General features: G+C 67.7%; 51 protein-coding genes and 1 tRNA gene (1 of these 52 cut by a window edge). 18 read left to right on the forward strand and 34 right to left on the reverse strand.

Annotation, left to right across the window (positions count from 1 at the left end):
* The 7 genes from AC1RMY_RS23025 to rimP form a co-directional block, all read right to left on the reverse strand.
* Positions 1–1,345 (reverse strand): hypothetical protein (locus AC1RMY_RS23025; protein ID WP_492868532.1); only part of this gene is annotated, 1,345 nt, incomplete at its 3' end.
* 155 nt (positions 1,346–1,500) lie between these two features.
* Complete coding sequence (truB, locus tag AC1RMY_RS23030; protein WP_492868534.1) at positions 1,501–2,448, reverse strand: tRNA pseudouridine(55) synthase TruB; 948 nt, start codon at positions 2,446–2,448, stop codon at positions 1,501–1,503.
* Complete coding sequence (gene rbfA / locus AC1RMY_RS23035; RefSeq protein WP_492868535.1) at positions 2,441–2,869, reverse strand: 30S ribosome-binding factor RbfA; 429 nt, start codon at positions 2,867–2,869, stop codon at positions 2,441–2,443. The genes truB and rbfA overlap by 8 nt, the downstream gene beginning before the upstream one ends.
* Before the next feature lie 157 nt (positions 2,870–3,026).
* Positions 3,027–5,882 carry a translation initiation factor IF-2 gene (gene infB, locus AC1RMY_RS23040; protein WP_492868537.1) on the reverse strand — a complete coding sequence of 952 codons (2,856 nt, stop codon included), beginning with the start codon at positions 5,880–5,882 and terminating at the stop codon, positions 3,027–3,029.
* Positions 5,879–6,652, reverse strand: coding sequence for an RNA-binding protein (locus AC1RMY_RS23045; RefSeq protein ID WP_492868539.1), 774 nt, complete (start codon positions 6,650–6,652; stop codon positions 5,879–5,881). Before AC1RMY_RS23045 ends, infB begins: the two co-directional genes overlap by 4 nt.
* Before the next feature lie 14 nt (positions 6,653–6,666).
* A complete protein-coding gene (gene nusA / locus AC1RMY_RS23050; protein ID WP_492868541.1) occupies positions 6,667–8,271 on the reverse strand; it encodes a transcription termination factor NusA in 1,605 nt (534 codons plus the stop codon).
* A 5-nt stretch (positions 8,272–8,276) separates the two neighbouring features.
* On the reverse strand, positions 8,277–8,984 hold the full coding sequence (rimP, locus tag AC1RMY_RS23055) for a ribosome maturation factor RimP (RefSeq protein WP_492868542.1): 708 nt from the start codon (positions 8,982–8,984) through the stop codon (positions 8,277–8,279).
* Between the two features lie 263 nt (positions 8,985–9,247).
* Between rimP and AC1RMY_RS23060 the strand changes: the two genes are divergently transcribed.
* Positions 9,248–10,336, forward strand: coding sequence for a DUF2336 domain-containing protein (locus AC1RMY_RS23060; protein WP_492868544.1), 1,089 nt, complete (start codon positions 9,248–9,250; stop codon positions 10,334–10,336).
* Here AC1RMY_RS23060 and trmB read toward each other — a convergent pair.
* From trmB to AC1RMY_RS23165, 21 genes are all read right to left on the reverse strand, one after another.
* Positions 10,311–11,003, reverse strand: a complete 693-nt coding sequence (gene trmB, locus AC1RMY_RS23065; protein WP_492868545.1) for a tRNA (guanine(46)-N(7))-methyltransferase TrmB — start codon at positions 11,001–11,003, stop codon at positions 10,311–10,313. The genes AC1RMY_RS23060 and trmB overlap by 26 nt on opposite strands.
* 235 nt (positions 11,004–11,238) lie before the next feature.
* Complete coding sequence (gene metK / locus AC1RMY_RS23070) at positions 11,239–12,447, reverse strand: methionine adenosyltransferase (RefSeq protein WP_492868547.1); 1,209 nt, start codon at positions 12,445–12,447, stop codon at positions 11,239–11,241.
* A 163-nt stretch (positions 12,448–12,610) separates the two neighbouring features.
* Positions 12,611–13,024 carry a helix-turn-helix domain-containing protein gene (locus AC1RMY_RS23075; protein WP_492868549.1) on the reverse strand — a complete coding sequence of 138 codons (414 nt, stop codon included), beginning with the start codon at positions 13,022–13,024 and terminating at the stop codon, positions 12,611–12,613.
* Positions 13,025–13,147: 123 nt separating this feature from the next.
* On the reverse strand, positions 13,148–14,743 hold the full coding sequence (lnt, locus tag AC1RMY_RS23080) for an apolipoprotein N-acyltransferase (RefSeq protein WP_492868551.1): 1,596 nt from the start codon (positions 14,741–14,743) through the stop codon (positions 13,148–13,150).
* Positions 14,743–15,714 (reverse strand): hemolysin family protein, encoded by a 972-nt coding sequence (locus AC1RMY_RS23085; RefSeq protein ID WP_492868553.1) that lies wholly within the window; start codon positions 15,712–15,714, stop codon positions 14,743–14,745. The genes lnt and AC1RMY_RS23085 overlap by 1 nt, the downstream gene beginning before the upstream one ends.
* A complete protein-coding gene (ybeY, locus tag AC1RMY_RS23090) occupies positions 15,711–16,325 on the reverse strand; it encodes an rRNA maturation RNase YbeY (RefSeq protein ID WP_492868555.1) in 615 nt (204 codons plus the stop codon). The genes AC1RMY_RS23085 and ybeY overlap by 4 nt, the downstream gene beginning before the upstream one ends.
* On the reverse strand, positions 16,322–17,419 hold the full coding sequence (locus tag AC1RMY_RS23095) for a PhoH family protein (protein WP_492868556.1): 1,098 nt from the start codon (positions 17,417–17,419) through the stop codon (positions 16,322–16,324). Before AC1RMY_RS23095 ends, ybeY begins: the two co-directional genes overlap by 4 nt.
* Before the next feature lie 228 nt (positions 17,420–17,647).
* On the reverse strand, positions 17,648–19,063 hold the full coding sequence (miaB, locus tag AC1RMY_RS23100) for a tRNA (N6-isopentenyl adenosine(37)-C2)-methylthiotransferase MiaB (RefSeq protein WP_492868558.1): 1,416 nt from the start codon (positions 19,061–19,063) through the stop codon (positions 17,648–17,650).
* 116 nt (positions 19,064–19,179) lie between these two features.
* Positions 19,180–19,998 carry a lysophospholipid acyltransferase family protein gene (locus AC1RMY_RS23105; RefSeq protein WP_492868560.1) on the reverse strand — a complete coding sequence of 273 codons (819 nt, stop codon included), beginning with the start codon at positions 19,996–19,998 and terminating at the stop codon, positions 19,180–19,182.
* 16 nt (positions 19,999–20,014) lie between these two features.
* Positions 20,015–20,512, reverse strand: coding sequence for a GNAT family N-acetyltransferase (locus AC1RMY_RS23110; protein ID WP_492868562.1), 498 nt, complete (start codon positions 20,510–20,512; stop codon positions 20,015–20,017).
* A gap of 61 nt (positions 20,513–20,573) precedes the next feature.
* Entirely contained in the window at positions 20,574–21,257 is a 684-nt protein-coding gene (gene tsaB / locus AC1RMY_RS23115; protein ID WP_492868564.1) for a tRNA (adenosine(37)-N6)-threonylcarbamoyltransferase complex dimerization subunit type 1 TsaB, read from the reverse strand.
* Positions 21,258–21,293: 36 nt separating this feature from the next.
* Positions 21,294–21,854 carry a NifU family protein gene (locus tag AC1RMY_RS23120; RefSeq protein ID WP_492868566.1) on the reverse strand — a complete coding sequence of 187 codons (561 nt, stop codon included), beginning with the start codon at positions 21,852–21,854 and terminating at the stop codon, positions 21,294–21,296.
* Positions 21,855–21,969: 115 nt separating this feature from the next.
* Positions 21,970–22,464 carry a universal stress protein gene (locus AC1RMY_RS23125; protein WP_492868567.1) on the reverse strand — a complete coding sequence of 165 codons (495 nt, stop codon included), beginning with the start codon at positions 22,462–22,464 and terminating at the stop codon, positions 21,970–21,972.
* 159 nt (positions 22,465–22,623) lie between these two features.
* Positions 22,624–23,685: a tryptophan--tRNA ligase gene (trpS, locus tag AC1RMY_RS23130; RefSeq protein WP_492868569.1), complete on the reverse strand. Its 1,062-nt coding sequence runs from the start codon at positions 23,683–23,685 to the stop codon at positions 22,624–22,626.
* Positions 23,686–23,732: 47 nt separating this feature from the next.
* Positions 23,733–25,292 carry a murein biosynthesis integral membrane protein MurJ gene (murJ, locus tag AC1RMY_RS23135; RefSeq protein ID WP_492868571.1) on the reverse strand — a complete coding sequence of 520 codons (1,560 nt, stop codon included), beginning with the start codon at positions 25,290–25,292 and terminating at the stop codon, positions 23,733–23,735.
* Between the two features lie 20 nt (positions 25,293–25,312).
* Positions 25,313–26,623, reverse strand: a complete 1,311-nt coding sequence (gene hslU / locus AC1RMY_RS23140; protein ID WP_492868573.1) for an ATP-dependent protease ATPase subunit HslU — start codon at positions 26,621–26,623, stop codon at positions 25,313–25,315.
* Entirely contained in the window at positions 26,620–26,745 is a 126-nt protein-coding gene (locus tag AC1RMY_RS23145) for a hypothetical protein (RefSeq protein WP_492868575.1), read from the reverse strand. Before AC1RMY_RS23145 ends, hslU begins: the two co-directional genes overlap by 4 nt.
* 22 nt (positions 26,746–26,767) lie before the next feature.
* On the reverse strand, positions 26,768–27,337 hold the full coding sequence (gene hslV / locus AC1RMY_RS23150) for an ATP-dependent protease subunit HslV (RefSeq protein ID WP_492868577.1): 570 nt from the start codon (positions 27,335–27,337) through the stop codon (positions 26,768–26,770).
* Positions 27,338–27,473: 136 nt separating this feature from the next.
* Positions 27,474–28,685 (reverse strand): 5-aminolevulinate synthase, encoded by a 1,212-nt coding sequence (hemA, locus tag AC1RMY_RS23155; protein ID WP_492868579.1) that lies wholly within the window; start codon positions 28,683–28,685, stop codon positions 27,474–27,476.
* An 86-nt stretch (positions 28,686–28,771) separates the two neighbouring features.
* Entirely contained in the window at positions 28,772–30,031 is a 1,260-nt protein-coding gene (locus tag AC1RMY_RS23160; RefSeq protein ID WP_492868581.1) for an allantoate amidohydrolase, read from the reverse strand.
* Between the two features lie 71 nt (positions 30,032–30,102).
* Positions 30,103–30,849, reverse strand: coding sequence for an SDR family NAD(P)-dependent oxidoreductase (locus tag AC1RMY_RS23165; protein WP_492868582.1), 747 nt, complete (start codon positions 30,847–30,849; stop codon positions 30,103–30,105).
* A gap of 457 nt (positions 30,850–31,306) precedes the next feature.
* Here AC1RMY_RS23165 and AC1RMY_RS23170 point away from each other — a divergent pair, with 457 nt between their 5' ends.
* The gene (locus AC1RMY_RS23170) at positions 31,307–32,113 is read left to right on the forward strand and encodes a WecB/TagA/CpsF family glycosyltransferase (protein ID WP_492868584.1); all 807 of its coding nucleotides are present in this window, start codon (positions 31,307–31,309) and stop codon (positions 32,111–32,113) included.
* Positions 32,110–33,000 (forward strand): DUF6492 family protein, encoded by an 891-nt coding sequence (locus AC1RMY_RS23175; protein WP_492868586.1) that lies wholly within the window; start codon positions 32,110–32,112, stop codon positions 32,998–33,000. The genes AC1RMY_RS23170 and AC1RMY_RS23175 overlap by 4 nt, the downstream gene beginning before the upstream one ends.
* Here AC1RMY_RS23175 and AC1RMY_RS23180 read toward each other — a convergent pair.
* Positions 32,975–34,240, reverse strand: a complete 1,266-nt coding sequence (locus AC1RMY_RS23180) for a lipopolysaccharide biosynthesis protein (RefSeq protein WP_492868588.1) — start codon at positions 34,238–34,240, stop codon at positions 32,975–32,977. The genes AC1RMY_RS23175 and AC1RMY_RS23180 overlap by 26 nt on opposite strands.
* Positions 34,241–34,388: 148 nt before the next feature.
* On the opposite strand from AC1RMY_RS23180, the gene AC1RMY_RS23185 reads away from it, so the two are divergent.
* From AC1RMY_RS23185 to AC1RMY_RS23195, 3 genes are read left to right on the forward strand one after another with little or no spacing between them, the layout of a single operon-like run.
* Positions 34,389–35,480 (forward strand): endo-1,4-beta-xylanase, encoded by a 1,092-nt coding sequence (locus AC1RMY_RS23185; protein WP_492868590.1) that lies wholly within the window; start codon positions 34,389–34,391, stop codon positions 35,478–35,480.
* A gap of 22 nt (positions 35,481–35,502) precedes the next feature.
* Positions 35,503–37,890 (forward strand): exopolysaccharide transport family protein, encoded by a 2,388-nt coding sequence (locus AC1RMY_RS23190; RefSeq protein ID WP_492868592.1) that lies wholly within the window; start codon positions 35,503–35,505, stop codon positions 37,888–37,890.
* A complete protein-coding gene (locus AC1RMY_RS23195; RefSeq protein WP_492868594.1) occupies positions 37,890–39,206 on the forward strand; it encodes an O-antigen ligase family protein in 1,317 nt (438 codons plus the stop codon). Before AC1RMY_RS23190 ends, AC1RMY_RS23195 begins: the two co-directional genes overlap by 1 nt.
* Positions 39,207–39,210: 4 nt before the next feature.
* On the opposite strand, the gene AC1RMY_RS23200 is transcribed toward AC1RMY_RS23195, so the two are convergent.
* Positions 39,211–40,266: a glycosyltransferase family 2 protein gene (locus AC1RMY_RS23200; RefSeq protein ID WP_492868596.1), complete on the reverse strand. Its 1,056-nt coding sequence runs from the start codon at positions 40,264–40,266 to the stop codon at positions 39,211–39,213.
* Between the two features lie 183 nt (positions 40,267–40,449).
* Between AC1RMY_RS23200 and AC1RMY_RS23205 the strand changes: the two genes are divergently transcribed.
* Entirely contained in the window at positions 40,450–41,622 is a 1,173-nt protein-coding gene (locus AC1RMY_RS23205) for a glycosyltransferase (RefSeq protein ID WP_492868598.1), read from the forward strand.
* 9 nt (positions 41,623–41,631) lie between these two features.
* On the opposite strand, the gene AC1RMY_RS23210 is transcribed toward AC1RMY_RS23205, so the two are convergent.
* On the reverse strand, positions 41,632–42,750 hold the full coding sequence (locus AC1RMY_RS23210; protein WP_492868600.1) for an AbrB family transcriptional regulator: 1,119 nt from the start codon (positions 42,748–42,750) through the stop codon (positions 41,632–41,634).
* Positions 42,751–43,104: 354 nt separating this feature from the next.
* Here AC1RMY_RS23210 and AC1RMY_RS23215 point away from each other — a divergent pair, with 354 nt between their 5' ends.
* The 5 genes from AC1RMY_RS23215 to AC1RMY_RS23235 all read left to right on the forward strand — a co-directional run bounded on the left by AC1RMY_RS23215 (position 43,105) and on the right by AC1RMY_RS23235 (position 48,833).
* Complete coding sequence (locus AC1RMY_RS23215) at positions 43,105–44,178, forward strand: DMT family transporter (protein ID WP_492868601.1); 1,074 nt, start codon at positions 43,105–43,107, stop codon at positions 44,176–44,178.
* A gap of 104 nt (positions 44,179–44,282) precedes the next feature.
* Positions 44,283–45,326 (forward strand): GMP reductase, encoded by a 1,044-nt coding sequence (locus tag AC1RMY_RS23220; protein WP_492868603.1) that lies wholly within the window; start codon positions 44,283–44,285, stop codon positions 45,324–45,326.
* Between the two features lie 98 nt (positions 45,327–45,424).
* On the forward strand, positions 45,425–46,456 hold the full coding sequence (locus tag AC1RMY_RS23225; RefSeq protein WP_492868605.1) for an amino acid ABC transporter substrate-binding protein: 1,032 nt from the start codon (positions 45,425–45,427) through the stop codon (positions 46,454–46,456).
* A 167-nt stretch (positions 46,457–46,623) separates the two neighbouring features.
* The gene (locus AC1RMY_RS23230) at positions 46,624–47,787 is read left to right on the forward strand and encodes an amino acid ABC transporter permease (protein WP_492868607.1); all 1,164 of its coding nucleotides are present in this window, start codon (positions 46,624–46,626) and stop codon (positions 47,785–47,787) included.
* A gap of 17 nt (positions 47,788–47,804) precedes the next feature.
* A complete protein-coding gene (locus AC1RMY_RS23235) occupies positions 47,805–48,833 on the forward strand; it encodes an amino acid ABC transporter permease (RefSeq protein WP_492868609.1) in 1,029 nt (342 codons plus the stop codon).
* 70 nt (positions 48,834–48,903) lie between these two features.
* Here the strand turns inward: AC1RMY_RS23235 and AC1RMY_RS23240 are convergent, their stop codons facing one another.
* On the reverse strand, positions 48,904–49,467 hold the full coding sequence (locus tag AC1RMY_RS23240) for a GcrA family cell cycle regulator (RefSeq protein WP_492868731.1): 564 nt from the start codon (positions 49,465–49,467) through the stop codon (positions 48,904–48,906).
* 571 nt (positions 49,468–50,038) lie between these two features.
* Between AC1RMY_RS23240 and AC1RMY_RS23245 the strand changes: the two genes are divergently transcribed.
* From AC1RMY_RS23245 to AC1RMY_RS23260, 4 genes are read left to right on the forward strand one after another with little or no spacing between them, the layout of a single operon-like run.
* On the forward strand, positions 50,039–51,259 hold the full coding sequence (locus tag AC1RMY_RS23245; RefSeq protein ID WP_492868611.1) for an aspartate aminotransferase family protein: 1,221 nt from the start codon (positions 50,039–50,041) through the stop codon (positions 51,257–51,259).
* 44 nt (positions 51,260–51,303) lie between these two features.
* A complete protein-coding gene (argF, locus tag AC1RMY_RS23250; protein WP_492868613.1) occupies positions 51,304–52,224 on the forward strand; it encodes an ornithine carbamoyltransferase in 921 nt (306 codons plus the stop codon).
* Positions 52,224–53,231, forward strand: a complete 1,008-nt coding sequence (locus AC1RMY_RS23255) for an Hsp33 family molecular chaperone (protein ID WP_492868615.1) — start codon at positions 52,224–52,226, stop codon at positions 53,229–53,231. Before argF ends, AC1RMY_RS23255 begins: the two co-directional genes overlap by 1 nt.
* Before the next feature lie 28 nt (positions 53,232–53,259).
* Complete coding sequence (locus AC1RMY_RS23260) at positions 53,260–53,979, forward strand: HAD family hydrolase (protein ID WP_492868617.1); 720 nt, start codon at positions 53,260–53,262, stop codon at positions 53,977–53,979.
* Positions 53,980–54,001: 22 nt separating this feature from the next.
* Here the strand turns inward: AC1RMY_RS23260 and argE are convergent, their stop codons facing one another.
* On the reverse strand, positions 54,002–55,177 hold the full coding sequence (gene argE / locus AC1RMY_RS23265; protein ID WP_492868619.1) for an acetylornithine deacetylase: 1,176 nt from the start codon (positions 55,175–55,177) through the stop codon (positions 54,002–54,004).
* On the reverse strand, positions 55,174–55,566 hold the full coding sequence (gene apaG / locus AC1RMY_RS23270) for a Co2+/Mg2+ efflux protein ApaG (protein WP_492868621.1): 393 nt from the start codon (positions 55,564–55,566) through the stop codon (positions 55,174–55,176). The genes argE and apaG overlap by 4 nt, the downstream gene beginning before the upstream one ends.
* A gap of 259 nt (positions 55,567–55,825) precedes the next feature.
* Here apaG and AC1RMY_RS23275 point away from each other — a divergent pair, with 259 nt between their 5' ends.
* Positions 55,826–56,914 (forward strand): 2'-deoxycytidine 5'-triphosphate deaminase, encoded by a 1,089-nt coding sequence (locus AC1RMY_RS23275; RefSeq protein ID WP_492868623.1) that lies wholly within the window; start codon positions 55,826–55,828, stop codon positions 56,912–56,914.
* Positions 56,915–57,032: 118 nt separating this feature from the next.
* A tRNA-Gly gene (locus tag AC1RMY_RS23280) sits at positions 57,033–57,046 on the forward strand; it runs 61 nt beyond the window's last position.

Below are 57,046 nucleotides of genomic sequence, written 5' to 3' on the forward strand. Positions count from 1 at the left end.
GCTTCTGCATCTGCTCGTCGGCCTGCTCGATCTGCAGACGCGCCGAGAAATCACCCGCTGCCGCAGCAGACACGACCTCGCCGACATCCGTCACGACAGCCTCCATCGACTGCGCCCGGGCGAGGCGAGCGGCCGCAGCGGCACGCTCCTGCTCTTCGAGCGCGCGAACGCGCTGGATATTGGCCTGGAAGTCGCCCAGCGCATGGCTGATCGCGTCGATCTCGACCATGCCGACCTTGGCCGGGATCCTGGCATCGTCGGCGCCCGACAGCATCAGCCCGACCGAATTTGCGAGCTGCCCGAGCGGCCGGACCACGCCGCGATGGAACAGCATGACGATGCCGACGACAGTGCCCGTGACGACGAGGATGGCCAGCAGCGAGAGCGCCAGCCGCCAGCCGGCGGCCGACAGGTCCGAGTCGATCTCGGCCTTCGCCTGCTCGAAGGCGGCGTCGCGCATCTGCAGGATCGTCGCCAGCGACTTCTGCGTCCAGGCGCGCCAGTCGGCGAGGCTCATCCCGGCCGGCTTGCCGTCGCGGGCCGCCTCGTACATCGCGCCATAGGTCCTGGCCTCCTCGTCGCGGAAGCCGGTCTTGACGGTGTCCAGGGCGGCCTTGAGCTGCGGCGTGGCCACCATCTGTGCCAGCGCCTGGTCGATCAGCAGCCAGAGCTGCTCGATGCGCCCGCTGAAACGGTCGACCTGCGAAACCGCCACGGGCGTCAGCTTGGTTCCGCTGCCGACATATTGGGTGAAATGCACGGACCGGCTGCCGGCGGCCTCGCGCATCGTGGTCGCGAGTTCGCCCAGCGAGACGGTGTTGCTGACCTCGGGGTTGAGATCGCCGATGCGGGCGCCGATGGCGCGCTGCAGATTGGATTGCTGGTTGAGGAGTTCGAGAACCGAGGCGCTGAAGGCCTGAGCCGCCTTCGGGTCGCGCTGCTCGAGCGGCTTGGCGCCCTCTGCGACGGCGAGCTTGCGCGCATCCGCCAGGCGCTGGGCGAGCTGGTTCACCGGGCCGGCCAGTTCGGGGCGCTTGGCGAAGGCCGTCGCCGCGAAGCTCTCCTGCATCTGCGTGACGCGGGCATCGGTGTCGCGCGCGGCCTGGGTGGCGGCGGCACCGATCTTGCCATCGGGATCGGCGGCGAGGACGACCTGCGTGATGGCGCCGCGCTCGATCGCGGCGCGCTCGATGACGCGGCTGACGGCCTCCGAGGTCGCGACGAGGCTGCGGGCTTCGCGGGCGGTCGAAAGCGACTGCATCTGAGTGTAGGCGACATAGCCGCTGGCGAGGATCGCAGCGCCGCCGGCGGCGATCGTGCAGATCAGAAAATGCGTGACGCGCATGGCATCATGTCCCTCACGGCCGCCGCCTAAAATCCGGCATGCAAGCCATGCCGCACACCGGGCGGCGGGACCGTGTAGATGCTGGAGCGTTGTCGGCGAGATATAGCGAGGCGCCGTTAACGCGACCTTTCAACCCGCGTGCAAGCCCTGTGAAATTACAGGTTGAACACCCTGTGCGGCACGAATTCGCCTTGCTCGATACTGCCGGTGGCGATCAGGATACCGCCTGAGGTTGCATAGACGGCCTGGCTCTCCACCGGCGCGTCGCGGCCGCGCAGGAGCACGCTCTGGCCGCGCTTCAGCCGCAGCGCCGCGTCGCGATGGACCGGCAGCTCGGGGATCAGCGAAAGCGCTGCCTTGACCGGCAACAGGGCGGCCGAGGCGCTCTCGGGGCTCTCGCGCAAGGTCTCGACGCTGACCGCGTCTTCGATGGCGAAGGGGCCGACGCGGGTGCGCCGGAGATGGGCGACATGGCCGAGGCAGCCGAGCGCGATGCCAAGATCGCGCGCGATCGCCCGGACATAGGTGCCCTTGCCGCATTCGGCCTCGAAGGTCGTGGTGGCGCCGTCATGCGAGACGATCCGCAGCGCGTCGATCTCGACGGGGCGCGCTTCGAGAACGACCTCCTCGCCCTCGCGCGCGAGATCATAGGCGCGCTCGCCGGCGATCTTGATGGCCGAGAACTTCGGCGGCACCTGGCTGATCGTGCCGGTGAAGCGCGGCAGCAACGCCGCGATCGCGGCTTCCTCGGGGCGGGCGTCCGAGGTCGCGATGACCTTGCCCTCGGTGTCGTCCGTATCGGTCTGCGTGCCCCAGGCGGCCGTGAACTGATAGGCCTTGCGGCCGTCCATCACGAAGGGAACCGTCTTGGTCGCTTCGCCGAGCGCGATCGGCAGCAGGCCGGAAGCGAGCGGATCGAGCGTGCCGGCATGGCCGGCCTTCTTCGCCGAAAAGGCGCGCTTGACCACCGCCACGGCATGGGTCGAGGTCATGCCGACCGGCTTGTCGAGCACCACCCAGCCATGGATGTCGCGCTTCTTCGGCCGTGGCGCGAAGCTCTGCCCCTGCGGCTCGATCGTCTCCGGGGAGGTCGGTTCAGTCATCGTCCTGGTCGTCCGGCTGGATCCGCAGCGGCTGCTTCAGGATGTCCTGGCGCACCTTGTCGGAATAGAGGATGGCGTCGACGCGCTCGGCCTCGGCGAAGCTCTCATCCTGGAGGAAGCGGATGTCGGGCGCGAATTTCAGGTTCACGCGATGGGCGATCTCGCCGCGGATATAGCGCTTGTGGTCGTTCAGCGCCTTCAGCACGGGTTTCACGTCGCCGCCGCCGAGCGGCATGATGAAACAGGTCGCGAGCTTCAGATCCGATGACAGCCTGACCTCAGGGACGGTGATGACATGCTTCGCCAGCACCTCGTCATGGATGTCGCCGCGCGCCAGCATTTCGGCGAGCGCGTGCCGGACGACCTCGCCGATGCGCAACTGCCGCTGCGACGGGCCGGATGGTTTGGACGGTTTGGCCATGGTTCTCGTTCTCCGGGATCGGACCGGATCAAACGTCACGGTCGGGCATGGCCCGACCATCGCTCGCAGGATGAGGCGCCTTGGACAGCGCTCTGTTCACGACGGGATGGCCGGGTCGAGCCCGGCCATGACGCGCTCGTTTGTGAAAGCGACCGCCTTACAGCGTGCGCTTGATCTCCTCGACGCGATAGCACTCGATCACGTCGCCCTGGCGCATGTCCTGGTAGTTCTCGAAGGACATGCCGCACTCCTGGCCCGCCACCACTTCCTTGGCGTCGTCCTTGAAGCGCTTGAGCTGAGCGAGCTTGCCCTCGTGGACCACAACGCCGTCGCGGATCAGGCGGACATTGGCGCCGCGCTCGATCGTGCCGTCGGTGACGCGGCAGCCGGCGATCTTGCCGACCTTCGAGACGGCGAAGATCTCGAGGATCTGGGCGTTGCCGAGCATGGTTTCGCGCAGCGTCGGCGCCAGCAGGCCCGACATCGCCGCCTTCACATCATCCATCAGGTTGTAGATGATGTTGTAGTAGCGGATTTCGACGCCGGCCCGTTCGGCCGCCTCGCGCGCTTCCTTATGGGCGCGCACGTTGAAGCCGATCACGGCCGCGCCCGAAGCCTGGGCGAGCGTGATGTCGGACTCGGTGATCGCGCCGACGCCCGACTGCAGGACGCGGGCCCGGACCTCGTCGTTGCCGACCTTCTCGAGCGATCCGACGATGGCCTCGACGGAGCCCTGCACGTCGCCCTTGATGACGAGCGGGAACTCCTTGCGCCCGGCGCCTTCCTTGAGCTCGCGCATCATCTCGGCGAGCGAACGGCCGGCTCCGGAGGCGGCACCACGCGCGGCGAGCCGGTCGCGGCGCTGGCGTTCCCGGTAATCGGTGATCTCGCGGGCGCGTGCTTCGGATTCGACCACCGCGACGCGATCGCCGGCCTCCGGCGTGCCGTTGAAGCCGAGAACCTCGACCGGCATGGAGGGCGGCGCCTCCTTGATCTGCGCACCGGTGTCGCCGATCAGCGCACGCACGCGGCCCCATTCGGCGCCCGCCACGACGATGTCGCCGGTGCGCAGCGTGCCGCGCTGGACGAGCACGGTCGCGACCGGGCCGCGGCCGCGATCGAGCTTGGCCTCGATCACGGTGCCTTCGGCAGGGCGTTCGGGATTGGCCTTCAGGTCGAGCAATTCGGCCTGCAGCGCGATCGCCTCGAGCAGCTTGTCGAGGTTCTGGCGGGTCTTGGCCGAGACTTCGATTTCCAGCGTCTCGCCGCCGAGCGATTCGACCTGAATCTCGTATTGCAGCAGCTCGGAGCGCACCCGGTCCGGATTCGCGTCGGACTTGTCGATCTTGTTGATCGCCACGATCAGCGGCACGTTGGCCGCCTTGGCGTGATTGATGGCCTCGACCGTCTGCGGCATGACGCCGTCATCGGCCGCGACGACCAGCACCACGACGTCCGTCACCTTGGCGCCGCGGGCGCGCATCGCCGTGAAGGCGGCGTGGCCCGGCGTGTCGATGAAGGTCACCTTGGCGCCCGAGGGCGTCGTCACCTGATAGGCGCCGATATGCTGGGTGATGCCGCCGGCCTCGCCCGAGACCACATGGGTCTGGCGGATCGCGTCGAGCAGCGAGGTCTTGCCGTGGTCGACATGGCCCATGATGGTCACGACCGCCGGACGCGGCAGCAGCGTCTCATCGGTATCGGGCGTGTCGAACAGGCCTTCTTCGACGTCCGATTCCGCGACGCGCTTAACCGTATGACCCATTTCCTCGGCCACGAGCTGGGCGGTGTCGGCGTCGATCACGTCGGTGATCTTGTGCATCGCGCCCTGCTTCATCAGCAGGCGGATGACGTCGACGCCTCGCTCCGTCATGCGGTTGGCGAGTTCCTGGATGGTGATCGTTTCTGGGATGATCACCTCGCGCATCACGCGTTCCTTGGCGACGTCCGAGGCGCGGTGCCCGGTCATGCGCTGTACGCGGCGGCGGAAGGCTGCGACCGAACGCGTGCGCTCGTCGTCACCGCCGGTAGCGGTCGACAGCGTCAGGCGGCCGCGCGGCTTCTCGCCGACCTTGGGAGTCTTGGGAGCCGGAACCGGCGCGCCGCGCGGCGGGCCGCCGGCGCCGCCACCGGGACGGCGGAAAGCGGGACGTGCCTCGCCATCGTCAGGCCGGCTGCGCGGCGTGGCTGCGGAAGGTGCCTGACGCGTCGGGCGGCTGATCGCGGGCTCGGCCGGAGCCGTGGCATCGACCGGACGCGGCGGACGCGGCGTATCCAGGCGCGGCGGACGCGAGTCCAGCCGCGGCGGACGGGCGCCGACATCGCGCATCGGGGTGCGCGGCGCGAAATCCGGACGCGGGCCCGAAGGCGCGGGGCGCGGAGACTGGGTATAGGCGGGAGCCGGCGCCGATGCCGGGGCGGCACCGCTCTCGGGCTGCTGCGAGGCGGGCGTGAATTCGCGCGGCGGCTGCGGCGGGCGCGGGGCCTGCGGCTCGTCCATGCGCTGTCGCGCGGCGCTCTCGGCGCGGCGCTTGCGGTCTTCTTCCTGGCGGCGGCGTTCTTCTTCCTCGCGCTGGCGGACAGCTGCGGCCTCGCGCTCCTGCCGCTCACGTTCGGCGGCAAGCGCACGCTGGCGCGCCTCGTCTTCGGCGATGCGGCGGGCCTCGGCCTCGCTGCTGCGGGCATCGGCAAGGGCGCGCTGACGGGCGTCCTTCTCATCCTCGGAGAGCGTGCGCAGCAGCATGCCGGAGGCGGGCCGGGAAGGAGATGCCGGAGCGGGTGGAGCCGGGCGCGGCGCTGCCTGCTGAACCTGCGGCGCCGGGGCGCGAGGCGCCGGCTGCTGAGCGGCTTCGGGCCCGGCGACGCGCCGCTTGACCTCGACGACGACCTGCTTGGAGCGCCCATGCGAGAAGCTCTGCCGGACAGTGCTCTGCTCGACAGGACGCTTCAACGTCAGGGTCTTCGGGGGGCTGACGGTCAAAGTCTTGTCGCCCGGGGTCTTGGTATCGCTCATTCTGTGCTCGGTCCTGCCGCGTTCGGTCCAGCCGGTTCGGTCGTTCGTTGGTCTACGGAATCATCGTCTGCGGAGCCGGCATTCGTCGGCTCCTCCGGGTGGATTGCGCCGGCATCGCCCATCCGGTAGCGGACGAGCCGACGCCAGCGGGAGAGGAAACCCTCGGCCGCCGGTCCCGGAGCAAGCGCCGCATGTATCACATGTGCGCGCCCCAACGCCAATTCCAAATCTGCGCCCGCGAAAATTGCCACGATAGGCACTCTTCGCGGCTTCAGGCCCGCCTCTTCGCGAGCGATCTCCGCTCGCCGCAGCGCCTGTCCGATCTTGCGGCGGCCATCTTCGGCGCCATCGCTCGCCTCGATCACCGCCGCGCAACGCCCCGAACCGATCACCGCCTCGACCTTGGCGAAACCGGCCTGGACAAGGCCCGCCTTGTTCGCCATGGCGAGCGCCTGCTGGGTGTCCTTCAGCATCAAGGCATCGATCATCGCAGCCAAATCAGGCGGTACGACGACCTTGGCCTTGAGCGAACGCTCGAAGGCCCGGCGCTTGACCGCTTCGGCCACAATCGTGGCGCTGAGGCTCGCCCAGACGCCGCGTCCCGGCAGCTTGCGCCGTAGATCCGGCACGAGAACCCCGTCGGGACCGACGACGAAGCGGATCAGGTCGTCGGGGGACTTCACTGCCCTCGTGACGACGCAGCCCCGTTCCGGACCATCCTTGCGATCCAGACGCGTCTCGCGCGCACTGCGCGCCGCTGCCGTTTTCATCGTCGGCGCCTGGCTCAGGCCTCCGCCGTCTCGCCGTCGGCGGCAGCCTCGGTCTCTTCAGCCTCTTCGACGGGAGCCTCGATCCAGCCGGCATGGACGCGCGCGGCCATGATGATCGCCTCCGCATCCTGCCGCGACAGGTCGAAACCGTCGAGATAGCCCGCATGGCGCGTGGTCTCGCCATCCTTGCGCTCGGTCCAGCCGACGAGATCGTCCGTGGCGCAGCCGGCGAGATCCTCGACGGTCTTCACGTCGTTCTCGCCCAACGCGACCATCATGGAGGTGGTGATGCCGGCGACCTCGCGCAAGGCGTCCTCGACGCCGAGCGCGCGGCGCTTCTCGTCGAACTCGGCCTCGACGGCGGCAAGGTAATCCTGCGCGCGCGACTGGATCTCGGCGCCGGTGTCCTCGTCGAAGCCCTCGATCGAGGCCAGCTCGGAGGGATCGACATAAGCGACCTCTTCGACCGTGCGGAAGCCTTCCGAGGCCAGAAGCTGGCCGACGGTTTCGTCGACGTTCAGCGCGTTCATGAAGATCTCGGTGCGGGCCAGGAACTCCTTCTGGCGGCGCTCGGATTCCTCGGCCTCGGTCAGGATGTCGATATCCCAGCCGGTGAGCTGCGAGGCGAGGCGCACATTCTGGCCGCGCCGGCCGATGGCGAGCGAGAGCTGCTCGTCCGGCACCACGACTTCGATCTTGTCGGCCTCCTCGTCGAGCACGACCTTGGCGACTTCCGCCGGCTGCAGCGCGTTGACGACGAAGGTCGCGATATCAGGCGACCACGGGATGATGTCGATCTTTTCGCCCTGCAGCTCGCCGACGACGGCCTGCACGCGCGAACCCCTCATGCCGACGCAGGCGCCGACCGGGTCGATCGAGGAATCGCGGCTGATCACGGCGATCTTGGCGCGCGAGCCGGGGTCGCGTGCAACAGCTTTGACTTCGACGATCCCGTCATAGATCTCCGGCACTTCCTGGCCGAACAGCTTCGACATGAACTGCGGATGCGTGCGCGACAGGAAGATCTGCGGGCCGCGCGGCTCGCGGCGCACGTCATAGACATAGGCGCGGGCGCGGTCACCGACCTTGAAGGTCTCGCGCGGGATCATCTCGTCGCGGCGGATGATCGCTTCCCCACGGCCGAGATCGACGAAGACGTTGCCGTATTCGACGCGCTTGACCGCGCCGTTGACGATCTCGCCGATGCGGTCCTTGTACTCGTCATACTGGCGATCACGCTCCGCCTCGCGCACCTTCTGCACGATGACCTGCTTGGCCGACTGGGCGGCGATACGGCCGAAATCGAAAGGCGGCAGCGGATCGGCGATGACGTCGCCGACCTGGGCGGCCGGGTTGTGGCGCTTGGCTTCGTCGACGGTGATCTCGACGGCGCCGTTCTCGACCTGGTCGACGACCTGGAGATGCCGGGCCAGCCGCAGTTCGCCGGTCTTGGTGTTGATCTCGGCATGGACATCCGTCTCGATGCCGTAGCGCGATCGCGCCGCCTTGGCGATCGCGTCCTGCATCGCGTCGACGACGATCTGCCGGTCGATGGATTTCTCGCGGGCGACCGCGTCCGCGATCTGCAGCAGTTCGAGCCTGTTGGCGCTGACGACCATGACGCTCACTCCTCTTCCGTCGTTGTTTCGTGCGGAGCGGGTCCGCGGTTTTCGTTGGGGGCGCGCTTCTTGTCGGGGCGCGGCCCGAGAGACTTGCCCCGGCCCTTCTTCGGAGCGGCGATCTCGTCCGCTGCCGGCATCTCGGGCGGCAGGCCTGCCTTGCCGCGGCGCAGTGATTCGGTGACGAGCGCGTCGGTCAGGACGAGGCGTGCGTCAGCGATCATGTTCATCGGGATCGCGACGTCGCGCTCTTCCTCGGTCTTCGCATCGTCGCGCGAGAGCAGGGCAGTCTCGCCCTCGACGCCGCGCAGGATGCCGCGAAAGCGCTTGCGCCCGTTGACGGGGGCCTCGGTGTCGATCTTGGCGAGGTGGCCGGCCCAGCGCGCGAAATCGCCTGCGCGCACCAGCGGCCGGTCGATGCCCGGAGACGAAACCTCGAGATGATAGGCGGCCTGGATCGGATCATCGACGTCGAGCGCCGGCGAGACGGCCTGGCTGACCTCTTCGCAACCCTCAACATTCATCGTGCCGTCCGGCCGCTCAGCCATGATCTGGACCGTGCAGCCGTTCTGGCCGGTTACGCGCACGCGCACCAGCCGGTAGCCGAGATCCACGATCGCGGGCTCGATGATCGCGGCCACGCGCGCCGCGACGCCGCTTTCGACGACGATGCGCCTGTCGTTGTCCTGGTCCGTCGCTGTCGGCTCGTTCATGTCCGGGCTGCCCGCCTTTACGCCGGATGGGGTCCCGCCCCGGCCGGGCTGCAGCCAATAAAAAAGAGCGGGCCTTCCGGCCCGCTCTTGATCATCGGCTGATACCGAAACCAGAGCTGTTGGCTGCTATTTAGTCCGCATCGGCGGCTCATGCAAGCGTCCTGGGCCACCCTGACCAAGGTGGAGCTTTTCGCCGGCCGCTAACCGGCTGGTCATCCTTCTGCGTCATCGTGCGGTGCTGCGCGTTGTTTGGGGTTGAGGGTATGAGTTCTGTCAGTACGCTGTTGCGCGATCTCGAGACGACGATGTTGCGCGGCTCGACCGACGATCGCACCCAGATTCTGTCGCGCCTGACCGACCTCTTCCTGAGCACGGCCTCGGTCATGGATGAAGACCAGGTCGGCATTTTCGACGTCGTGATCGGCCGGCTTTCGCGCGCGATCGAGCTGCGGGCCCGCATCGAGCTGTCGGAGAAGCTTGCGCCGGTTCCGAATGCGCCGAGCGGCGTCGTGCGTCAACTTGCGCTCGATGAGATCGCGGTCGCGCGCCCTGTCCTGATCGGGTCGAAGCGTCTCAGTGACCAGGACCTCGTCGCGATCTCGGCCGCCAAGGGGCGCGATCACATGCTCGCCATCACCGAGCGTCCCGATCTCGGCGAGCCCGTCACCGATTTCCTGATCCTGCGCGGCGGCCGCGTCGTGACCCACGCCATCGCGGCCAATCACACGGCCCGCTTCTCCCGCCACGGCATGGGGGTGCTCGTCATGCGCGCCGTCCAGGACGACGCGCTCCAGACCGCTCTCGGCGCCCGGCAGGACATCCCCGCCGAGCTCGCCGATCAGCTCATGGTCGCCGCCAAGAATTCCGCCCGCCGTCGCCTGACGGCGAGCCTCGAGCCGTCGCTGGCCGGAGTCGTCGCCGGCGCGGTCGAGCGCGGCGCGCAGGCGGTTGCCGCGGAGGCGCGGGTCGAAGGTGACCTCGGCGCGGTCAATGAGGCGCTGGTCGAGATCAACCGGCTTCACGAGACGGGCCAGCTCGACGAGAGCACGGTTGCCCGCTTCGCCGCGGACGGCGCGACCGAGCATGCCATCTGTGCGGTCGCGATCCTGGCCCAGCTCGGGCTGCCGGCCACGGAGCAGATCATCCTGGGTGCCGATCGCGACGCCGTCTTGCTGGTCGCGCGCGGCCTGGGCTGGTCGTGGGAGACCGCCGCTGCCCTCATCAGCCTGCGCAAGGACTTCGGCAAGTCGGCGCCGGCGGTCGAGCGTGCCCGCCAGCATTTCCGCAATCTCGCCCAGCCGACCGCTCAGCGCGTTCTCGGATTCCTCAGGATGCGCGACGCACAGCAGTGAGGTAGCTCGGGACCCGGCCCGCCTTGACCGCCTTGGCCTCGTAGCGCGTCCGGATCCAGCCAGGATAGGGCTGGCGCCAGTCATCCGCGCGTTCGTCCATCCAATCGAAATCGTTCGAGCGCGCCAGCCTGGCGAGCGTCCAGCCGATATAGTCGTCGATGTCGCTGGCGAAGCGGAAGCGGCCGCCAGCGCGCAGGGCGCGGGCAAACAGTGCGAGCGTCCGGTCGGAGACGAAACGACGCTTGCGCTGGCGCCGCTTAGGCCAGGGATCGGGATAGAGCAGGTCGATCGCATCGAGCGAACCGGCCGGCAGACGCGGCAGCATCAGCGCCGCATCCCCGTCCCAGATCCGGATATTGGTCAGGCCCTCGCGCTCGATCGCCGCGAGGAACTTCGCCATGCCGTTGATGAAGGGCTCGACGCCGATGAAGCCGATCTGCGGGCTCTCGCGCATCCGCATGAGCAGGTGCTCGCCGCCGCCGAAGCCGATCTCCAGCCGCACGGCGCTCACCGGCTGCGGGAACAGCGCGCCGAGATCGGCGATCTCCCCCTCGGGCAGCCGCAGCCTGGGCAGCACGTTGTCGATCATCGCGCTCTGGCCCTCGCGCAGGGCCTTGCCCTTGCGCCGGCCGAAGAAGGCGCGGTCGGGATCGTAGTCGTTCGTCATTCCGGATCGTTCTCGACTTGGCCTTTGGCAGAAAACGCGCGGTCATCCCGGACAAGACGCGAAGCGGCGCCGATCCGGGATTCATGCCGGAACCCTGCTCGCTAAGGCTCAGGGATGGATCCCGGGTCTTCGCTGCGCTGCGCCCGGGATGACGGCGCGATGACGATGTTCTGTAGCAAAAGAAAAAGGCCGGAGCGATTGGCTCCGGCCCTATGAGCTGCCCAGAGCGCAAAGCTCAGGCGGCGACCGCCTTCTTCAGCGAGTCGACCAGATCGGTCTTCTCCCAGGAGAAGCTGCCGTCGCGGCCGGCCTTGCGGCCGAAATGGCCATAGGCGGCCGACTTGGCGTAGATCGGCTTGTTGAGGCTGAGATGGGTACGGATGCCGCGCGGCGTCAGGTCCATCACCTCGCCGAGAACCTTCTCGAGCTTGGCCTCGTCGACCTTGCCTGTGCCGTGCAGGTCGACATAGATCGACAGCGGCTTGGCGACGCCGATGGCGTAGGAAAGCTGGATCGTGCAGCGATCGGCGAGCTTCGCAGCCACGACGTTCTTGGCGAGATAGCGCGCCGCATAGGCCGCCGAGCGATCGACTTTGGTCGGGTCCTTGCCGGAGAACGCGCCGCCGCCATGCGGGGCCGCACCGCCGTAGGTATCGACGATGATCTTGCGGCCGGTCAGGCCGGCGTCGCCATCGGGGCCGCCGATCACGAACTTGCCGGTCGGATTGACGTGCCAGACGGTTTCCTTGGAAATCCAGCCTTCCGGCAGCGTCGCGCGGATATAGGGCTCGACGATCTTGCGGACGTCGGCCGAGGTCAGGCCCTCATCGGTGTGCTGGGTCGAGAGCACGATCTGGGTCACGCCGACCGGCTTGCCGTTCTCGTATTTGACGGTGACCTGGCTCTTGGCGTCGGGGCCGAGCTTGGCAGCGCCGCCCTCCTTGGCATGACGGGCCTTGGCGAGCACTTCGAGGATCTTGTGGGCGTAGTAGATCGGCGCCGGCATCAGCTCGGGCGTCTCGCGGCAGGCATAGCCGAACATGATGCCCTGGTCGCCGGCGCCTTCATCCTTGTTGCCGGCGGCGTCGACGCCCTGGGCGATGTCGGCCGACTGGGCGTGCAGCAGCACGTCGATCTTGCACTTCTTCCAGTGGAAGCCGTCCTGCTCGTAGCCGATCGCCTTGATCGCCTTGCGCGCGGCCGACTTGACCTTGCTCTTCATCGCCTTTTCGTCGAGCGAGGTGCGAACCTCGCCGGCGATGACGACGCGATTGGTCGTCGCCAGCGTCTCGCAGGCGACACGCACCTGCGCGGCGTCCATGCCGGCCTTGGCGGCTTCCTTGAAGAACAGGTCCACGACTTCGTCCGAGATGCGGTCGCAGATTTTGTCGGGATGGCCTTCACCGACGGATTCGCTGGTGAACAGGTAATTCTGGCGTGACACGGTCAGGCAACCCTTTTGCAGGGGTGAGACGGGTGACCGGCTCGGAGAAGGGGCCGATCGACGAAAACGGCCATCCTCTTTGCAGCGGATACGTTCGCCGTCAAGCACGCTAATCCGTTTATCGGGAGTTTCGTTCGTCAGGACGAACAAGTGTTGCGCAAAATCACGCGTTTCCGGCGTCTTCCTCGGCGAGGGCTTCGACGAGGTCGATGATCCGGCGTCTGACCTTGCCGTTCTTGATGCGCACGAAGGCCTTTGTCAGCTGGACGCCTTCACTGCTCGACATGAAGTCGGAGACATAGGCGCTGGAGGCGGAGTCGGAGAAGCCGCCAGTCGGCATGTCGCCGGTCGGGGCGCCCTCGAAGAAGAACGACACGGGCACGTCGAGCATCTTGGCGATCTGCTGCAGCCGGCTCGCGCTGATGCGGTTCGAGCCCTTCTCGTATTTCTGCACCTGCTGGAAGGTCAGTCCGAGCGCATCGCCGAGCTTCTCCTGGCTCACGCCCGCGAGCATGCGGCGCATGCGCACGCGGCTGCCGACATGGCGGTCGATCGGGTTCGGAACTTTCTTCAGCATGGACGACAGCCTTGGCTCCATAATGCCGCCCGGATGCATTATCGTCCAAGGCGGCATAGTCAATTAGTTTAAGACGGCGGCGTCCAAGACCATACCCCTTCAGCGAACAAGTTCCAAATGGGATTAACGGTGCGGCAGCAGCCGCGACAGAAGCAAGAATCCTGCTAGCAGCGCTACATAGATCAGGTCGCCGAATTGCGTGTAAATCGTGGCGGGCGCAGCGCGCGGCAATCCGGCGTCGAGGACGCCCTCCGTGCCGAGCGGCAGGCTGGCGATAATCCGGCCGTAGCCATCCACGACGGCCGATATGCCGGTGTTGGCGACCCGCACCAAGGGCAGCCCCTCCTCGATGGCACGCATCCGCGCCTGGGCTAGGTGCTGGTAAGGGCCGCTGGTCTGCCCGAACCAGCCGTCATTCGTCAGATTGAGCATGAAGCCGGCGCGGGGCCCTTGCGGTGCGACGTCGCCTGGAAAGATCACCTCGTAGCAGATCAGCGGCGCCGCCGGCGGCAGGCCGCGGATGTTGAGCGGCAGCCGCCGCGTGCCCGAGGCGAAGCCGCCCGGCACGGATACGAACTCCGACAAACCGAGGCTGCGGATCAGCGTCTCGAGCACCGGCGGCAGGTACTCGCCGAAGGGCACCAGATGCACTTTGTCGTAGCTCGAAAGAATGGCGCCCTCGTCATCCACGACCTGGATCGAATTGAAGATCGGCGGCCGGCTCTCGCCGGGAAGCGCCTCGCCGGCCCGCGCCGCTCCGGTGATCAGCGTCGTGTTCGGCGGCAGCAGCGCCGCGATGCGCGAAAGCGCCTGCGGAGTGCGCCCGAGCAGAAAGGGAAAAGCCGATTCCGGCCAGATCAGATGGGTGACAGCCTGGACCCCGGGGGTGGCCGGGCTCGTGGCGCGGTCGCTCAGCGCCAGATACTGGTTCAGGATCGGCTCGCTGTTGCGTGCGCTGAACTTGGCATCCTGCGGCAGGTTCGGCTGCATCAGCCGCAGCTTGACGCCGGCGACCAGCGGCGCAGGCCCCGCCGGCACGCGCCAGAGGCCGAAGCCGATCAGGCCGGCCAGGACGAGCAGCGCCGCGACCGGCGCGTGCCAGCGGCCGGCGCCCCTCTCGGCCGTTCCCAGCGTGGCCGGCGCGGCCCCGATCGCGACCGCCAGTAGCGTGAGTCCGTAGAGCCCGGCGATCGAGGCGAACTGCGCGATCTGGGCCTGTCCCGTCAGCATCATGCCATAGACGTTCCAGGGGAAGCCGGTCAGCACATGGCCGCGCAGCCATTCGCTCAGCGAAAGCATGATCGCCAGCACGAGGATGCGTCCGGCGCCCGAGAGCCAGGCGAGGCGGGCGCAGCCGAAGGCGAGCGCAGGAAAGACGGCGAGGAAGGCCGGCAGTGCCACGACACCGAGTGGCATCGCCCAGGCGAACTTGTCGGCTTCGACCAGGAAGGCCGCTCCCAGCCACCAGAGACCGGCCAGGAAGAACCCGAAACCCCACCACCAGCCGACCGCGACGGCCGCGCGGAAGCGCTCGACCGGACTCGTTCCCACCGCGCCATCGATCAGCCAGACGGCGATCGTCATTGGCACGGCGATCAGCGGCCAGAGGTCGAGCGGCGGCAGGGCCAGCGCACCGCTGGCCCCTGTGGCCAGCGCGATCATTCGCTTGCGCCAGCCCCAGGCGAGGATGACGCTGTCGGCCAGCATGGCGACACGCATCAGCCGGGCTCCGCCGGGGGCTCGCGTGCGTCAGCAGCGCGGTGATGGATGCTCAGGCGCTTCACGCGGCGCTGGTCTGCTTCGACGATCTCGAAGCTCAGCCCTTCCGGGCCCTCGATGATCTCGCCCTGCGCTGGCACATGACCGGCGAGCGTCACGATCAGCCCGCCCAGCGTATCGACATCCTCGGCGATCTGGGTTTCGGAAAGATCGATTCCTGTCGCCTCCTTCAACTCCAGCAGCGTGGCTCGCGCGTCGGCGGTGAAGCTGCCTTCGCCGGCCGGGGCGATCGTCGGCGCTTCCTCGAGATCATGCTCGTCCTCGATGTCGCCGACGACGATCTCGATCAGGTCCTCGATCGTGACCAGCCCGTCCGTGCCGCCATACTCGTCGATCACCAGCGCGATATGCGTCCGTGTCGCCTGCATCCGCACCAGCAGATCGACCGCCGGCATCGAGGGCGGGACATAAAGCACGGGGCGCAGGATCTTGGTCTCGGCCAGCGTCGCCTTGAGATCGACGGCCGAGAGGTCGTGCAGGGTGGGCCCGGAAAGACCGGCACTCGATTCGGCTCTGGCCTGGCCCGCGATAAATTCGAGGAAATCGCGGATATGAACCATGCCGCGGGGGTCATCGAGCGAGTCGTCGAAAACCGGCAGCCGCGAATGCCCGGCCGTCCGGAACAAGGCTAGCAGCTCGTCGAGCGTGGCATCGGCGGGAACCGCGATGATGTCGGCGCGCGGGATCATCACGTCGCCGACACGACGCTCGCGCAGGCTGAGCACGTTGGAGAGCATGGCGCGCTCCTGGGTGCTGAGATCGGCGAGCTGACCACTGTCCTGGGCGAGAGCTTCGGTGATGTCCTCGCGGATGGAGCCGCCGCCGCGCAGGCCGAGCCTGTCGAGGAACTGGCTGAGCCAATGGGAAAGGCCGCGCCCGGCGGCCTCGGTCTGTCGACTATCGTCGCTCATGATCTTGGGGGATGGTCCGGTGTTGCGGCTTGCGGGGAAGCCGGAGAAGGAGCCTGCGCGCGCGCGATCAGCTCGCCGCCGGAATAGGGGTCGGCGATGCCGAGCCGGGCGAGGGCTGCGATCTCGAGCCCCTCCATGCGCTGCGCCTCGGCCTCGGTCTCGTGATCCTCGCCGAGCAGATGCAGCAGGCCGTGGATCACGAGATGACTGAAATGGTCTGCAAGGCTCTTCTCCTCGGCCTGTGCCTCGCGCTCGACGGTCTCGTAGGCGATGACGATGTCGCCGAGGACCGGGCTCATGGCGATCCGGTCAGGCGGTACGGCCGGGAAGGAGAGCACGTTCGTTGCCTTGTCGAAGCCGCGCCAGTCGCGGTTGACGATACGGATGCGCTTGTCGTCGGTCAGCAACAGGCTGAGTTCGGCGCCGTCGCAGGGCTGTATCGGCGCGACGGCGAGCGCGGCCTCTGCCGCCTGCAGGGCCCGCGCGCGCAGGCCTGCAAGGTCGCCGAGCGCACGCCATTGGCGCGACTGCGCCCTGAGCGCGATCGCGAGTTCAGGAAGCCTAGTCTCGGGGCGCGGCGCCGGACGCCGCGCGCGAGGTCGGTCGCTCATCGCGGGCGCTCCCGCGACAGGGTGCGCTTGAGGCCCTCGGTCTCGCTTTCGATCGGGGCTTCGGGCGCGGCGGCGCGCATCCGCTCCTCGCGTTCCTCGCGCTCGCGGCGCGACGCGCTCTCATAGGCCATGACGATGCGGCGCACGAGGTCGTGGCGTACGACGTCGCCCTCCTCGAACTTGGCATAGCCGACGCCCTCGACGCCCGACAGCAGCTTCACGGCCTCGATCAGGCCCGAGCGCTGGCCCGGCGGCAGGTCGATCTGCGAGGGGTCGCCGGTGATGATCATGCGCGAGCCCTCGCCGAGGCGGGTCAGGAACATCTTCATCTGCACCGAGGTGGCGTTCTGCGCCTCGTCGAGCAGCACCACGGCATTGGTCAGCGTGCGACCGCGCATGAAGGCGAGGGGCGCGATCTCGATCATGCCGGTCTGCAGCGCGCGCTCGACATGGCGCGCCTCCATGAAGTCGTTGAGCGCGTCGTAGATCGGCCTGAGATAGGGATCGACCTTCTCGCGCATGTCGCCGGGCAGGAAGCCGAGCCGCTCGCCGGCCTCGACGGCGGGGCGCGACAGCACCATGCGCTCGACCACGCCCTGCTCGATCAGCGAGACGGCATGCCCGACCGCGAGCCATGTCTTGCCGGTGCCGGCCGGGCCTTCGGCGAGCACGAGTTCGTTGCGCTTGAGCTGGCGCAGATAGGCGTCCTGCGCCGCGTTGCGCGCCCTGACGGGGCCGCGCTTTCGGGTGACGATCGCGTCAAAGGACGCTTTGCCCGCATCAGCCGCCGGGAAGAGCGAGCGCTGGACATTGCTCTCCTCGATCGCGCCATCGACCTCGCCGAGCGTCACCGAGGCGCCGGCCTTGGCACGAGTATAGAGCGTCTTCAGTACGCGCCCGGCCTGTTCGGCGGTCTCGCGCGGCCCTTTGATCGTCGCGTGGTTGCCGTTCGGGCTGATCACGACGCCGAGCCGGCGCTCGATATGCGCGAGGTTCTGGTCGTAATGGCCGAAGACCAGACTCGCCAGACGGTTGTCGTCGAAGGAGAGCAGGACCTCGGTCGCCGGAAGCCCATCACGTGTCAGGACCTCCATCTGGGTGGACGCGAGCTCGCGCCGCGGGCCGCGTTCCGGTCTCGGATTCGTCGAGTCAGCCTGTGCCAAAAGCGTCGTCTCCCTGGCGCCTGTTCCGGCCGGACAGGAGCGTGAGGCCGGGTCGTCTAGCGGAATTGTCGTCGTTATCAGCGGCTGCGACGATTTCAGCCTGATGACAGGCCGCAACCGTCGTGTCCGGCGAGATCGGCTCGGGTGCGCGGCCTGCGGTCAAGCGGCCAGCTCCTTCGCGGAGACCGCCTGCGCGGAGGTCCCCGGCATCGAAGGCGTCGGCACGGGCTCGTCCGGCACCCCGGCCTTGCGGCCGAAGAGCGAGTTGGAGCCCGCCCGCTCGATCACCACCTGCACCCTGTCGCCGATCTGATTCGCATCCGTCTCGATCTGCACAGCCTGAAGGTAGGGCGACTTTCCCGCAAGCTGTCCGGGATGGCGCCCGGCCCGTTCCAGCAGCACCTCGACGGTGCGCCCGACCATTGCATGGTTGAAGGCCTGGCGGTGATGCTCGATGCGCGCCTGTAGGCGCTGGAGGCGCTCGTCCATCACGGCGGCCGGCACCTGTTCGCCGAGATCGGCGGCGGGTGTCCCCGGGCGCGGTGAATATTTGAAGGAGTAGCTCGAGGCGAAGCTGATCTCGTCGACGAGCGCGATCGTATCCTCGAAATCGGCGTTGCTTTCGCCAGGGAAGCCGACGATGAAATCGGAGGATAGTGCGATATCCGGCCGTGCCGCCCGGATCCGCTCGATCAGGCGACGGTATTCGTCGGCCGTGTGCTTGCGGTTCATCGCCGCGAGGATCCGATCCGACCCCGCTTGAACCGGCAGATGCAGGAACGGCATCACCTGCGGCAGGTCGCGATGGGCGGCGATCAGCTCGTCGTCCATGTCGCGCGGATGGCTCGTCGTGTATCGGATGCGATACACGCCCGGCACTTCGGCGACGCGGTGCATAAGCCGCGCCAGACCCCAGATGCGGCCGTCGGGACCCTCGCCATGATAGGCGTTGACGTTCTGGCCGATCAGCGTGACGTCCTGCACGCCGGCCGCTGCCAGCCGCTCGATCTCGGCCATCACCTGCGCGACCGGCCGCGAGAACTCGGCGCCACGCGTATAGGGTACGACGCAGAAGGCGCAGAATTTGTCGCAGCCTTCCTGCACCGTGACGAAGGCCGAGATGCCGCGCCGGCGGATCGCCTGCGGCCGGGGTGCCGGCATATGGCCGAACTTGTCGTCGACGGGCAGGTCGGTATCGACGATGCGGCGGGCTTTCGCCTGCTCCAGCAGTTCCGGCAGGCGGTGATAGGCTTGCGGACCGACGACGAGATCGACCGCGGGCTGGCGGCGCTGGATTTCGGCGCCCTCGGCCTGCGCGACGCAGCCGGCGACGATGATCCGCGTATCCTGCCCCTCGGCCTTCTGCGCGGTCTTGATGTCGCGCAGCTTGCCGAGCTCGGTATAGACCTTCTGCACCGCGCGATCGCGGATATGGCAGGTGTTGAGCAGGATCAGGTCGGCGCCCTCGGGCGTCGCGGTTTCCTCGAAGCCCTGTTCGCCCAGGATGTCGGCCATGCGCTGGCCGTCATAGACGTTCATCTGGCAGCCGAAGGACTTGATGTGGACTTTCTTCATCGCACCTAGTCGGGACTTCAAACCGTCTCCTTACTCCGGATTGCGGCCCGAGGAAACGTCCCGGCCGGCTCATCCGTCGATCAAGCAATGCTCGGGCCAGTCCCGCGCCGGCGGCCTCAGGTGAGCGGCCGGCCGCTCACCGTCTCCTGCCGGGCCTTGCGGATCGCCGCCTCGACCAGCCGCGTCGCCGTCTTGCGCGAGGTCGAGCGGCCCATCGCGACGGGCTCGCCCCAGGCCAGTTCGACATCGATCGCTCCGATATCAAGCGTCATCTTTAGATGGGGTGCCAGCTCGGTATCGCCATACCAGGCGAGCGCGCTGCGCTCGAACCGCCCGCCGGCCATGCCGTGAAAGCCCGTATAGCTGATCGTCAGCGGGTAGATCGCGATGTTGCCTTCGCCATTCGGCTCGTCCGTGCCCTTGCCCAGCGCCTCATGGGCTGCCCCCAGCAGGGACGAGCGCAGCGGCAGGATGCGCGTGCCGTCGCCGGTCGTGCCCTCCGCGAAGAGCACGACGGCCTCTCCGTCGGACAGGCGCGCGCCCATCTGCTGGGCGACATCGGCCGTCGCGGTCCGGCGCGAGCGGTCGATGAAGACGGTGCGCTGCAGGCCGGCGAGGAAGCCGATGACGGGCCAGCCCGCGACCTCGCTCTTGGCGACGAAACAGACCGGCCGCTCTGCGCCGAGCACGGCGATATCCAGCCAGGAGACATGATTGGCGACGATCAGCCCGCTGCTGCCGTGCGGCGGCGGCGTACCGCGAACGTGCCGGCGTACGCCGAGGCAGCGGCAGGTGAGGCGGTGGAACAGCTGCGGGATCGTGGCGCTACGCGAAGGCATCAGGCGCAGGACGAGAAGCTGAGCCGGCAGCATCGCGAGCGCGCCCAGCGCCAGCACGGACAATCGCAGGATCGCGCCGGGAGCCAGGCCCTTCATCGGTGACGAACTCCGCTCACGCCAGGTCGAGCCGCATTGCGACGGCCGTCGCCCGGCTGCCGTCAGGCTTGGGGTAGTAACCCTTGCGCCGGCCGACCTCGCGGAAGCCGAGATGCCGGTAGAGGCGCTCGGCCGCGACATTGCCCTCCTCGACCTCGAGGAAGACCTGCACGACGCCGTTGCCGGCGAGACGCGACAGATGGGCGCCGAGCAGGTTCGCCGCCAGCCCGTTGCGGCGATGGCCGGACGCGATCACGATCGAGAGGATTTCGGCCTCATCGGCCGCCTGGCGCGACATCACGAAGCCGGCGGGACGCGATGCCTGGCCGGGAAAGACGCCGTCCGTCGCGACGCCCGCATCCGCCAGCAAAGCCGCACATTCGCCGGGCTCCCAGCTCCGCGCGAACCCGCCTTGACTGTGCAATGCGGCGACGTCGCGAGCGTGGCGCGCGTCGAGATGGCCGGTCCGCACCGGGCAGGCATGGGGGTGAAGCAGTCGACGCAGCCAGTCCATGGCGCTTGATGGCACAGCAGCGCGTGCTGGCAAGTCCCCTTGCGTCATGAAATAGCGTCGATCAGCGGCGTGGCAGGCGGGCGCGGTCCTGCGGCGTCGTCTCCGGCGCCTTGAGATAGAGTGGGCGCGGCGGCGCCGTCTCCGGATCGGCGATCATGCCAAGCCGCGCCACCCAGGTCACGTCCGGGGCACGGGCGTCGTCGATGACCAGTGCATCGAGGCCGATCGCCCAGGCCTCGTTGGCGACGGCGAGCGCCGCCGAGCCGACGAGGCTGACCGGACCTGCACCGATGGCGCGGGCCGCATCGCGATAGCTGACCTGGCGCAGCGCCACGATCTGGCGGCCCTCCGAACTCAGCGCCTGGAACCAGACCTGGCCATGCTTGGCATCGAGCGCGGCCGCAATCACGCGACCGGTTTCACGCCCAACCAGAGGTGCGGCGCAGGCGGCGAGCGTGGTGACGCCAACCGCGGGAATGGCCGCCGCCAGCGCGATGGCGCGGGCCGCGCTGACGCCGACCCGAAGGCCCGTATAGCTGCCGGGACCGACTGTGACCGCGACGCGATCGAGCGACGCAAATCCGCCCTCGACCGCATTCATGACGCGCTCGATCAGTGGCATCAGAGCCTCGGCATGGCCACGGTCCATGGCGATTTGTTCGATCGCGAGCGGCTCAGCCCTGCCGGCCTCAAGCACGCAGGCCGAGCAGGCGCCGAGCGCGGTATCGATCGCGAGGATGCGCATCGGCGGCTGATCTCTATCGGTTGAAAGCGGCCGGGCTCAAACCGCCTCGACCTCGCGCACATCCGGCAGGAAGTGGCGCAGCAGGTTCTGGATGCCGTGCTTCAGCGTCGCGGTCGAGGAAGGGCAGCCAGAGCAGGAGCCCTTCATCGCCAGATAGACGGTGCCGTCCTTGAAGCCGCGGAAGGTGATGTCGCCGCCATCGCCCGCGACCGCCGGCCGGATGCGTGTCTCGAGCAGGTCCTTGATCGTCTCGACGGTCTGCGCGTCCTCGGGCGCGAAGAACTCTCCCTCCTCGATCACGTCGGCGCGCGAGCCGTCCGACAGAACCGGCGCACCCGACATGAAGTGTTCCATGATCGCGCCGAGGATCGCCGGCTTCAAATGCGGCCACTCGCCGCCCGATTTGGTCACGGTGATGAAATCCGAACCGAGGAAGACGCCGGAGACGCCGCTGACGCCGAACAGGCGCTGGGCTAGCGGCGAACGCTCCGCCTGCTCGGCATCGCGCAGCTCGAGCGTGCCGTCCGGCATCACGGCGCGGCCGGGCAGGAATTTGAGGGTCGCGGGATTGGGGGTGGCTTCGGTCTGGATGAACATCGTGGAATCTCCGGTCCCGGACGGTTCAAGGCCGCCGTTCCAGCCTTCGATATAGGCGTCCGCGTGGAATCATTCCAGCGCGAAGCGCCGCCGCCGTGCATGCGTTTGGCTGCGGTTATGCCAACGCGTCGATTTCCTCGTCCTCGAGGAAACCCGGGACGATCGCGACCGGGATCGGGAAAGTGCCGGCAGATTTGCCGGCGAGCGCGCTGACGAGCGGGCCGGGCCCGTCGCGGCCCGTACCGGCAGCCAGCACGAGCAGCGAGATGTCCTCGTCGGCCTCGATCAGCTTGACCACCTCGTCCGCCTTGTCGCCGGTGCGCACGACCCGCTCCGGCTCCAGCCCGGCGAAGGTGCGCACGGCTGCGGCTGCCGCCTCGATCAGCTTCTCGGCCTCGGCCTCGGCTTCGGCCTGCATGACCTCGCCGACGCCGAGCCAGGTTTCGTGCTCGGGCGGCGTCACCACGCTCAACAATACCATCGCGGCGCCGATGCGCGCGCAGCGCCGGGCGGCGAAGCGTATGGCCTTGGCGCATTCGGTGCTGTCATCCACCACCGCGAGAAATTTCGGGCGATGGCCCGTTTCATAGGACCGCCGTCGCTTCACCATGTCGTCTGCCCTGCCGCCGCTTCAGGAGCGTGCATGGTGACCCGCGCCGCAACGTCAGCGCAAGCCCGGCTGCTTCTCCGTCATTGCGAGCGTAGCGAAGCAATCCAGAGCCACCGCGCGATTCCCCGGATTGCTTCGCTACGCTCGCAATGAAGATGATCAACGCCGCGAGACGAAGCCGACAATGTCCTTGACGTCGCGCATGATGGGAGCGGCGATCGCCTCGGCGCGCTCAGCACCTTCACCGAGAATGGCGTCGATATGGCTGACATCGGCGAGCAGGCGGCGCATTTCTCCGGCGATCGGGCTGAGCTTCGTCACCGCGAGGTCGACAAGCGCCGCCTTGAAGCCGGAGAACTGGCCGCCGCCGAACTGGCTGAGCACCTGCGCCTTGGTCTCACCGCTCAGGCCGGCATAGATGCCGACGAGGTTCTCGGCCTCAGGCCGCCCCTCCAGCCCCTTTTCCTCGGACGGCAGGGCATCCGGATCGGTCTTCGCCTTGCGGATTTTCTGCGCGATGGTTTCGGCATCGTCGGTCAGGTTGATGCGCGAATTGTCCGAAGCGTCCGATTTCGACATTTTCTTGGTGCCGTCGCGCAGGCTCATCACCCGCGGCGCCGGCCCCTGGATCATCGGCTCCGGTTGCGGAAAGAAGCCGAACTCGCCCGTGCCGAGCTTCCGCTGGGCGATCTGCGTCCCGAAATCGTTGTTGAACTTCTGTGCGATGTCGCGGGCCAGTTCGAGATGCTGCTTCTGGTCTTCGCCGACCGGAACATGCGTCGCCTTGTAGAGAAGGATGTCGGCCGCCATCAGCACAGGGTAATCGTAGAGTCCGACGGAGGCGTTCTCGCGGTCCTTGCCGGCTTTTTCCTTGAACTGGGTCATGCGGTTGAGCCAGCCAAGCCGTGCGACCGTGTTGAAAACCCAGGCGAGTTCGGCGTGCTGGTGCACCTGGCTCTGGTTGAAGATGATGCTCCTCTTTGGATCGACGCCGGCCGCCACATAGGCGGCCGTGACCTCCCGCGTCGCGCGAATCAGCTCTGCCGGGCCGCCCCAGACATCGAGGCCCTGCGTGATCGCGTGCATGTCGACGACGCAGTAGATGCACTCATGCGTATCCTGCATCGCGACCCAATTGGTCAGCGCGCCCAGATAATTGCCGAGATGCAGCGTCGCGGTCGGCTGCATACCTGAGAAGACGCGCTGGTGAAAACTCGCCATCGGGCGCTCCGTCGTCACGAACGGGGAAGGGAAGCGGCGCTTCTGGCTCAACCCTGCCGCTTGCGCAAGGGCCTGGGCTGCCGCAGCGCTCCGAAGGCGCCCAGAAGCCAGCCGGCGGCGCCATAGCTCGCAAGCCCGCCGCCGCAGAGGATCATCAGCGCGATGATTCGGCGGGGGGTGGCCTGGCCGGCCGCCAACCAGCCAGACAGGCCGTGTTCGAGCCAGGCGAGCGCGGCGAGCATGATGCCGCTCGCCAACGCCGCCGCCGCGATCGGGCGCAGGGCGGCGACACTCGGCCGCCACAGCCCTTCACGCGCCAGCATGACGCCCAGCAGCACCACCTGAACCGCGAAGGCGAGGCTCGCCGCCAGCGCCGCCATCTGGGCGGCGTTGCCGTTGCGGGCCAGCACGAGGCCGACGCTCCCCGCCACCGCAATCGCAATACAGCCGCCAAGCAGCGGCACGCGCGGCCTCTGCCGGGCGAAATAGACCTGCCCGAAGACCTTCGCGATCACGGCGAAGGGCAGCCCCACCGCAAAGGCGGCGAGCGCGGCCGCCGTCCGCGCGCGATCCTCCGCGCCGAAGCGGCCATGCTCGAACAGCACCGAGACGATCGGTTCCGCCATCGCATAGAGAGCGGTCGCTGCCGGCAGTGCCAATGCCAGACCGAGCGCGAGAGCCCTCCCCAGCATCGCGTCCTGATCGATGGCTGGTGCTGCCGCCATGTCGGAGAGCACGACCGTGCCCATCGCCACGCCCACGAAGCCGAGCGGGAGCTGGAAGACGCGGTCCGCATAGTAGAGCGCGGCGACCGCGCCCGGCTCGGTCGAGGCGATCTGCGTCGCGACCAGCAGCACGAGCTGCGCGCTCGACGCCGCCAGCAATGTCGCGCCGCCCGTTGCCACGAGGCGCGTCATCTGCGCCGACCAGCGCAGGCTCGGCCGCGGCAGGCCGATGCGGCGCAGAGCCACGAGGACGAGCGCCAGATGGGCGACGCCCGTTCCGCTGACCGCCAGCGCCTGCCATTGCGCGGCCAGTGCGGCCTCGGTGCCCTGAAGCAGTTGCGCGATAAGGATCGCGATCAGGATCGCGTTCATCAGCGCCGGCGCCAGGGCAGCCATGGCAAAGCGCCGCTCGGCGTTGAGCAGCGCGGCCAGCATGGCGGCCACCGTCGTCAGCAACAGGAAGGGCAGCATCAGCCTGGTGTAATGCGCGGCCAGTGCGAGCGTTTGCGGTTCCGCGGCGAAACCGCCGGCCAATCCCAGCACGACCCAGGGCGCTGAGAGCTCGCCGAGCCCGATCAGGACCAGCAGCAGCAGGGCGAGATGCCCGATCGCCTCGCCGGTGAAGCGCTTCGCGGCCGCTTCGCCGCTTTCCTGCTTTATGGCCAGATAGAGCGGCACGAATGGCGCGTTCAGCCCGCCTTCGCCGAGCACGCGCCGGACCAGATTGGGCAGGCGCAGCGCCGCAAGGAAGGCATCTGCCACCGGACCGGCACCGAGCAGCCGCGCGATCAGCACGTCGCGGGCGAAGCCCAGCAGCCGTGACAGGAGGGTTGCTACGCCCACGACGAGCGAATCGCGGGCGAGGCGGGACGTCTCCGGCACGCTATCGGCCGGAGACTGCATCAAAGGATGAACCGGCTCAGATCCGCGTTCTTGGCGAGATCGCCGATGCGGGACTGTACGTAAGGACCGTCGATCGTCACGACCTCGCCCGAGCGGTCGGGCGCTGTGAACGAGATCTCGTCGAGGATGCGCTCGATCACCGTTTGCAACCGCCGCGCGCCGATGTTCTCGACGGTCGAATTCACATCCACCGCGATGCGCGCGATCGCGTCGATCGCATCGGGCGTGAAGGAGACCGTGACCTCCTCGGTCGCCATCAGCGCCACCGACTGCTTGATCAGACTGGCCTCCGTCTCCGTCAGGATGCGCTTGAAATCCTCGACGTCGAGCGGGGAGAGCTCGACCCGGATCGGCAGGCGGCCCTGCAGCTCCGGCAGCAGATCTGACGGCCGCGAGACATGGAAGGCGCCGGATGCGATGAACAGGATGTGGTCGCTCTTCACGGCGCCATGCTTGGTGGCGACCGTCGTGCCCTCGATCAGCGGCAAGAGGTCGCGCTGCACGCCCTCGCGCGAGACGTCCGCGCCGCCCTTACCCTCGCGGGCGCAGATCTTGTCGATCTCGTCGAGGAAGACGATGCCGTTCTCCTCGACCTCGCGGATCGCGGCCTGCACGATCGCCTCCTGGTCGATCAGCTTGTCGCTCTCCTCGGTCAGCAGCGGGCCATAGGCGTCCTTGACCAGGATGCGCCGCGGCTTGCCCTTCTGGCCGAAGGCCTTGCCGAACATGTCGGAGAGATTGATTGCGCCGATCGAGGCGCCCGGCATGCCGGGAACCTCGAACATCGGCGCGGCCGAACCGCTGCCGGAGGCGATCTCGATCTCGATCTCCTTCTCGTCGAGTTCGTTCGCGCGCAGCTTCCTGCGGAAAGAATCGCGGGTCGCAGGGCTCGACGCCGGGCCGACCAGCGCGTCGAGCACGCGCTCCTCGGCGGCGACATGCGCCTTCGCCTGCACGTCCTTGCGGCGGGTGTCGCGCACCAGCCCGATCGCGATCTCGACGAGGTCGCGCACGATCGATTCGACGTCGCGGCCGACATAGCCGACTTCGGTGAACTTCGTCGCCTCAACCTTGAGGAAGGGCGCGTTGGCGAGTTTGGCGAGACGGCGCGCGATCTCGGTCTTGCCGCAGCCGGTCGGCCCAATCATCAGGATGTTCTTCGGCGAAACCTCCTCGCGCAGCGGCCCTTCGAGCTGCTGGCGCCGCCAGCGGTTGCGCAGGGCGATGGCGACGGCGCGCTTGGCGTCGTTCTGGCCGACGATGAAACGGTCGAGCTCCGAGACGATCTCGCGGGGTGAAAAACTGGTCACTGGCAAAGCCCTCTACTGGCCTTCATCGTCGCATTTTGGATTTTGACGGCTTCGTTGCCGCTCGCATTTGCGATGAAGCGGTCGAGTTCGGAGACGATCTCGCGCGGGGAGAAGGAGGTCATTGATTGTCCGTAAACAAAGCCGTCAAGCGGCGTCCAGCGTCTCGATGACGAGGCTGTGGTTGGTGTAGACGCAGATGTCGCCGGCGATCTTCATCGCCTTGCGCACGATCGCCTCGGCATCGGGCTCGATATCGATCAGCGCGCGAGCCGCCGAAAGCGCGTAATTGCCGCCCGAACCGATCGCCATCACCGAGCCGTGCTCGCTCGCTTCCGGCTCCAGCACGTCGCCGGTACCGGAGATCAGCAGCGAGACCTCCTTGTCGGCGACGAGCAGCATCGCCTCCAGCCGGCGCAGATAGCGGTCGGTGCGCCAGTCCTTGGCGAGCTCGACGCAGGCGCGCAGGAGCTGCGTCGGGTATTGCTCCAGCTTGCTCTCCAGCCGCTCGAAAAGCGTGAAGGCGTCGGCGGTCGCGCCGGCGAAGCCGGCGATCACTGCGCCCTTGGCGAGCCGGCGCACCTTCTTGGCATTGCCCTTCATGATGGTCTGGCCAAGCGAGACCTGGCCATCGCCGCCGATCACGACCCGCCCGCCTTTGCGCACCATCAGGATGGTGGTCGCGTGCATCACGGGGGCGTTGCTGGTGTCGGACATCGCGAATCGGGCTCGGATCTTGTGTCGGTGGGAGCCGCCAACATGTTCAGCCGGGCGCGCCGTATCAAGGGGCGCGAGCCAAAGCGAGTCGGGCTGCCTCCTCGGCGAGGACGGATTCACGTGAAACGCGGGGCTCTCACGCCGCGCGCTTCAGTCCCACGCGGCCCCAGATCGCCGTCAGGCCCTCGACCAGATGCGCGATGTCTTCGTCGGAATGCAGCGGCGAGGGCGTGATGCGCAGCCGCTCGGTGCCGCGCGGCACGGTCGGGTAGTTGATCGGCTGGACATAGATGTCGAAGCGTTCGAGCAATTCGTCGCTGACCGTCTTGCACAGCACGGGGTCGCCGACCATCACCGGCACGATATGGCTGGGATTGGGAAGGTGCGGGATGCCGGCGGCGTCCAGGCTCCGGCGCAGCGTCGCCACTCGGTCCTGATGGCGCTCGCGCTCGATCGTGCTCGCCTTGAGATGGCGGATCGCGGCGAGCGCCCCGGCCGCGACCGGAGGCGGCAGCGAGCTGGAGAAGATGAAGCCCGAGGCGAAGCTGCGGACATAGTCGCACAGCGCCGCCGAGCCCGCGATATAGCCGCCCATCACGCCGAAGGCCTTGGCCAGCGTGCCCTCGATCAGGGTCAGCCTGGAGGTCAGTCCCTCGCGCTCGCTGACGCCGCCGCCGCGCGGCCCGTAGAGCCCGACGGCATGGACCTCGTCGATATAGGTCATCGCGCCGAATTCCTCGGCGATGTCGCAGAAGGTCTCGATCGGCGCGATGTCGCCATCCATCGAATAGACCGACTCGAAGGCGATCAGCTTCGGCCGGGCCTGGTCGATGGCCGCGAGCTTGCGGCACAGATCGTCGGGGTCGTTATGGGCGAAGATGTGCCGTTCGGCCCGCGAATGCCGGATGCCTTCGATCATCGAGGCGTGGTTCAGCGCGTCCGTCAGCACGACGCAGCCGGGAATTCGTGAGGCGAGCGTCCCGAGCGAGGCCCAGTTCGACATGTAGCCGGAGTTGAACAAGAGCGCCGCGTCCTTGCCGTGCAGATCGGCGAGCTCCTGCTCCAGCAGCACGTGATAATGATTGGTGCCGCCGATATTGCGCGTGCCGCCGGCGCCCGCGCCGCAGGAATCGAGGGCCTCGCGCATCGCCGCCAGAACGGCCGGATGCTGGCCCATGCCGAGATAGTCGTTCGAGCACCAGACGGTGATCTCGCGCGGGCCGCCTTCCCCATGATAGGTCGCGCGCGGAAACCGGCCGGCCTTGCGCTCGAGATCGGCGAAGACGCGATAGCGGCCTTCGCGGCGCAAGCCGTCGAGCTCGTTGCGGAAGAAAGTCTCGTAATCCATCGCCAGCCTCCTGCGGCGCGCGCTTTCTAAGCTTACGGCCAGACAGGGAAAATGGCACGTGGTGTCGCGGCCTGCCTTGACGCGGATCAGCCCTCGCGCCGCGCCAGTTCGAGGATCGCCTCGAGCAGGACACGGATGGCGATGCCGGCATCGGCCTCGGTCATACTCTCCAGCGGCGAGTGGCTGATGCCCTTCTCATTGCGCACGAAGAGCATCGCCGCGGGGCAGAGCGCGGCCATCGCCATCGCATCGTGGCCGGCGCCCGAGGGCAGGCGGCGCGGGCTCGGATTGGCACCCATGCGGGCGGCGCCGACGCTGAGCGCATCCTGAAGACCCGGGTCCATCGGCACGGCCGCGGCCTTCGCATAGACGTTGATCGAGAGCCCGACGCCACGCCGTGCTGCGATCTCGGCGAAGCGGGAACGGACCGCCGCTTCCATCGCGGCGAGCGTCTCGTTCGAGGGACAGCGAAAATCGACCGTGAACTCGACTGCACCGGGCACGACATTGGTCGCGCCGGGATTGACCTGGAAGACGCCGACCGTGCCGACAGCCTGCTCATGCGCCGCTGCGATCGCCTCCAGCGCCAGCGCCATCTCGGCGCTCGCGGTCAGCGCGTCCTTGCGCAGGCTCATCGGCACCGTTCCGGCATGGCCGGCCTCGCCGGTGACGCGGACGCGGGCACGTCTTTGAGCGTTGATCGCGGTGACGATGCCGACCGGCTCGTTCTCGACTTCGAGCACCGGCCCCTGTTCGATATGGACCTCGAGATAGGCCTTGATCGAGCCCGGCTTGCGCTTGAGCCCGGCAATGCCCGAGGGATCGCCGCCGAACGCCACGAGCGCATCGGCAAGCCGCGTACCCTCGGCGTCGCGCGCGTCGAGCCAGGCGAGGTCGTAGTCGCCGGCCAGCGCGCCGGAGGTCGAGAGATGGGTCGGGAACCGGACATTCTCCTCATCGCCGAAGGCCACCACCTCCAGTGCGAAGGGCAGCACGATGCCGGCGTCGCGCAGGGCCTGGGCCGTCAGGATACCGGCGACGACGCCGAGATTGCCGTCGAAACGGCCGCCATCCTTCACCGTGTCGATATGCGAGGCGATCATCACGGAAGGGGAGCCCGGCACCGGCCCTTCGCGGCGGCCCTGCACCGAGCCGGCCGCGTCGATGAAGGCAGTGAGTCCAGCGACCTCCATCGCCCCCTTGGTCCACTCCGCCGCCTGCCGGTGGGCCGGCGAGAGATAGAGACGCGTCAGCTTTCCCGGTTCGTCCGTGAAGCGATTGAGGCCCTGCAGCGCGGCGAAGGCACGCGCACCGAGCACGGCAGCGGACGGAAGCGATTGGACCATGGGCTGACTTTTGAGATTGCGGTGCAGGGTTGGACGACGGGTCGCAGGTGCCGGCGTGAGGGGCCGGGGCGTCAATAGGTCGCCCGGCCGCCCGAAAGATCGAAGACGCCGCCGGTGGTGAAGCTGTTTTCGGCCGAGGCTAGGAAGGCGACCATCGAGGCGACCTCGTCGGGCAGGAGGAAACGCCCGCGCGGGATCTTGGCGAGCATGTAGCCGATATGCTCCTCGCTCATCTGGTCGAAGATGCGAGTGCGGGCGGCGGCAGGCGTGATGCAGTTGACTGCGATGTCTTGCGTCGCGAGTTCCTTGCCGAGCGACTTGGTCAGCGCGATCACGGCCGCCTTCGAGGCCGAATAGGCCGAGGCGTTGGGGTTGCCTTCCTTGCCGGCGATCGACGCCACCAGCACGAGCCTCCCGTAATTGCGCTTGATCATGCCGGGGATCACGGCCTGGCAGCAATGCAGCGTGCCGTCGACATTGAGGCGCATGACGCGCGCCCATTCGTCGAGCGGATATTCCCAGGTCTTGAGATTGGCGCCCGCGATGCCGGCGCTGGTAACGAGAATGTCGATGCTGCCCTGCTTGGCTTCCAGAGCGTCGGCCGCGGCCTTCACCGCTTTCGCGTCGGTGACGTCGATGCCGAGCCCGATCGCCCCAGCGCCGATCTCGGCCGCGGTCTTGACGGCCAGCTCTCCGTCGAGGTCCCAGATCGCGACGGTGGCGCCGCTGGCGGCGAAGCGTTCCGCGACAGCACGGCCGATGCCCTGCGCCCCTCCGGTGACGATGGCGGTTCTTCCCTGAAGATCGATCTGGTTCATTGTCGGCCCCTGACTCGTTGGACCGGCACCCTAAAGGCTGTCTGGCTGGATGGACAAGGTTCGGGCGCCCGTCGTTTGGCCGATGCGGCGCCGCAGCGCGCCTGCCTATCCTTGACGCTTGTTAAGACTTCGAATTTTGCCGACAGGAGCCGTTAAGCATTGTGGCGGAGGGCAGCTGCTCCCGCGGCACCGCGACCTGTCCCGGAACGGCACGAAACGCGCTCTGCTGTCCCGTTCTCCGACATCGGCCAGTCGCTCGCGCCGACGCTCGCAGCCGAGGCGATCCGTATCGAAACAACCTGCGTTTTCAGAGGCTTTGGCAATTAACCCGATCCCGCGGATTCATTGAAGAACCCCTTTACCGTTCGGCTCGGTTCGACTTGACCCCGCCCGCCGTTGGGTCATGACGTGATGGCGAAAGAGCCGATCACGAAACCCGTTGGGACCGATTGCCGCCGTGCCTGCCAGCCTCTCCCTAGCCCTCGCGAGCAAACCGATAGCCCGGCCACCGGCCGGCTTCGATGTGCGCGATGTCGGCGGGATCGGCATAGCTGTGCTGACACGGGCGGCGGCTCTGGCCGAACTCTCGGATGCGATGGCGGCCGGCCGGCACATCAAGCTGGCCTTCTGCAATGCCAATCTGGTCAATGTCTCGGCTGGTGATCCCGCCTTGCTGCGCAGGCTTTCCGGCTTCCTGGTGCTGGCAGACGGCATTGGCGTCGATATCGGCGGCTGGCTGCTGCACGGCGCACCTTTCCCCGCCAATCTGAACGGGACCGACTTCATCCCGGCGCTGTTTGCGACCGAGCCGCGCCGCTTGCGCATCGGCTTGATCGGTGGGCGCCCCGGCGTGGCCGATCACGCCGCCGAGCAACTGGCGAGGCAGTTCCCGCGTCATGCTTTCAGCGTCATCAGCCATGGCTATTTCGACCCATCGGAGGAAGCCCGGCTGCTGACCCGCCTGCAGGCCGCGCCGCCGGACTTGCTGCTCGTCGCCTTCGGCAATCCGCGGCAGGAGCGCTGGATCGCCGACAAGCTCGGCCCTCAGCATTGCTCGGTCGCGGCCGGTGTCGGCGCCCTGTTCGACTTCTTCGCAGGTGAGGTGCCGCGCGCCCCCGAAGCGATCCGCCGGACCAGGCTCGAATGGGTCTATCGGCTCTGGCTGGAGCCGCGTCGGCTCTGGCGCCGCTACATCCTCGGCAATCCCATCTTCATGCTGCGCCTGCTGCGCCAGCGCTTCTTCTCCGGCAGACCCTCTCGGTGAGCTTGAGCTACGCCATCGCGACGCCGAGCTATGCCGGCGACGTCGAGCGCTGCCGCCTGCTCTGCGCCAGCATCGATCGCTTCGTCACCGGCCACGCTACCCACTACCTGCTGGTCGAGGATGGCGACGTGCCGCTGTTTCGCGATCTCGAAGGCCCGCGCCGGCAGGTGATCGCCGAATCCGCGCTGCTGCCGTCCTGGCTCAGGTCGCGTCCCGATCCGTTGAGTCTCGGCCGCCGTCGCGTTTGGACCGGCGCACGCGCGCTCCTGAGAGGCGTGCCGCCGCTGCGGGGCTGGCATGCCCAGCAGCTGCGCAAATTCGCTCTTCCGCTCAAGAGCGAGGAGGATGTCGTCCTCTTCGCCGATTCCGACATGCTCTTCCTGCGGCCGTTCGATCTCGGCAGCTTGACCACGCCTCAGGGCGTGCGGCTCTATCGCAAGCGCGACGGCATCACGGCCGGGATGGGCGAGCACGAGGCGTGGTGCAACAACGCCAGCCGCCTGCTCGGGCTTCCCGCGCCAATGTTCCCGAGCGCGGACTACATCAACAACATGGTGTCCTGGCGGCGCGACAATGTCCGCGCGCTGCTTGCGCATATCGAGCGGGTCAGCGGTCGCGACTGGGTCCGGGCGATCGCTTCGCGCCGGGGTTTCTCGGAATACATGATCTATGGCTACTTCGTCGAACGCCTGCTCGGCCTCGGCCCGGCCGGGCACTGGAGCGACGAGCGCGAACTTTGCAGGGTCTACTGGGGTGGCGAAGCCGGCGCCATCGGCAGCCTGCGCTCCTTTGAGGAGGTGCTGGAGCCCTGGCAGGTCGCGGTCGGCGTCCAGTCCTTCATCGGCGAGCCGGTCGAGACAATCAGGGCGCTGTTCGAGGCGCAGTGAAAGGGCGCGGCATCGAAGCCTGCGCCAGCAGCCGATAGGTCACGGCCGCCGACAAGACATAGACCAGCCCGAAGACGAGGTTGAGCCAGGGGGCCCAGGCATCGCCGGCCCCAAACCGGGTCATCACCCAGGACAACAGCGCCGCCTTCAGCAGCGTGATCGCGCAGAGCAGCGTGATCCGCGATCCCGTGCGTTCGCGCGCATAGAGCAGCTCGGCATGGTACTCGACGAGGTTACGGAAGGCCGGCACGAGCAGCATCGGCAGGAACAGATAGGCCGCTTCCGCGACATTGCGGCCGAGCAGGCCGGGGAACGGCTTCAGCGCGAAAATCACTGTCGCAAGACCGGCGATCGAGATTGCCGCGATGCCGAACTCGACCATCGCCAGCCGGCCCGGGCCGCCACTGAGCCTGCGCTCCTTCATGATCTTCTGGACGAGCATCTGGTTGAAGCTGCGCACGGGCATCGCCGTGAGGTCGATGACGCGCATCGCAATGGCGTAGAGCCCTACCGTCCGCTCGCCGGCCAGCGCCAGCATCAGGAGCTTGTCGAGCTCGGCCTGGACATAGAACACGATCTCGGCGGCGCTGGCATAGATCGCATCGCCCATGCGGCGGGGATAGAGCCGCCGGTCGAAGCGCAGTCGCAGCGGCGGCAGGAAGAAGGCCAGCGCCACGACGAGCGTCGCAGCCGTCGCCGCCAGATAGGACCAGACCCAGATCTCCAGGCTGCGATGCCCGAAAACCGCGAAGAGCAGGGCCGCTATGGTTCGCAGTGACGAGCCGACGATGACGAGCAGTGCCGCTTGCCGGAAGCGCCTGAGCCCGTTGTTGACGATGGCGACGACCTCGACGAGCCGCCAGCACAGGACCTCGGCGACGAGGATCAGCGCGAAGGGCAGGACCGCGAGCCTGTCGGCGAACAGCAGCAGGTAGACGATCGTGCCGGCCAGCGCGATCGCGGGCAGGGAGCACAGGCCGAGCGCGCCGAAACCGGCGAGATAGGCGCCGAGCAGGCGCGGCTTCACGGTCGCAACTCGAAAGACCGGCGAGACGAAGCCGAAGGCGAGCAGGCGCGACAGGATCAGCCCTGTCGCCGAGGCCGTGGCGAACAGACCGAATTCGCCGAGGGTCAACGTATTCGCAACAATGAGGAAGTAGACAAGGGAGATGACGAGCCGGCCGGCCGAGCCGCTCAGGATGGTGAGATAGGCGAGGATGGCGGCGCGGTCTGGCAGCATGGGGTCCGTTCTTGCGGCGCCAAGGTCTCGTGGCACAGGTCTCGCGGTGCGGGCTGGCCCGGCGCATGCGTGCCCCGTGCAGCCTGTCTTTCGTCTTCTAGCCGACAGGCGTTGAGCGACCCTAAACGAAACGGAACCGTCCCTGCCGATGCGAAAGCCTGAACCGGATCGAGACATCGCCGCATGGAGCCGGCGCGACGCGCTGGCTGCCACCGGCGGTCTCGCCGCGGCTGCTGTGATGGCGCCGGCGTCGGGGCTCGCGGCGGCGCGGCCGATTCCCTTCGGCTCGGCCGCCCAGATCGAGACCTTCCGCGCCGATCCGCGCTATCGCCAGGCGTTGACGAGCTACTGCGATGTCATCGTGCCGATGAACGACCTCAAATGGGAGGCGATCCGCCACGACCGCTCGCGGTTCGATTTCTCGGGCGCCGACGAGCTGGTCGCCTTCGCCGAGCGTGGTCGCAAGGCGATTCGCGGTCATGCTCTGCTTTGGGGTGAAGCGCTGCCGCCCTGGGCCAAGGAGATGAGCACGCGGGCCGAGGCCGAGCGCGAGCTCACCGAGCACATCGAGACCGTCGTGGATCGCTACAAGGGCCGCATCGCGACCTGGGACGTCGTCAACGAGGTCATCAAGTTCGAGCCGCTGCCCGGCGAGCCCATGCGCGACACGATCTGGCAGCGCCTGCTCGGCCCGGCCCATGTCGAAATCGCCTTCCGCGCGGCCGCACGCGTCGACCCCAAGGCCCGCCTCGTCCTCAACGATTTCAATTTCGAGGAACCCGGCCCCGGCACGGCCGCGCGCCGCAAGGTGGCGCTCGATATCTGTCGCCGGCTGAAGGACAAGGGCATCCCGGTGCACGGCATCGGCATGCAGGCGCATCTCTATGCCGACAAGCCGCTCGATATCGACGGGCTGCAGGGCTTCATGACCGAACTCGGCAAGCTCGACCTCGATGTCGAGATCACCGAACTCGACGTCATTGACTGGAAGCTGCCCGCCGACGCCGCGACGCGCGACCGCGCCGCCGCGAGCCTTGTCGGGACGTTCCTCGATGCGATCCTCTCGGTGCGTCGGCCCAAGGCGATCGTCACCTGGGGGTTGAGCGACCGCTATTCCTGGGTTCACGAGACCTTCCCGCGTCAGGACAAGGCGCGGGCCCGTCCATTGCCTCTGGATGCCGATTTCAAGCCGAAACCGATGATGGCGGTGCTCGACCGCTTCCGGCGAAGCCCGAGCTGAGCGACGGACGAAGCCTTGAAGAGTGAAGCGTAGCGTCATGTTCACCACCGAGACCGCTGCCAGCGAGCCGGAACAGAAGCAGGAGCGCCCGGAACAGCGCGCCATGCCCGCTGCCGCCCCGGCCGCGATGGCGCGACTGACCGACCCGGGCTGGCTCGTCCAGACGCTATGGGCGCGCAAGGGCCTGATCATTCTCGCGACCATCGTCGGCGCGGTTCTCGCTGCGCTCGCGAGCCTCCTGGTGCCGCCGAAATATGTCTCGACGGCGCAGCTCTTCATCGATCCGCGCGATCTGCGCGTGCTCCAGAACGAGGTGTCGCCCAACGCGGCCGGCGGCGACCCCACCTCGATCACCAGCTATCTGGAAAGCCAGGCCCGCATCATCGCCTCCGACAGCATCAAGTCGCGCGTCGTGCAGAGCGAGGGGCTCGACAAGGATCCGGAATTCGGCGGCCAGGCGGCGCGATCAGGCCTGTCGCGGATCCTGGGCGGGCTGCTGCCGAGCAGCGGTGAAGCGTCCCATGACGGCATGCTCTATGCCCTGGCCGCGCTCGACAAGAACGTCTCGGTGCGCCGTGGCGAGCGCACCTTCGTCATCGATATCGGCGTGACCGCGCGCGAGGCCGCCAAGGCCGCGCGCATCGCCAACGCGCTGGCCGAGACCTATCTTGAGAACCAGGCTTCGGTTCGTGCCGATGCCGCCCAGCGTGCCACGGTGGCGCTCACCGCCCGCCTGGAAGAGCTGCGCAACCGCCTGCGCGTCGCCGAGGAAAAGGCCGAGCGCTACAAGGAAGCCAACAACATCGTCGGGGTCGGCGCCGGCAAGTCGATGACCGAGGAGCAGCTCGCCCTCAACAACGCCCAGCTCGTCGCGCTGCGGACCCGCGTGACCGAGGCGAGGGCGAAATACGAGCAGACCCTCGCGACCCGCCCCGCCGGTATCGAGGCTGGCGCGATCCCCGAGGCGGTCGCATCGAACACGATGACGGCGCTGCGCGCCCAGCTCGGTGCCGCCTTGGCCAAGGAAGCCGATCTGCTGGCCTCGCTCGGCACCCGCCATCCGGCGCTCGCGGCGGCCCAGGCCCAGACCCGTGACGCGCGCCGCCAGATCGCGGAGGAATTGTCGCGCATCTCGCGCTCGGCCAAGGTCGAACTCGACCGCGCTGTCGAGGCCGAGCGCCAGATCGCGCGCCGTGTCGACCAGCTCACCACCAGCCAATATGCCGCCAGCCGCGCTTCGGTCGAGCTGCGCGAGCTCGAGCGCGAGGTCGAATCCTCCCGCGTCGTCTATGACGCCTTCCTGCGCCGCGCCCGCGAGACCGGCGAACTCGCCGGCATCGACACCACCAATGCCCGCGTCATCAGCGCGGCCATGCCGCCGCTTGAAAAGAGCGGCGTCAGCCGACGGACGATCGTGATGCTCGGCGGCATCGCCGGTGGTGGTACGGGTGTAGCGCTGGCGCTGGGACTGGCGCTTTTCGGCGCAGCTGGGCTCCCACGATCGGACCGGCGAGGCGCGGAAGGAACGGTCAGCTCCGCTTCCGTCGGGTCTGCGCAGACCGAAGCGTCTTCGCCCGCCGGACAGATCGTGCCGGTCATGCCGGAGGGGCCACGCCCGGCTGCGCCTGCTCCCGCGAAGCCGGGCTGGCGGCGCTTCGTCGCAATCCAGGGCGGGCAGGCGCAGCGCGCGCCCGAGATCCTTCAGACGGCCGCCGCACCCCTGCTGGCGAACCTGCCGGCGGTCCGGCATCGCCGCTGGCGCCGCAATGATGGCGAGGCGCGCTCGGTCTTCCAGGCCAAGGCGCATCTGGTCGACGCCATCGACAAGCCCAATGCTGGCTTTGCCAAGGCGATCAGGGCGGCGCGGACCGCGCTCGCCGCCCAGGCGCCGGGCGTCGGCCATCGCCGCATCGTCGTGGTCGGCCTGCATCCGGGCGCCGGCGCTTCGACATTGGCGCTCAACCTGGCGCTCGAGGCCGCCATTGCGGGGCTGCCGGCCATGCTGGTCGATGCCGGCACCGGCGAGGAAAGCCTGACCAGGGTCTTTGCGCCCGATGCCGGCGCCGGGCTGCATGACATCGTGACCGGCGCTGTCGGGCTGGTCCGGGCGGCGCTGCAGGACGAAGGCACCGGGCTGTTCTTCCTGCCGCGCGTCGGGCAAGCCGATCTTGTCACGCCGGCACAGATCCGGGACGGGTTCCTCGACAAGGCCCGCCGCTTCGGCCCGATCGTCATCGACGGCGGCGCAGTCGGCTCGGATGGGCTGGCGCAGCGCTTCATCGAGGCGGCCGACGACATCGTCCTGGTCCTGCGTGAAGGCGGGATCGGCGATGGCGACCTCGCGCGGGCCAATGCGGCGCTGGGCAGCAACGCCGCCAAGCTGCGCGGCTTCGTCGTCAACGAAGTCTGATGGCGGCCGGGCCTGCCAGCGACGGCCTTGCGGCCTCGGGCGAGCAGGCGGTCGAGTTCGGCCACTGGTGCCGCAGCGCGATCTTCGTCGCGGCCTTCCTGCTCGTCTGGATTTCGACTGCGCCTTTCAAGGGCAGCTACGAGGTCTCGGCGCAGGAGAGCAGCAACCTCGTCAACCAGGTCGCCTTCTCGCTGATGGCCGTCCTCGGCCTGGCCGGTGCGGCAACCTCCGCCGGCCGCGTCGCGGCGCGCGCCTATCTGCGGCCGACATGGCTGCTGTTGCTCACCTGGATGACGATCGGCGTGCTGCATTCTTTCAATCCCGACGTCTCGATGCGCGCCTTCCGTTTCACGCTGGTCGTCCTGACGATCGCCTTCACGGTGATGCTGCTGCCGCGCGACCAGCGTCACTTCGCGGGCCTGCTCGGCACGGCGGCGCTGATCGTCGTGCTCGTCTGCTATGCCGGCCTGATCGTCTTTCCGGACATCGCGATCCATTCGGCCGGTGACGCGCTCGAACCCGAGCATGCCGGCGCCTGGCGCGGCCTCTTCGACCACAAGAACATCGCTGGCGCGATGATGGTGATCATGATGCTGATCGGCATCTTCGTCGCCTCGGCCCACTCGCCGCGCTTCGGCCTGATCATTACCGGGCTCGCCGCGACCTTCCTGTTCTTCACGGGCTCGAAGACCTCGATGGGGCTGGGCCCTTTCGTCGTGCTGGTCGGCTTTGCCTGCGCGCGCATCGGCAGCATCTGGCTGCGCGGGCTGGTCGCTTTAGGCCCGCTCGCGATCCTGCTGACCGCGACCATCGGCTCCGTTTTGTTCAAGCCGGTCAACGCCATCGTCCAGGCGGTCAGCCCGGGCCAGACCTTCACCGGCCGCACCGAAATCTGGAGCTTCGCGATCGACCGTCTCTGGAACCGGCCGGTCTTCGGCTATGGCTTCGAGGGCTTCTGGCAGAGCGACTATGTGCTCTATGCCGAGATCGGCGAGAACGAGACCGGCATCGCCCAGGGCATGGTCCATGGCCATAGCGGCTATGTCGACCTCGCCATAGGCCTCGGCATTCCCGGCCTCGTCATCGCGCTGACCGTGCTGATCCTGCTGCCGCTGCGCGACCACCACCGCGTCATCCGCACGCCCGAGAACAAGGCGCTGGCGGAGCTTTTCTTCCGCATCTGGTTGTTCTGTATCTACTCGGCCTGCCTGGAGAGCTTCTTCTTCCGCCGCGCCGATCCGGTCTGGTTCGCGCTGCTGATCTCCGTGATCGGGCTGAGGCTGACGTCGAAGTACCGCGTCGCGCGCGGAGGCTGAGCGCTCAATTCGCTTCGGGCTGGCGATATTGCTCGTTGCCGACGCCGATCTCCGACAGCAGGCGGCCGATCGCGACCTGCGCATGATAGAGCCCGATCAGGCTCGATCGTGTCTTGAGCCCGAGCACCACGCCGCGTGGACCCGAAGCCGCCAGCAACGCCAGGGACTTGGCGAGAACCCGCAACCGACCGGCGAGGCGCGGATGCTTTCGCCGCTCGATCGCAGCCGAGATCGCGCCGTTGCGCAGGGCGCGCGCGTTGATCCAGCCGAATTCGCTGCGCCGCGCCGGCATGGTCTCGCGCTGCGCCGCCTCCTGAACCCACCAGAAGCGGAATCCCGCGGCCTTGGCCCGGCTGAAGAAGTCGCTGTCACCGCCGCCGGTGAAGTCGAAGCTCTCGTCGAGGAAAGGGAAGCCGAGCCGTTCCAGCACCCCGCGCCGGATCAGGTAGTTGGCGCTCGAATAGAGGATCGGCACTGGCCCCGAGGCGGAATAATGCGAGCGGAAGACGGGATGCGCCTTGAGCCAGGCGCGTGAGTCGTCCTCGAAGTCCGGCGTGACGGAGCCGCCGAACAGATCGGCCGGCGCCTCGCTCGCCGCGCGCAGGAAGGCGTCTAGCCAGAGCGGCTGCGCCGTCTCGTCATCGTCGATGCCGAGCACTTGCTTGAGTGCCGGGAAACGGGTCAGGGCGCAGCGCCAGGCGGCGTTGTAGGCCTTGCAGTTGCCCTGGCGCGGCTCGACGATCACGAGCCCCTTGAACAGGCCGGCCTCCAGCAGCGCGGCCGCGCGGATGGCGCCGGCGCGCTCGATACCCTCGTTCTCGACGACGATGATCGCGAAGTCGTGGCCGCCCTGTTGTGCCGCGAGCGAGCGCAGCGTCGCCTCCAGCATGTCGGGGCGGCGGAATGTCGGAACGCAGACGACGCTTTCGACGCCGACGAGCACCGTCTCGGGCGAGGCCGCAAGCACGACGAAGCTCTCCGGAGCGTCGAAGCCGGCCACTGCGCGTTGTCCGCGCGCGGGGTCGCCGTCATTGCTGCGCATCTGTTCCGTCACGGCCATGGTCAGGCCATATGGGCATGGCCCGCTTAAGGTTCCGTGATCGCGACGGCGGGATTGACGGGGCTTTGCGCGAGAAGCCATTGGTGATGGTCGCGCACGGCGCTTGACCGGCGCGCTGCCGAGGGGCCTTGCTTCGCTGCAGCGGCGTTCGCTGCTTTCTGCCGTCTCCATGGGGCCGCCCGTTTGCGTCTAGCCTTCCTCACCGCGCTGATTCCCGTGGCCCGTCCCGATACCGGCTTCGAGATCGCCAATGCCGCGATCCTCGATGCTTTGCGCGCCGCCGGCCATGACGTCACGGCCTTCGGCTTCACGCGCCCGGGCGAGACGCCGGACGATCCTGACCAGGCCGTCGTGATCGCCGAAGCCGACATCGAGAACGCCGTCGTGACGCCAAGCCGCAGGCTGCGCTGGATTGCCGCGGCGTTGCGCGACGGCCTGCCGGTAGCCTGCGCAAAGCTGCGGCTGGCGGGCGAGGGCCGCCTTGTCGAGGCCGTCAGGTCGAAAGGCCCCTTCGACGCCATCGTGCTGAACTCCGTCATGCTGCCCGGCGCCTTCCCGGAACTGCTGAAGCTCGGCCCTTGTGTTCTGGTCGAGCACAATATCGAGCATACCTCGGCGCGCCAGAACGCGCTTCATGCCCGCAATCCCCTCATGCAGGGGCTGTTCATGCGTGAAGCGCGCCTCCTGGAGCGGATCGAGCGGCGGCTCTGGCAGGAGACGCGCTTCGTCTGGACTCTTGCCGAGGAGGATCGCGCGACGCTCGGACCGTCTCTGGCCGCGAAATCCGCCGTCCTGCCGCTGGTATCGAGCAAGCGGGCGGTGCCCCCTCCTGCTGCGGTCGAGCCCGAGCCTGCCTATGACGTCGGCTTGATCGGCACCTGGAGCTGGGCGCCCAATTTCATCGGCCTGGACTGGTTCCTGCGCGAGGTCTGCCCGCTGCTGCCGGCGGATCTGACGGTCGCCGTTGCCGGGCGGCTTCCAGCGGGCATGCAGCCGGCGCCGCCCGGGGTCACGCTGCTTGGGCGCGTCCCGGCTGCGGACGCGTTCCTGCGCTCCTGCCGCCTCGTCGCGCTCTCGAGTCGGGCCGGAACGGGTGTGCAGCTCAAGACGGTCGAGGCACTTGAGCTCGGTCTGCCGGCAGTGGCGACGACGCTCTCCTGTCGCGGCTTCACCACCATGCCGGACAATGTCACGCGCGCTGATACGCCCGAGGCCTTTGCCAAGGCGTTGGTCGCGCGGATCACAGCCATCCGCGCCGGCGACCGCCAGCGCGTCGATGGCGCGGCTTTCATGGCGCAGCAGCGCAAAGCTCTCGCGGACGGGCTGGAGCGGGGGCTGGCGGCCGCGCGGAAATAGCTCCCGGCGTCACTCGTCCTGTTTGGTATCGATCGCCTTGCGGCGGCCGATCAGCAGGCCGAAGAACGGACCAGCCGTGATCATCACCAGGAAGACACGAATGATGTGGTGTGCCGCCACGAAGGCGACCTCGGTATGCAGCGCAAGTGCGATCAGGCTCATTTCGGCGAGTCCACCCGGCGAATAGGCCAGGATCAGCGGCACTTGGCCATGGACCGAGACCTTCGCGACGAGCCAGGCGAAGCCGAGCGTCAGCGAGAGCAGGATCACGGTCGAGCCGACCGAAAGCGCCAGCACGCGTAGGATACTGCGTGGCGCCGTGCCGACGAAACGGCAGCCGATGGTGATGCCGAGGATGAGCTGGGCTGCGTTGACGATCTCGAAAGGCGGCACCGAATCACTCAGGCCGGAGACATGGATGACGGCGCTGACCAGCATCGGCCCGAGCAGGAATTTTGCCGGCAGCCGCAGAAAATGGCCGAGGACGATCCCGGCGACGCCGCAGGCGAGCAGGATCAGCTCGGCCGAGAGCGGCGTCTGCATCAGCGAGGGCCCGGCGACGCGGTTGCCGCCGACCGGCACGCCGCCGATCCACTGCACGAGGAAGGGCAGGGTCATCACCACCAGCAGGATGCGGGCGGAATGGATCAGCGCGATGATGCGCGCATCGCCGCCCTTCTCCTCGCCGAGCGTGACCATTTCAAGCAGGCCGCCCGGCATGCCGGCGAAGAAGGCCGTGACCGGGTCGAAACCGGCGACCGTCCGGAAATAGCCGACGCAGGCGACGGCGCAGGCGAGCATGAACAGCACGAGGCCGATGAGTGTCGGCAGCCAGTTCGGCAATTGCGCGACGACATCGGGCTTGAAGCCGGCGCCCAGCATGACGCCGATCACCATCGTCATGGGGGGTCTGATGACCGGCGGGGCCGCGACGGGCCAGCGCAGCAGCGCCGCGATCGTGCAAATGACCATTGAACCCAGCATCCAGGGCAGCGGCAGCCTGGCCTGGACGAAGAACCAGCCGCCCGCGCCGCCGAGCAGCAGCGCCAGGGCGAAGCGCGCATAAGGGAAGCGTGCCGGCCCCAGCCCCCGTACGCCCTCGACGAAATCGGACAGAAGCTCCCGCATCAGCCGATCGCCACCCCGTGATGGCCCGGCACGTCGGCGCGGCACGCAGGGCCTGTGCGCACGGGGCGGGGAAGCGGGATCGTCATGCCGTCATCAACTCGGTTTGCTCGGCCTTGGGCGGAAGCCGTCGCGGTCTCCTAGACCGCATGGAAGGCTCCGCAAAGTCCCGCTTCGGCATGGCTCGCCTGCCTTCCCGTCGTGGCGGTCGGAGCGCTCTCCCGATGCTGCGACCCGGCCCACACAACCCCGCCATGTCCGGCTGTCTCTGGTGAAGGCGTCCGGATTCATTGATCAATTCCGGACAGGGATGGAAACGGGCCGGGCGTCGAAGCCTTCGTCCGATGGTCGAGGTCGATGAGCGAAGAACGGCAGACCGGGCGGCAGGGCCGTCCGGCCGACGCGGATGGAGTCGCCGAAGCGGAGGCGCTGCCGCGCATCCCGGAACCCGACGACGAGGCTGGAGCCTTCAACCGCTTGGAATCGTCGTCAGCGATCCCGACGGGCAAGTCCGAGGGCGCCGCCGGTCGCCGGGGCCTTCGCGCCTGGTGGGCGAGCGCGAGCCCCAATCTGCGCGGCTCGGTCTACATGTTTTCCGCGATGCTGGTCTATGCGGTGATGGTCGGCGCCATCAAGCATGTCGGCGGCGCCATTCCGCTGGTCCAGATCCTGCTGATCCGCCAGGTCATCATGAGCGTGATCATCGTCGCCTTCGCAGGCGGCGCCCTGCGCCTGATGCTGCGGACCAGGCGGCCGGGGCTGCAGGTCATTCGCGGCGCAATCACGCTGATCGCGATGCTCTGCGGCTTCACCGCGGTGATCCGGATCCCGCTCGCCGAGGCCACGGCCATCGGTTTCAGCCAGGTCCTGTTCGTCACCGTCGCCGCCGTCATCATTCTCAAGGAGGAGGTCGATGCCAGGCGCTGGGCCGCGACCGTCATCGGCTTCATCGGCGTCCTCGTCATGCTCCGGCCGACCACCGACGGGCTCGACGCCTATGCGCTGCTGGCGGTCGCCGGCGCGGTGTTCAACGCCGGCATCACCGTCAGCGTGCGGATGCTGGCCGCGACCGAGCGCACCGACACGATCCTGATCTGGCAGGGCATCGTGCTGATCGCGGCGCTAGCCCTCCCGGCCTGGCTCTGGTGGGTCCCGCCCAATGCCGGGCAATGGTTCTGGCTGATCGTGCTCAGCCTGTTCGGCACCGCCGGCCAATGGCTGATCACCCGCGCCTATCAGGTCGGCGAGGCGGCCGCGCTGGCGCCGCTCGATTTCAGCCGTCTGATCCTGGCGAGCCTGACCGGCTTCGTCTTCTTCGCCGAGATACCGGCGCTGACGACCTGGATCGGGGCTGCGATCGTCATCGGCGCGACGCTCTACACCATCCGCAAGAACGCCCGCCCCTTCCCGCGCGAGCCGTCTTCGGCCTGAGCCGATTGCCCAGCCCGCCCCGCTGCGGTTATGAATCGGCGCACGCATTCCTTGCCGCCGCTTGGCCACCGCGTGCCTGAAGCCAGCCGCGAAGGTCCGAAATCATGCGCATCGAGAACGACCCCAAGCTCGATTTCCGCGATGTCCTGATCCGGCCCAAGCGCTCGACGCTGGGCAGCCGTGCCGAGGTCGACGTCCACCGTTCCTTCCGCTTCGCCCATACCGGCCGCGACTGGACCGGCTTTCCGCTGATCGCGGCCAATATGGACGTCGTCGGCACGATGGCGATGGCGCGCGCCCTGCTCCGCCATGGCGCCATGGTGGCGCTGCACAAGCACTACGGCGCCGATGAACTCGTCGCCTTCTTCCGCGAGCCGGACTCCGCCAACGCCTTCTATTCGCTCGGCACGACGCAAGCCGACCACGACAAGCTGGCCCGGGTCCATGCGGAAGCGCCGATCACGAAGATCTGCCTCGACGTCGCCAATGGCTACACCGAGAAGTTCGTCGACACGGTCAAGGCGACCCGGGCCGAGTATCCCGACGCCACGATCATGGCCGGCAATGTCGTCACCGGCGACATGACCGAGGCGCTGATCCTGGCCGGCGCCGACATCGTCAAGGTCGGTATTGGGCCGGGCTCGGTCTGCACCACCCGCAAGATGACCGGCGTCGGCTATCCGCAGCTCTCGGCCATCATCGAATGTGCCGATGCAGCCCATGGACTCAAGGGCCTCGTCTGCGGCGATGGCGGCGTCACCGTGCCGGGCGACCTCGCCAAGGGCTACGGCGCCGGTGCCGACTTCATGATGCTCGGCGGCATGCTCGCAGGGCACGACGAATGCGAGGGCGACATCCGCTACGAGGAGCGTGACGGCGAGAAGATCCCCGTCAGCATGACCTTTTACGGCATGTCCTCGGACACGGCGATGAAGCGTTATTCCGGCGGCGTCGCGAAGTACCGCGCTTCCGAGGGCAAGACCGTCGAGGTGCCCTATCGCGGCCCGGTCGAGGGCACGATGCAGGAGCTGATGGGCGGCGTGCGCTCGGCCATGACCTATATCGGCGCCGTCCGGCTCAAGGAGATGGCCAAGCGCACCACCTTCATCATGGTCGGCAGCCAGCTCAACACCGTGTTCGGAAGCTGAAAAGCGCACCTGTCCCCGCTACCGCTCACCGGCTGTCTGTTGCATAGTCCGCGCCTTAATGCAGAAAGCCGGTGACGGCTTCGGGGAGACCAAAGATCATGACGATGAAACTGCTGGCGGCGACCGCCATCCTGGCCGCGAGCGCCTCTCTGGCGAGCGCCCAGCAACTGGCCCCGAGCCCGACGCTGGATGCGATCAAGGCGCGCGGCCATATCGAATGCGGCGTGCATCTCGGCCTGCCGGGCTTTTCCTTCGCCGACGACAAGGGCGAATGGTCCGGCCTCGACGTCGATTACTGCAAGGCGCTCGCGGCCGCTGTGCTCGGCGATGCCAAGAAGGTCAAGTTCACGCCCACTTCGGTGCAGCAGCGCTGGCCGATCCTGCAGTCGGGCCAGGTCGACCTGCTGTCGCGCAACTCGACCATCACCTTCTCGCGCAACGCCTCGCTCGGCCTGAACTTCCAGGGCATCAACTTCTACGAGGGCCAGACCTTCATCGTCCGCAAGGCGACCAACGCCAAGACGGCGGCCGATCTCGACGGCGCCTCGGTCTGCGTCGCCGCCGGCTCGACCGAGGAGAAGAACGCCTCCGACTGGTTCGCCGAGCGAAACCTCAAGGTCACCATCACCAACTTCCAGAAGAACGACGACGCCATCGCCGCCTATGACGCCGGCCGCTGCGACGCCTACACCGCCGGCGTCGGCGCGCTCGCCGGCCAGCGCGCCAAGCTCAAGGTGCCCGGTGACCACGTCATCCTGACGCAGCCGATCTCGAACGATCCGCAGGGTCCCGTCACCCGCTGGGGCGACGAGCGCTGGCAGCTGATCGTGCGCTGGGTCCTGAACGGCACGATCGCGGCCGAGATGCTGGGCGTGACCTCCGCCAATGTCGACCAGATGAAGGCGACCTCCAAGAACTCGGAAGTCCGCCGCCTGCTCGGCGCCGAGGGCAATTTCGGCGCCCTGATGGGGCTCTCGAACGACTGGATGTACAACGTCATCAAGCAGGTCGGGAACTATGGCGAGAGCTTCGAGCGCACCGTCGGCATGGGTTCGGGGCTGAAGCTCGAGCGCGGCCAGAACCAGCTCTGGACCAAAGGCGGCCTGCTCTTCACCCCACCCTTCCAGTAAGAGCGGGGCGGTTTCCGTCTGAACGCGGAACCGCGCCGTTATCCCGGACAAGCCGCGTCAGCGGCGCCGATCCGGGATCCATGCCTGAACCGTTCCGGCATGGATCCCGGATCTCCGCTTTGCTCCGCCCGGGATGACGGCGAAGCGGTTCCGCAGGAACAAGGCCTTTGCTGAACATCATCTCCCTCCTCAACGACAAGCGTGTCCGCGACTGGATCTACCAGATCGGGCTGGTGGTCGCGCTCGTCGGCCTGACCATCTTCTTCGTGCGCAACGCTTCGGAGAACATGGTCAAGGCCGGCATCGCCTCCGGCTTCGACTTCCTCTGGCGCAATTCCGGCATCGACGTGCCCTTCGTGCTGACCGACTACACCCGAGCCAGCACCATCCTCGACCTGTTCTGGACCGGCGTCGCCAACACCATGCTGGTCACCGTCGTGGCGATCGTGCTCGCGACCGCGCTCGGCTTCGTCGTCGGCATCGCCAGATTGTCGTCGCACTGGCTGCTCTCGACCGTCGCGGGCGCCTATATCGAGTTCGTCCGCAACATCCCGCTGCTGTTCTTCGTGCTGTTCTGGTATTTCGGCGTCATCGCCGCCCTGCCGGCGCCGCGCGACAGCGTCAGCGTCTTCGGCGTCGCCTTCCTCAACAATCGCGGCCTGACCATCCCGCTGCCGGATGCGCCTGCGAATTTCCGCTGGGCGCTCGCCGCGATTCTGCTTTCATGGCTGGCGCATTGGCTGGTCTCGCTCTGGGCCCGCCGCCGCAAGGACCGGACCGGCCAGGATGCACCGATGCTGGCGATCGGCCTCGTCCTGATCGTCCTCGTGCCGGTGCTGGCGGTGACCTGGGCGAGCCTAGCGACCCGCTGGGACATCCCCGTCCTGCGCGGCTTCAACTATCGCGGCGGCTTCGTCGTCATCCCCGAATTCGTCGCGCTGCTCGCGGCGCTCGTCACCTACACCGCCGGCTTCATCGCCGAGATCGTGCGCGGCGGCATCCAGGCCGTGCCGCATGGCCAGATCGAGGCGGCCTCCGCGCTCGGCCTGCGCCCCGGACGGATACTGCGTCTCGTCACCATCCCACAGGCGCTGCGCGTGATGATTCCGCCGCTGACCAACCAATATCTCAACGTGCTGAAGAACTCCTCCTTCGGCGCGGCCATCGCCTATCCCGACGTGGTCAGCCTGTTCATGGGCTCGGCCCTGAACAACACCGGCCAGGCGATCGAGATCATCGCCATGACGCTCGCCGTCTATCTCGTGATCGGCCTCGCCGTGTCCGCCTTCATGAACTGGTACAACGCCAGGATCGCGCTGGTGACCCGATGAGCGCGGCTACCCTCCCCATGTGGCGCAATCGCCTGTTCGGCACACCTGCGACAGGCGTCGTCACCGTCCTGCTCGGGCTCTTGCTGGCCTGGATCGCCATCCCGGTCATCCGCTGGGCCCTGATCGACGCGAGCTGGAGCGGCTCGACCCGCGCCGACTGCGCCGCCGGCGGCGCCTGCTGGGTCTTCGTCAAGGCCCGCTTTGGCCAGTTCATGTACGGGCTCTATCCGCCCGACCAGCGCTGGCGTGCCGATCTCGCCGGCATTCTGTTCGTGCTGGGCATCGCGGCCGTCGTCTTCGCGCCGCAGCGCCTACGACTGAGGGCGGCGATCGCGGCGCTGATCGTTTTGCCGCCGCTCGGAATCTGGCTGCTCTCGGGCGGCTTCGGCCTGCGCTATGTCGAGACGCGCGAATGGGGCGGGCTGATGCTCACCCTGTTCATTTCGGTCTATGCCAGCCTGATCGCGATCCCGCTCGGGATCCTGCTGGCGCTCGGCCGCCAGTCCGAACTCAAGGTGATCCGGCTGATCAGCGTGCTCTTCATCGAGTTCTGGCGCGGCGTGCCGATCATCGCGGTGATCTTCCTGGCTTCGCTGCTGCTGCCGCTGATCCTGCCCGGCGGCATCGGCATCGACCGGCTGGCGCGCGCCGTCATCGGGCTCGGCCTCGTCATCGCCGCCTATATGGCGGAAGCCGTGCGCGGCGGCCTCCAGGCCCTGCCGTCCGGCCAGCGCGAAGCCGCGACCGCGCTCGGGCTGACCTACTGGAAGGCGACCGGGCTCATCATCCTGCCGCAGGCGCTGCGCATCTCCCTGCCGGCCATGACGAACGAGTTCATCGCGCTGGTGAAGAACACCACGCTCGTTCTCGTCGTTTCAATCCTCGACCTGCTCGGTATCGCCCAGGCCTCTCTGGCGGACCCGGCCTGGGTCGGCATGAGCATGGAGGCCTATGCCTTCTCGGGCTCGATCTACTGGCTGATCTGTTTCGCGCTGTCGCGCTGGAGTCGGCATCTGGAGACACTCGGCCGGCGCCAGCATCGTTGAGCGTAGGCTGCCACCAACGAAAAAGCCGGCCTCGCGGCCGGCTTTCTCATCATCGGTCGGGCTCTTTGTCTCAGTTGCGCGCCACCTTACTGCGGTCGCGGCGGCGGTCGGCGGCGGGCTGGTAGGCGATGCGGGCGTGGTAGCTGCAATAGGGCATGCCGGTCAGGGAGCGCCCGCCGCAGAAGCGGAATTCTGGGGTCGTCGGATCGCCCATCGGCCAGCGGCACATATATTCGCGCAGGTCCATGATGGTGACGCGCTCGGAGAACGGGATCACGACATCTTCGGACGGGAGCGGCGCCTGCTCGGCCTCGGCGTCCGCTTCCGGAGCGTATTGCGGCGCGAGCGCATTGGCACCGCGCGTCATGCCGCCATGATTTCCACCCTGGCTGCCGCTCATCGGATGGCTCGGGGAGCGGGTGGGCGCCTTGCGGGGCGCGGCCGTCCGTGGCGTGCTGGCGGCAGTCGGATTCTTGGCGCGGCCCGACAGTCCGAGGCGATGCACCTTTCCGATCACGGCGTTGCGCGTCACGCTGCCGAGTTCGGCCGCGATCTGGCTGGCGCTGAGACCGTCGCTCCAGAGCTTCTTCAGAAGCTCGACGCGCTCTTCTGTCCATGCTCCGGCTTCGTTCATCGGGCTCACCTGTCTTCTCCGGCCGGCTCCTGACGGAACCGTCCTAGGGGCGGATCATGGCGGAATCCGATACCGGCGGCGCCCGTCGCTAAACGGAAGCCGTTACAGCCGAAACTGACGGTATAGGGGTCGCCGCACGAGATGTCGTATCTGACGAAGGCGACCATACAAGATGCGATGACTCGGCCACAAGAGTCGCCGAATCGGAAATCGCCTTTTCCCCAGCCGTTTCGTCAATCGCCCGTCAGGCGAATCCTTTCGGCAACACTGCCCTTGCGGCACAGGCTCCGGCTGCGGCGCAGCGCGGATTTGACAGGGGCGACTCCCTTTTGCATAGTTGCTTCTATTATCTCCGCCGCCCTTCCGGGCGGCGCTTATGTTTGCGGATCAGGGCCTTCCATGATGCGGATGACGGCGCGACGAGAAGTTGGAAGCTGGCTGCGACGATAACGTCGTCGCCGGGTCGCAATCGGCTGCGCAGCTAAGAGCCTGCCGTCGGCCAGCCCGGACCACCGTTTTCAGTTCAGCGCCAATCCGTTCTCTCAATCGCCCGTCGCGAGGATCGCATCCCATGGCCTCTGCCCCCGTTTCCGCTTCCCAGTCCGTCCTGCTGCCGACCTATGCCCGTGCCCCCGTCGCCTTCGAGCGCGGCGAAGGCCCCTGGGCGATCACGGCCGACGGAACGCGCTATCTCGACTTCGGCGCCGGCATTGCGGTCAATTCGCTCGGCCACGCCCACCCGCATCTGGTCGAGGCTCTGACCGCGCAGGCCGGCAAGATCTGGCACACCTCTAACCTCTACACGATGCCGGACGGCGAGAAGCTGGCGCGCCGGCTCTGCGAAGCGACCTTCGCCGAGCGCGCCTTCTTCACCAATTCGGGCGCCGAGGCGAATGAGTGCGCCATCAAGATGGCGCGCAAGTACCACGCCGCGAAGGGCCATCCCGAGCGCTACCGGATCATCACCTTCGAAGGCGCCTTCCATGGTCGCACGCTGGCGACAATCGCCGCCGGCGGGCAGCAGAAATACATCGACGGCTTCGGCCCCAAGGTCGATGGCTTCGACCAGGTGCCTTTCGACGACGAGGCCGCGCTGAAGGCCGCGATCGGGCCGGAGACGGCTGCGCTGATGGTCGAGCCGATCCAGGGCGAGGGCGGCTTGCGCCCGGCCACGGCGCGCTTCCTGCGGCGGCTGCGCGAGCTCTGCGATGAGCATGGCCTGATGCTGATCTTCGACGAGATCCAGACCGGCGTCGGCCGCACCGGCAAGTTCTTTGCTTATGAGCTTTCGGGCGTGGCGCCCGACATCATGTCGGTCGCCAAGGGCATCGGCGGCGGCTTCCCGATGGGTGTCTGCCTTGCCACCGAAGAGGCGGCATCGGGCATGACGCTGGGCACGCACGGAACCACCTTTGGCGGCAACCCGCTCGCCATGGCCGTCGGCAATGCCGTATTGGACGTGATCCTCGCGCCCGGTTTTCTCGATCATGTCGCGCAGACCTCGCTGCGCCTCAAGCAGTCGCTGGCCGAGCTCAAGGACAAGCATCCCGAGGTGATCGCCGAAATCCGCGGCGAAGGGCTGATGCTCGGCCTCAAGCTGCATACGCCGAACACGGATTTCGTCTCCGAGGCCCGCGCCGCGGGTCTGCTCGTCGTCGCTGCCGGCGACAACGTCGTGCGGCTGCTGCCGCCGCTGATCATCGGCGAGACGGAAGTGGCCGACGCGGTCTCGCGCCTCGATCGTGCCGCCGGCGCCATCGAGGCGACGCTGAAGCGGCCCGCCGCAGAGTAGTTCGATCCAGGCCAGTTGACCCCAGGCAAGTGAAGGACGCGCCCGTGACGCGCCATTTCCTCGATCTCTCCGACTTCTCCACCACCGAGCTCCGCGCCATCCTGCGCGCCGGCGAGGAGATCAAGTCGCGGCGCCGCACGCCCGAAGCCGCCGCCGATCGCCTACTCGAAGGCAAGGTCATCGCCATGATCTTCGAGCAGCCCTCGTTGCGCACCCGCGTCTCCTTCGATGTCGGTATTCGCGAGCTCGGCGGCTCGCCGATGATGGTGACCGGCCAGGAAATCGAACTCGGTGAGCGCGAGACCATCGCCGACACCGCCCGTGTGCTCTCGCGTTATGTCGATGCGATCATGATCCGCATGCTCGACCATGATTCCGTGGTCGAAATGGCGAAGTACGCCACGGTGCCGGTGATCAACGGGCTGACCAAGCGCCAGCATCCCTGTCAGGTCATGGCCGACGTCATGACCTTCGAGGAGCGCAAGGGGCCGATCAAGGGCAAGCGCATTGCCTGGACCGGCGACACCAACAACGTCCTGACCTCCTGGGTTCATGCTGCCGGCCGGCTCGATTTCGAGCTTTCCATCGCGACGCCCGAGGAGCTGGCCCCGCCGCCGGCGCTGCTTGACTGGGCCAGGAAGCAGGGCGCGAAGCTCTCGCTGACCACCCGGCCCGAGGCCGCGGTCGAGGGTGCCGATTGCGTCATCACCGATTGTTGGGTCTCGATGGGCGACGAGGAAGGCACGCGCCACAACCTGCTGCGGCCCTATCAGGTCGATGAGCGCCTGCTCGGCCACGCCGAGAAGGACGCGATCTTTATGCATTGCTTGCCTGCCAGCCGTGGCGAGGAGGTCACCGACGCCGTGATGGACGGACCGCAATCGGCGGTCTTCGATGAGGCCGAGAACCGTCTGCACGCGCAGAAGGGCATCCTGGCCTGGTGCTTCGGCGGGGTCGCGGCCTGATGGCCGACCTGGAAAACGGTGCGTCGAGTCTGGCGCTCGATGATCGGGTGGTGCCGTTCACCGTGCCCGATCTCGACGTGCGCGGTCGCGTCGTCCGGCTCGGAGCTTCGATCGACACCATCCTCGCCCGTCATGCCTATCCGGAGGCCGTTTCGCGCGTGCTCGGCGAGGCTGCGGCGCTGACGGTCCTGCTCGGCACTGCCCTGAAATTCGAGGGCCGTTTCCAGCTCCAGACCAAGAGCGACGGGCCGATCTCGATGATGGTCGTCGATTTCAACGCGCCCGACGTCTATCGCGCGGTCGCCCATTTCGACGAGGCCGCGCTGGCGGAGGCTGTCGCGGAGGGGCGCACCAGCACGGGCGAGCTGCTCGGCGAGGGCCACCTCGCGATGACGGTGGACCAGGGCTCGGCGACGACGCGCTACCAGGGCGTCGTGGCGCTGACCCGCCAGAGCCTCGAGGAGGCAGCGCATCAGTATTTCCGGCAGTCCGAGCAGATTCCGAGCCGCATTCGCCTCGGCGTCGGCTCGATCGTCACCGGCGGGGGCCGGCAATGGCGCGCCGGCGGGCTGCTGGTGCAGTTCATGCCGCATTCGGTCGATCGCCTTCGCGCTGCCGATATTCATCCCGGCGACGCGCCGGAGGGACATGAGATCCTGACCAGCACGGATCCGGACGGCGTCAGCGACGATGCCTGGGCCGAGGCGCGCTCGCTGGTCGAGACGGTCGAGGATCACGAACTGCTCGATCCGCTGCTGGAAAGCGAGCGGCTGCTCTACAGGCTGTTCCACGAGCGCGGCGCGCGTGTCTTCGATCCGGTTCTCGTCCACGAGGATTGCCGTTGCTCGCGCGAGCGTGTTCTCGGGATGCTGCGCGGCTTCTCCGCCGATGACCGGCAGGCGATGGTGGCCGATGACGGCACGCTCGCGATCACCTGCGAGTTCTGCTCGCGGCGCTATGTTTTCGCGGCGACCGAGGTCGAGATGGGCTTGTCGGCCGGGGCCTGACGAGCGCCGGCTGGCCGATGAGGGTTCGATGGCACGCCAGATCACGACCATCGGCTTCGACGCCGACGATACGCTCTGGCAGAACGAGCAGTTCTTCCGCCTGACGGAGGAGCGCTTCGTCGCCCTGCTCGGCGCCCATGGCGAAACGGCCGAGATTTCCGGCCGGCTGCTTGAGGCGGAGCGCCGCAACCTCGCCTTCTACGGCTTCGGCATCAAGGGCTTCGTGCTCTCGATGATCGAGACCGCGATCGAGATCACCAAGGGCGAGGTCAAGGCCGCGGTGATCGCCGAGATTCTCGCCGCCGGCCGCGAGATGGTCGCGCACCCGGTCGAGACCCTGCCGGATGCGCGTGAGACCCTCGAGCAACTCGCGCAGAGCTACCGGCTCGTCGTGATCACCAAGGGCGACCTTTTCGATCAGGAGCGCAAGCTGGCGCAGTCCGGCCTCGGCGACCTGTTCCGCGGCGTCGAGATCGTCAGCGACAAGACGGCGGAGACGTATCGTCGCGTCTTCGCGCGGCATGGCGACGGGCCGGAGCGGGCGATGATGGTCGGCAATTCGCTCAAATCCGACATCCTGCCGGCGCTGCAAGCGGGTTCATGGGCCGTCCACATCCCGCATGAGCTGACCTGGGCGCTGGAGCATGCCGAGGAGCCGGTCGGCCGGCCGCGCTACCGGCGCATCGCACGCCTGTCGGCGCTCGACGAATTGGTGCGGCTGATCGAGGCGGAAACAGCGGCGCCCTAGGACGCCGCCGTCAGCATCGGTCTCAGCCCCGGCATTCCGCCAGCAGCTTGCGCATGAAGGCCTCGCCGGCGGCGAATTGCTCCAGCGTGATGTATTCGTCGGGCTGATGCGCCTGGTCGATCGAGCCCGGCCCGCAGACGATGGTCGGCAGTCCAGCCCGCTGGAAATGGCCGGCCTCGGTCGCATAGGCGACCGCGATGGTGCGGTTGCGGCCGGCGAGACGCATCACCAGCGTCTCGGCCTCCGAACCCGGATCGGGCGCGAGGCCCGGAACATCCGAGCTCATCACCGTCTCGATCGTGGCCGAAGGCGCGGTCTTCTGCATCCGAGCCAGCACCTCCTGCGACAGCGCGGCGAAGCGGGCCGGCACGTCCTCCGGATCGGAGCCTGGCAGCGTCCTCACTTCCCAGGACAGGTCGCAGCGGTCGGCCAGGATGTTGCGGGCGATGCCGCCATGGAACTTGCCCACATGCACCGTGTCATAGGGCGGGTCGAAGCGGCCGCTGCCGTCCGGGTTCGCCTCGCGCTCGTCGGCGAAGGCGACGAGGCCGGCCGAGAGCCGGATACCGCCATGCACGGCGCTGGCGCCGAGATGAGGCTTCGAGGAATGCGCGGGAACGCCGGTAATCGTCGTGAAGAAGGTGCGGATGCCCTTATGTGCGTCGGCCAGTTCGAGCGAGGTCGGCTCGCCGACGATGACGGCGCGTGGCCTGGGCAGGTCCTTACCCATCCGGGCGATGCCGTCGACGACGCCGAGGCAGGTGACCTCCTCGTCATAGGAGAAGAACAGATGAATCGGCGTCTTGAGATCGGCCGCCAGAAAATCCGGCACCAGCGCCAGTGCCAGCGCGATGAAGCCCTTCATGTCGACCGCGCCGCGGCCATAGGCCTTGCCGTCCGCGACATGCAGAGTGAACGGGTCGCGGCTCCAGGCCTGACCCTCGACCGGCACGACATCGGTATGGCCCGACAGCAGCACGCCGCCGCGATCCTGCGGGCCGATCGTCGCGAAGAGCGCGGCCTTCTCGCCTGATGCGTTGGGGATACGTACCGAGGAGACGCCCCAGCCCGCGAGATAGTCCTCGACGAAGGCGATCAGCGGCAGGTTGGATTTGTGGCTCACGGTGTCGAAGGCAACGAGCCTGGCGAGCATGTCGAGCGGCGCGTAGCGCTGCCCGGTCGACGAATTGGCAGTCAATGCAGGACCTTCTTCACATAAGGGGAATCGAGCGGAAACAAAGGAACCTCGACATCGAAGATCGTGCCGTCCTCGCCGAGCATGGCGTAGAAGCCGCGCATCGAGCCGTCCGGCGTCATCAGCGGGCAGCCCGAGGTATAGCTGTAGCTTTCGCCGGGGCGCAGCACCGGCTGCTGGCCGACGACGCCGTCGCCGCGCACCTCATGGACCTCGCCATGCCCGTCGGTGATGAACCAGTGCCGGCTCATGAGCTGGACCGTATGCGCCGAGCGGTTGAGAATCTCGATCGTATAGGCCCAGAAATAGCGACCCTGCGCAGGCGAGGACTCGCCTTCCATGAAGCTCGGCACCGCGGTCACGCGCACGCCATGCGTCTCCGCTTGATACATCGCGATGGCCCCAATCCTGATGCGCCTGCCCCCGATCCCGCTGCCTTGTTAGATCGTCGGCCCGAAAAGGGGAATGCGGTTTTCAGACAATGACGATGCGTCATCGGCAAGCGCAAGACCAGGAGGGCGAGGGCAGCTCTGCCGGTGTCCGCGATTCTCGCGTGGACAACCCCCGGTCGGCCGTGCCCGCGGCCTGCCCGATGCTTGGCCTTTGCTACGTGCTTCGCTAGCTGTAGCCGATTGTTTTCGCGGACATCGCATGCTGCCCTTCAAGCCCGGTATCCAGCCAGACAGCCGCATTCGCGCCTTCATCGAAGGCGGCGCGATCAGGCTCGCCCATCCGCCGGCCGAGGGACAGGTCCAGCCCGCGAGCCTCGATCTGCGCCTGGGCCAACGAGCCTATCGCGTCCGCGCCAGCTTCCTGCCCGGCCCGGAGCGCACGGTCCGCCAGCGTCTCGACCAGCTTGCGCTGCACGAGATCGACCTCACCAAGGGCGCGGTTCTGGAGACCGACTGCGTCTATGTCGCGGAGCTGATGGAGGGTCTCGCGCTGCCGGCAGGCCTGCGCGCGGCCGCCAATCCGAAGAGCTCGACCGGACGGCTGGACGTCTTCACCCGCGTCATCACCGACCGCGCCCGCGAGTTCGACCTCGTCGAGGACGGCTATGAGGGCCCGCTCTTCATCGAGATCTCGCCGCGCACCTTTCCGGTCCTGGTGCGCTCAGGCTCGCGCCTCTCGCAGATCCGCTTCCGGGCGGGCGAGACGAAGCTCGACGATCGCGCGCTTGGCGAGTTGCATCTGCGCGAGACGGTCGTCAGCGCGGCCGAGCCGTCATTCCAGGGTGGAGTGGCGGTCAGCGTCGATCTCTCGGGCTTCGACGGGCTGATCGGCTATCGCGGCAAGCATCACACCGCCCTGATCGATGTCGACCGGGTCGGCGCCTACCGCGCCTCCGAATTCTGGGAGCCGATCCCGGCCGATGGCTCGCGTGCGATGATCCTTGATCCCGGCCAGTTCTACATCCTCGCCTCGAAGGAAGCGGTCCATGTCCCGCCGGACTTTGCCGCCGAGATGACGCCGTTCGACGCGCTGGTCGGCGAGTTCCGCGTGCATTACGCGGGTTTCTTCGATCCGGGCTTCGGCCATAGCGCGGCCGGCGGGCAAGGCGCGCGCGCCGTGCTCGAAGTCCGCTCGCGCGATGTGCCCTTCATCATCGAGGACGGCCAAATCGTCGGCAGGCTGGTCTATGAGGCGATGGCCGATCGCCCCGCCTCGCTCTATGGCGCCGGGCTGAAGTCGAACTACCAGGGCCAGGCGCTCAAGCTCTCCAAGCACTTCCACGATTGAGCCGGGCTTCTGCGCGCCGGATCTCTCTCCCGCCGCGCGATTCCCGGATGACACCCGCCGCACGACCCGCTATGAACGGCCTGCTTCGGCCACGCGCGTTATGCGGCACCGGACGCATGCGGGCGTAGTTCA

The sequence above is a fragment of the Allobosea sp. GW822-FHT03F07 genome (genome assembly GCF_058801345.1).

Excerpts from the sequence above, each read along its gene's own strand:
- AC1RMY_RS23245 (WP_492868611.1), top strand. The coding sequence starts at position 50,039 with ATGGCCTCTGCCCCCGTTTCCGCTTCCCAGTCCGTCCTGCTGCCGACC.
- hslV (WP_492868577.1), bottom strand. The coding sequence starts at position 27,337 with ATGTCCGACACCAGCAACGCCCCCGTGATGCACGCGACCACCATCCTG.
- trpS (WP_492868569.1), bottom strand. The coding sequence starts at position 23,685 with ATGGCGAGTTTTCACCAGCGCGTCTTCTCAGGTATGCAGCCGACCGCG.
- lnt (WP_492868551.1), bottom strand. The coding sequence starts at position 14,743 with ATGCGTGTCGCCATGCTGGCCGACAGCGTCATCCTCGCCTGGGGCTGG.
- AC1RMY_RS23165 (WP_492868582.1), bottom strand. The coding sequence starts at position 30,849 with ATGAACCAGATCGATCTTCAGGGAAGAACCGCCATCGTCACCGGAGGG.
- trmB (WP_492868545.1), bottom strand. The coding sequence starts at position 11,003 with ATGACGAACGACTACGATCCCGACCGCGCCTTCTTCGGCCGGCGCAAG.
- AC1RMY_RS23200 (WP_492868596.1), bottom strand. The coding sequence starts at position 40,266 with ATGGCCGTGACGGAACAGATGCGCAGCAATGACGGCGACCCCGCGCGC.
- miaB (WP_492868558.1), bottom strand. The coding sequence starts at position 19,063 with ATGAAGAAAGTCCACATCAAGTCCTTCGGCTGCCAGATGAACGTCTAT.
- AC1RMY_RS23095 (WP_492868556.1), bottom strand. The coding sequence starts at position 17,419 with ATGGAGGTCCTGACACGTGATGGGCTTCCGGCGACCGAGGTCCTGCTC.
- infB (WP_492868537.1), bottom strand. The coding sequence starts at position 5,882 with ATGAGCGATACCAAGACCCCGGGCGACAAGACTTTGACCGTCAGCCCC.
- AC1RMY_RS23180 (WP_492868588.1), bottom strand. The coding sequence starts at position 34,240 with ATGCTGCCAGACCGCGCCGCCATCCTCGCCTATCTCACCATCCTGAGC.
- AC1RMY_RS23110 (WP_492868562.1), bottom strand. The coding sequence starts at position 20,512 with ATGGACTGGCTGCGTCGACTGCTTCACCCCCATGCCTGCCCGGTGCGG.
- ybeY (WP_492868555.1), bottom strand. The coding sequence starts at position 16,325 with ATGAGCGACCGACCTCGCGCGCGGCGTCCGGCGCCGCGCCCCGAGACT.
- AC1RMY_RS23060 (WP_492868544.1), top strand. The coding sequence starts at position 9,248 with ATGAGTTCTGTCAGTACGCTGTTGCGCGATCTCGAGACGACGATGTTG.
- AC1RMY_RS23260 (WP_492868617.1), top strand. The coding sequence starts at position 53,260 with ATGGCACGCCAGATCACGACCATCGGCTTCGACGCCGACGATACGCTC.
- AC1RMY_RS23210 (WP_492868600.1), bottom strand. The coding sequence starts at position 42,750 with ATGCGGGAGCTTCTGTCCGATTTCGTCGAGGGCGTACGGGGGCTGGGG.
- AC1RMY_RS23220 (WP_492868603.1), top strand. The coding sequence starts at position 44,283 with ATGCGCATCGAGAACGACCCCAAGCTCGATTTCCGCGATGTCCTGATC.
- AC1RMY_RS23240 (WP_492868731.1), bottom strand. The coding sequence starts at position 49,467 with ATGAACGAAGCCGGAGCATGGACAGAAGAGCGCGTCGAGCTTCTGAAG.
- AC1RMY_RS23215 (WP_492868601.1), top strand. The coding sequence starts at position 43,105 with ATGAGCGAAGAACGGCAGACCGGGCGGCAGGGCCGTCCGGCCGACGCG.
- AC1RMY_RS23145 (WP_492868575.1), bottom strand. The coding sequence starts at position 26,745 with ATGACCTCCTTCTCCCCGCGCGAGATCGTCTCCGAACTCGACCGCTTC.
- apaG (WP_492868621.1), bottom strand. The coding sequence starts at position 55,566 with ATGTATCAAGCGGAGACGCATGGCGTGCGCGTGACCGCGGTGCCGAGC.
- AC1RMY_RS23160 (WP_492868581.1), bottom strand. The coding sequence starts at position 30,031 with ATGGTCCAATCGCTTCCGTCCGCTGCCGTGCTCGGTGCGCGTGCCTTC.
- hemA (WP_492868579.1), bottom strand. The coding sequence starts at position 28,685 with ATGGATTACGAGACTTTCTTCCGCAACGAGCTCGACGGCTTGCGCCGC.
- AC1RMY_RS23125 (WP_492868567.1), bottom strand. The coding sequence starts at position 22,464 with ATGGTGAAGCGACGGCGGTCCTATGAAACGGGCCATCGCCCGAAATTT.
- AC1RMY_RS23275 (WP_492868623.1), top strand. The coding sequence starts at position 55,826 with ATGCTGCCCTTCAAGCCCGGTATCCAGCCAGACAGCCGCATTCGCGCC.
- AC1RMY_RS23185 (WP_492868590.1), top strand. The coding sequence starts at position 34,389 with ATGCGAAAGCCTGAACCGGATCGAGACATCGCCGCATGGAGCCGGCGC.
- rbfA (WP_492868535.1), bottom strand. The coding sequence starts at position 2,869 with ATGGCCAAACCGTCCAAACCATCCGGCCCGTCGCAGCGGCAGTTGCGC.
- tsaB (WP_492868564.1), bottom strand. The coding sequence starts at position 21,257 with ATGCGCATCCTCGCGATCGATACCGCGCTCGGCGCCTGCTCGGCCTGC.
- rimP (WP_492868542.1), bottom strand. The coding sequence starts at position 8,984 with ATGAACGAGCCGACAGCGACGGACCAGGACAACGACAGGCGCATCGTC.
- AC1RMY_RS23105 (WP_492868560.1), bottom strand. The coding sequence starts at position 19,998 with ATGAAGGGCCTGGCTCCCGGCGCGATCCTGCGATTGTCCGTGCTGGCG.
- AC1RMY_RS23085 (WP_492868553.1), bottom strand. The coding sequence starts at position 15,714 with ATGAGCGACGATAGTCGACAGACCGAGGCCGCCGGGCGCGGCCTTTCC.
- truB (WP_492868534.1), bottom strand. The coding sequence starts at position 2,448 with ATGACTGAACCGACCTCCCCGGAGACGATCGAGCCGCAGGGGCAGAGC.
- AC1RMY_RS23225 (WP_492868605.1), top strand. The coding sequence starts at position 45,425 with ATGACGATGAAACTGCTGGCGGCGACCGCCATCCTGGCCGCGAGCGCC.
- AC1RMY_RS23195 (WP_492868594.1), top strand. The coding sequence starts at position 37,890 with ATGGCGGCCGGGCCTGCCAGCGACGGCCTTGCGGCCTCGGGCGAGCAG.
- nusA (WP_492868541.1), bottom strand. The coding sequence starts at position 8,271 with ATGGTCGTCAGCGCCAACAGGCTCGAACTGCTGCAGATCGCGGACGCG.
- AC1RMY_RS23075 (WP_492868549.1), bottom strand. The coding sequence starts at position 13,024 with ATGCTGAAGAAAGTTCCGAACCCGATCGACCGCCATGTCGGCAGCCGC.
- AC1RMY_RS23045 (WP_492868539.1), bottom strand. The coding sequence starts at position 6,652 with ATGAAAACGGCAGCGGCGCGCAGTGCGCGCGAGACGCGTCTGGATCGC.
- AC1RMY_RS23120 (WP_492868566.1), bottom strand. The coding sequence starts at position 21,854 with ATGTTCATCCAGACCGAAGCCACCCCCAATCCCGCGACCCTCAAATTC.
- AC1RMY_RS23255 (WP_492868615.1), top strand. The coding sequence starts at position 52,224 with ATGGCCGACCTGGAAAACGGTGCGTCGAGTCTGGCGCTCGATGATCGG.
- AC1RMY_RS23235 (WP_492868609.1), top strand. The coding sequence starts at position 47,805 with ATGTGGCGCAATCGCCTGTTCGGCACACCTGCGACAGGCGTCGTCACC.